Origin of the sequence: Novosphingobium sp. (assembly GCF_965228995.1) — a bacterium.
Lineage (GTDB): Bacteria > Pseudomonadota > Alphaproteobacteria > Sphingomonadales > Sphingomonadaceae > Novosphingobium.
Genome location: NZ_OZ245852.1, coordinates 3086387 through 3142650, shown reverse-complemented (window position 1 = coordinate 3142650; position 56264 = coordinate 3086387). Strand labels below are relative to the sequence as shown.

Genomic DNA, 56264 nt, shown 5'->3' with positions numbered 1-56264 from the left:
TTCCTCATCGACAAAGGTCTGCCACCGGCGCGAGCGCGAACGGGTTTCATCAATCCAGATGTTGCGCATGATCCTGAACATCCAGCTATCGAGCCGCGTCCCCTCCAGCCACTGATCGCGGCGGACGAGCGCGCGCTCGATTGTCATTTGGCACAGATCGTCGCCATCGGCCTGATCGCGTGCCAATCCGCCCGCAAACCGCCGCAAGCGCGGCAGGAGCGTCAGGACTTGCGATTCAAAACTTTCGGCCAGCTTTCTGCCCTTCCATGGATGAAACGCTCGCCCCCCTTCGTTTAATCCGCAGTTCAGCCAAAAGAATCAAGGTACCAACCTCATGCACCTGCGCCTGCTCGCTCCGCTCACGCTGGCCATGGTTGCCGCTCCGGCTGCAGCCCAGCTCGGCCTGCCTGTGATCGACCAGACGCTTGGCCGGGTGAAGGGCGGCCTCGACAGCCTGGTCGACCGGACTGTCGGCACCAGCCTCGATGCAGTGCAACGCCTCGCCTCGGTACGCACCGAGCGGCTGGAACGGCTGGTGCGCGATCACCGAGACGCGATCGAGTTCGATGCCGATGGTCAGCCCGCGCGGCACGGCGAACTTCTGCTCGAAGGCGCCGATGATGCATCCATCGCGCGGGCCGTGCAGGCCGGTTTCACGCTGATCGCGCGGGAGGACGTCCCCGACCTTGGCTTCTCGGTGGTGCGCCTCGGGGTGCCAGCGGGCCGATCGCTGGCGCGCGCGCAGCGGGAACTGCGCGATCTGCTGCCGGAGGTGACCATCGCGGCGGACCAGCTCTACCTCGAATCGGGCGCTGCGGCTGCGGGTGCTACTGGAAAGCCGGGTATGCCCGCTGTAGCCGTTTCAACGCGGATCGGGGTGATCGACGGCGCGCCCGGCTCGGCCGCGCCAGTTGCTGCCATGCGCGGCTTTGCTCGCGGCGCGCCGTTTCCGAGCGATCATGGCAGCGCGGTCGTTTCGCTGCTGCGGCAGGCGGGCGGCGCCAACATCGTGGCGGCCGATGTCTATGGCACCGATCCGGCGGGGGGCAATGCCATGGCCATCGCGCAGGCGCTGGGCTGGATGGTCGCGCAGCAGGCGCGGATCGTCTCGATCAGCCTCGTCGGCCCGCGCAATCCGGTGCTGGAGCGGGCAATCAAGGCGGCTCAGGCGCGCGGCGCCGTGGTGGTCGCGGCGGTGGGGAACGACGGCCCGGCCGCGCCGCCCTCGTTTCCGGCGTCCTATCCCGGTGTGCTCGCCGTCACGGCAGTCGATGGGCGCGACCGGGCGTTGATCGAGGCTGGCCGGGCGCTGCATCTCGATTATGCCGCGCCGGGCGCCGACATGCTGGCGGCAAACGCTGCCGGCGTGTGGAAGCCGGTGCGCGGTACGTCGTTCGCGGCGCCGCTGGTTGCGGTGCGGGCGGCCCATGCGGTGGGTAGCGCAGGAGCGCGCTGGCAGACAGAGCTAGACAGGGAAGCGCGCGATCTGGGCCGCCGGGGGCCGGATCCGGTCTTCGGCCGCGGGCTCCTTTGCGGCCTTTGCCGGCGCACGCGATAATATTTTTGCCAGCGATGGATTAAACCCCAAATCCCGCCCGTTTCCTTTTCACGCGGCACGAAGCGATCGTGTCCGCACCGGAACGAAAGGGAATTGCCATGAAGATCATTCTCGCATCGACCACCGCGCTGCTCCTCACCATCGTGCCCGCGCATGCCCAGCTTCTCGGCGGTGGCGGATTGGGCGGAGCGCTGAGCGGAACGCTGGCCGGCTCGCTCGGCGGCACCCTGAATGGGCCCGGCAGCATTGGCTCGACGTTTGATACTGTCCGCTCGCCCGCGGACACCGTCGGGACTGCGACACGTGCGACGACCAGGTCCAGCACTCGCACCGCGGGCAGCCAGAGCGTCAATCCGAAGAGCGGTGCGGTTCACGCCGATCGCAGCGCCAATGCCAGCCTGACCGGGGCGGCCGCGCAAGCCGCTAGCGCGCCGGGACAGATGATGTCCGGCACGGCATCGGGCTCTGCAATTGGTCGTGCTTCCGGTAGCGCCGACGCGCAGCTCCTCGGCACCGATGGACTTACCCAGACCGCTAGCGGGGCGCTCACCACCCCCCGCAGCACGGCGCTCGATACGGCGACGTCCGCACGCAGCGCGGCTCTCGATGCCGCCAAGACCACGCGCAGCGCGGCGCTTGATACGGCCACCACTGCGCGCAGCACGGCTTTCGATGTTGCCAAGACTGCGCGCAGCACGGCGTTTGGCGCCGCGACGACTGCACGCGGCAGCGCCAGCGGACTGCTTTCCGGCGCGTCGGGCAATCTGGCCGCTGCGGGCAGTCTGGCGGCGGCTGGCAACGGCGCCTTTGCAGTGAGCCGCGGGATGCCTGTTCTGAGCCCTGACGGCAGCCGCCTGGGCAAGGTCCGCAGCGTTGTCACCGATGCTCGCGGGCAAGTCGAGGCGGTGCTGGTCAAGGTCGGCGGTGCAACCACGACCCTGCCGGCCGCCAATTTCTCGGGCCAGGGAAATGCGCTGGTTTCGGCAATGGGCAAGAGCCAGATCGAGAGCCAGCAGCAGGCCGCCAAGCCGGCCTCCATGCAGGCCCCGAAGACGGCACCCAAGCAGGCCCCGAAGCCGTAACCCGGATATGGAGGCTTCGCTGCTGCAAGGCAATTGCGGCAGCGAGGCCTCTGTTTTTTATGGAATTTGATCTTTGATAGCGCGGATCAGACAGCCTTCGTACATCTGCGCTGGTGCATCAGAAGGGGCATGTCGGCTCAAGTCATCTCTCGTGCTGCCATCGCGCTCAACCGCTTCGGGCTTGGGGCGCGACCGGACGATTCGCCCCCGCTCGACCCGCCCGCGTTTCTGACGCAGCAATTCGAGCGTTATGCGCCCGCACCGGACGCATTTGCCAAGCTGCCCGAAGCGGGCATTCTGGTGCAGAACTATCAGGCTGATCAGCGCGCGCGCCGTGAAGCAGCGGCGATGCCGCAAAGTGGCAGCAGCGGCAGCGGTGAACAGCAGGCGCCGCAGCTGCAGCAGGCGCTCGCCGCCCGCAAGGACGATGCCCAGCAGATTCGCGCCTTGTTTCGGCAGGCTGTGCAGGCCCGCATGGCTAGCGCGCTGACGACCGATGCGCCGTTCGTGGAGCGGCTGGTGCATTTCTGGTCGAACCATTTCTGCGTCTCTGCCGACAACCCGCAAGTCACCGCATTCGCCGGCGCCTTTGAGCGCGACGCGATCAGACCGCATGTTCTTGGTCGGTTCGAGGACATGCTGATGGCGGTCGAGCAGCATCCCGCGATGCTGCTTTACCTCAACCAGAACCAGTCGATCGGACCCGATAGCCCTGCCGCCCAGCGCGCGAGCCTGCATGGCGGCAAGGTCCGCGGCCTGAATGAAAACCTCGCGCGCGAGATCATGGAACTGCACACGCTGGGCGTGCGCACCGGCTATACGCAGGGCGATGTGACCGAGTTTGCGCGGGCGCTGACCGGCTGGTCTGTCGATGGTCTCGGCGCGCGCGGCAGCCGGGACGGTGACGACACGGTCGGCTTCCAGTTCAAGCCTCAGGCCCACGAACCGGGTGTCCGCACCGTGCTCGGCAAGCGTTACGCGCCTGGCGGCGAGGAGCAGGCAGGTGCCATGCTTGGCGATTTTGCGCGGGCGCCGCAGACCGCCACGCATATCGCGACCAAGCTCGCCCGCCATTTCGCGGGGGACGTGCCGCCGCCCGCGCTCGTGGGGCGGCTGGCAGAGAGTTTCGCCCGCACGCGGGGGGACCTGAAGGCGCTTTATGGGGTGCTCATCAATAGCCCGGAATGCTGGGAGCCCGGCGCGGTCCGGTTCAAGTCGCCGTGGGAGTGGACCGTATCTGCGCTGCGCGGCCTTGGGCGCACCGATCCGGGGCAGCTGACGATCGAAGGAACGCAGCAGCAGCTCGGCCAGCCGGTATGGAAGCCGGGATCGCCTGCGGGCTGGGACGACACGTCCGCGACCTGGGCTGCGCCTGACGCGCTTTTGCGGCGCGTGGAATTGGCGCAGCGCCTGGCGGCGCAGACGGCGGGTACGCTTGATGCGCGAAGCCTGGCGCCAAAGCTGCTGCCCGGCTCGCTTTCGGCAGCCACCGCCCAGCAGATCGAGCGAGCGGAGAGCCCGGCGGTAGCACTCGCACTGCTGCTCGTTTCGCCCGATTTCCTGAGGAGATGACTATGTCGGATATCCTGCTGGCAAGGCGCCGGTTTCTGACGGTTTCAGCGGCGGGCGCGGGCGCGATGATGGTCGCGCCGCAGATGCTGATGGCGACGGTGCCGACCGAACACCGGTTCGTGTTCATCATCCAGCGCGGCGCGGCGGATGGGCTCAACATCGTCGCGCCTTATGGCGATCCTGACTATGCCCGCCTGCGCGGTGCGCTCGCGCTCGATGCGGCGCAAGGCACCCGGCTCGATGGGCATTTCGCGCTGCACGGCGCGCTTGCGCAAGTCGGGCAAATGTACGCGCAGGGGCAGGCGCTGTTCATCCATGCGGTCGCCTCGCCCTATCGCGACCGCTCGCATTTCGACGGTCAGAACGTGCTCGAAACCGGGGGCGCGCAGCCTTACGCGGTGAGGGATGGCTGGCTCAACCGGCTGGTCGGGCTGATGCCGCGCGCCCGGGAAAAGGCGATCGCGATTGCCGCGACGGTTCCCCCGGCGCTGCGCGGGCCGGTGGTGGTGGAGAGTTACGCGCCTTCCACGCTCGTCCCGCCCTCGGATGACCTGATGGAGCGCGTCGGCCTGCTCTATGGCGGCGATGCGCAACTGCATCCGCTGTGGACGGCGGCGCTTGCCGCACAGCAGGCGGCGGCCACAAGCGCGGCGCGGCAAGACCCGGCGGGGCTGGGCAAGCTCGCCGCGACGTTTCTGAGCAAGCCAGACGGCCCGCGCATCGCGATGCTGGAAACCGGCGGGTGGGATACGCACACGGCACAGCAAGGCCGGCTGGCGGCGCAGCTGAAAGCGCTCGACACGATGCTCGCATCGCTGCGGGAAGGGCTTGGCCAGGCCTGGGACAACACGACCGTGCTCATCGCCACGGAATTCGGCCGAACCGCCGCCGCAAACGGCACTGGCGGTACCGACCACGGCACGGGATCGGTTGCCATGCTGGTCGGCGGAGCGGTGAAGGGAGGCCGGGTCGTCGCCGATTGGCCGGGGCTGGCGCCCGCGCAACTTTACGAAGGCCGCGACCTCAAGCCGACACTTTCGCTGAACGCCTTGATTGCCGGCGCCGCCGCGGAAAGTCTCGGCCTTGCCCCCGACCAAACAGCGCGAGCGCTGTTCGGGGCCGGGACTGTGCCGATGACGGGCCTGTGCCGTTAGCGGGGCGCCCGCTCCGGACGCCCCGCTTCAAGCCAATTCCCCTCAGGCCCGCAGAATCAGCGGAATGAACCGGTGAGCATGACGCCGATGATGCGCGGATCATTGTAGATGCCCGCCCGGTAGTTCGACGTATCGATCACGCCGATCAGGTTCTTCCGGTTGGTGAGATTGCGGGCAAACGCGGCCAGCTCGTAGCGACCGAAGGCATAGCCGATCTTGCCGCCCAGTTCGTAGTTGCCGTCTGCCTGGTACTCCACCGTGCGGTACAGCACGAAGTTGGTCCGGCCCTGCAGATTGAAGTCGCTCGCAACGAAAAGCTTGCTCTCGCCGCCAAGCGGGAAATCGTAGCGGGCGCTGAGGTTGAGGTTGTAGTCAGGCGCGTTGGGGAAGGGGTTGCCATCGACCAGAGCGAAGACGCTGCTGCCCACGCGCACTGTCGGATTGAGCACCGTTTCCGATAGCACGCCGCGCGCCGCGCCGACCTGCGCGTAGACATTAGGCGCGTTGATTTCCGTGTGCAGGATGCTGAGGCCGGCGTTCAGCTGCAGGTTGCGCACCGGCTTTGCCGAAAGCTCTGCCTCGATGCCGTAGCCCTTGCCCCGGTCGCCGTTGAACAGCACGCCGTTGCCATTGCTGTCGTTGCCGTTCAGCTGGATGCTGTCGACGGTGTAGTAGAACCCGGCCACGCTGAAGTTGAAGCGATCGCCCAGCGGGGCGGCCTTGAAGCCGATCTCGTAGCTGGTATTCTTTTCGGACTTCGCGGTCGAGTAAGCCGAGGCAAACACGGCCGAGCGTCCCTGGATCGTCGGCCCGCGGAAGCCCCGCGCATAGCGGGCGTAGACGCTTGCTTCCGGCGAGATCTTGTAGAGCAGGCTCGCATCCCAGCTCGGCTGCGTGTCCGAAAGCCGGCAATCGACTGCAGCGCCGCAGGCGTAAGACGAAGTCGGTGCAGTGGCGGGCACGGTCAGCTTGGTGAAGTTCGGGTTCTGCAGCAGCTGCGTGCTGCGGATATCGTTGGTGACCCGCGCGCCGGCGGTCAGGACAAGCTTCTGCGTCAGGTCGTAGCTTGCCTGCCCGAACACTGCCCAGCTGGTGTTGGCATTGCGCAGGACCACGAAGTTGTTGGGGTTCGGATTGGTGCCCAGTACGTTGCTGGTGAGGAAGAACGAGCGCTGCGCAAATTCGGTGCGATCGCGCGCATCGAAGTAGATGCCGCCGAACTGCCACTTGAACCGGCCCTGGTCCGGGCTGGCGAGGCGCACTTCCTGGCTCCATTGGTCAAGCCCGCGCAGACGGCCCTGCGACTGGCCGCAGCCGAACGCGCAGATGTTCGGGGCGGTGCCGCCGAAATCCGCTGCAGCGCCGCCATCCGTATCGCCCCGGCTGAAGCCCGAGGCATGTTCCCACGCGGTGATCGAGGTCAGCGTACCGAAGCCGAGATCGACGTCCGCCTTCAGCGAGACACCGTGCGTCTTGTAGGCCTGCGGGTTGTTGTTGGCTTCGTCGTACGACACGATCCGGCGGTCGAACGAGTCCGGCACCGCGCGCGTGCCCTGCTGGATCGAGCCGCGATAGAAGATCGATGCCGTGCCATCATAATCGCGCACATGCCCGGACAGGCGCAGGGTGACGGTGTCGCTGGGCTTGGCGAGGATCTGCAGCCGCCCGTCGCGTTCCGTGAAGCCGCCCATCACATTGCGGCCCGGCACCGTGCCGTCGTCCGACGGGCCGGTGTAGACGTTGCTGATCCAGTTATCACGGTGCTGGTAGAGCCCCGAGAGGCGGAAACTGAGGGTGCCGCTGCTGTTGAGCGGGCCGCCAACGCCGGCATCGGCGTTGACGCTGTTGAAGCGGCCAAAGCTGAACGAGCCTTGCCCGCGCCACGTCGCGCTGGGCTGCACCGTATCGAACTTGACGATACCGGCAGTCGTGTTGCGCCCGAACAGCGAGCCTTGCGGGCCCTTGAGGACTTCGACTTGCGCGATGTCGAACGCGGGATTGGATTTGAGGACCACGTGCTCGCCGATCACGTCGTCCTGGATGATCGATACCGGCTGCGAGGCGCCGAGGTAGAAGTCGATGTTACCAAGGCCGCGGATGTAGAAGCGCGGGAAGATGCGGCCAGTCGTCGATTCGACATAGAGCCCCGGAACCCGGCCGGAGAGCGACAGCAGCGTATCCGCACCGGCGGACTGGTAGTCCTTGAGCGAATCGGAGCCGAGGACCGAGACGGTGACCGGGACGGCCAGCGTATTTTCGGAACGGCGCTGGGCGGTCACGACGATCGGGCTGTTTTCATCAGCGGCGCTATCAGCGGCCGGGGCAGCGGCCGGGGCAGCGGCCGGGGCAGCGGCCGGGGCAGCGGTTTGTGCCCGGGCGACCGGCGTCATCGTGGTCATCGCCGCTCCGGCGAGAAGCAGGCCGATCGTGAAATTGCGGTTCATGGCTGGTTTGTCCCTCATCGGCGGAAGTCTGTTTGCTTCCGGTGTGCGGGCGGCTCCTGACAGCGCAACAAGTCAAAACTGCGACAGTTATGTCTGGAATCATTTGATTTTACGAGGTTAAATCCAAAGTGGTTTAAACTTTCCGCGCGCCCCGTCTCGGCCCAAGTACCGGGAGGTTTGCAAAGATAATCCGCGTGTGATCGCCGCAGCGCTATTCTGCTGATGCCCTGATGAAGTCGATGAAGGCACGCAGCGGAGCAGGCACCAGCCGGCGCCCGGGATAGTAAAGGAATGGTCCGGAAAAAGCCTGCCACCACGGCTGGAGGACTGGCTCCAGCGCGCCGCTTTCGAGATGCGGGCGCAGCCAGTCCTCGAACAGAGTGATGATTCCGGTCCCGGCGAGCGCGGCGTCAACGGCAAGGTCGGTCGCTGCGCCGATGCTCACGAGCAGCGGGCCCTTGGGATCGATCTGGACGAATTCGCCGTCACGCTCAAACTCCCACACTTGCCTCGTACCGCTCGGGAAGCGGCCGCGCAGGCAGGCATGGCCGAGGAGATCACGGGGGTGCTGTGGATGGCCATGGCGGCGCAGATAGGCCGGGGACGCAGCGGTCGCGAAGCGCTGTATGCGCGGCCCGATCGGCACGGCAATCATGTCCGCCTCCAGCCGCTCGTCGTAGCGGATGCCGGCGTCGCAGCCAGCCGCGAGGACATCGACGAAGCTGTCCTCGGCCTCTATTTCGAGGTTGATATCGGGGTAGGCGGCGAGGAACGGCGGCACGATGCGGGGCAGCACGAGCCGCGCTGCGCTGACCGGGACATTGAGCCGAAGCGTACCGGCCGGGCGATCACGAAAGTCGTTCACCACATCAAGCGCTGCCTCGACTTCGCCCAGCGCCGGGCGGAGGCGATCGATCAGCCGCGCTCCCGCCTCGGTCGGGAGGACGCTTCGCGTGGTGCGATGGAGCAGCCTGACCCCCAGCTTTGTTTCGAGCCGGCGTACGGCCTCGCTCAGCCCTGAGGCGCTGCACCCGGCGAGGCGCGCACCTTCGCGGAAGCCGCCAGCGCGGGCAACGGAGAGAAAGGCCTGAAGATCGGCAAGATCAGCTTTCATTGTTCGCCATTTTGCACAGGGTGTGCAGATTGTACCCCATTGTCACACAATGGCGAAGCGCTCATCTCCCAAGGCACATCATCGCAGGAGCAATCGCCATGAATAGCATCGACAGTGCGGGAACCTATCAGCTTGGCAGCCGCGCGGTGAAGCGGCTCGGCTACGGGGCGATGCAGCTGGCCGGACCCGGCGTGTTCGGGCCGCCGAAGGACCATGACGCGGCCATCGCCGTCCTGCGCGAAGCGGTGGCGCTTGGTGTGGACCATATCGACACGAGCGACTTCTACGGCCCGCACGTCACCAACCGGATCATTCGCGAGGCGCTGGCGCCTTATCCTGCAAATCTCACGATCGTGACAAAAGTGGGTGCCCGGCGTGACGAGAAGGGCGCGTGGCTGCGGGCCTTCTCGCGCGGCGAACTTATTGCGGCGGTGCATGACAACTTGCGCAATCTCGGCCTCGAGGTGCTGGATGTGGTCAACTTGCGCCTGATGTTCGATGAGCTCAAACCGGCAGAGGGATCTCTCGAAGCTCCGCTTACGGTGCTGGCCGAACTGCAGCAACAGGGCCTTATCCGCCATATCGGCCTCAGCAACGTCACGCCGGCGCAAGTGCGGGAAGCGCGCAATTTTTGCGAGATCGTCTGCGTGCAGAACCAGTACAACCTGGTGTACCGTGATGACGATGCCCTGATCGACGAGCTTGCTTCTGCCGGTATCGCCTACGTGCCGTTCTTCCCCCTTGGCGGCTTCAGCCCCATTCAGTCCTCCGCACTGTCGGAAGTGGCGAGCCGCCTCGGCACGATGCCGATGCAGGTCGCCATTGCCTGGCTACTGCGCCGCGCGCCCAACATCCTGCTGATCCCCGGCACCTCGTCCATCGCCCATCTGCGGGAAAACCTCGCTGCGGCCGAACTCGAAATGTCCGCGGAGATCATGGCCGTGCTGGACGGGATCGCGGCTCAACGCAGCTAAGCGCGGCGGGCTCGGTGCCAGCGGCATAATTCAGACGATGTGTTGGGATATGGTGGACGCACTAGGGCTCGAACCTAGGACCCGCTGATTAAGAGTCAGCTGCTCTACCAACTGAGCTATGCGTCCATTCCGTACCGTCGCCGGCAACCGGGAGCCGCCCCATTAGCGATTTTTGCCGCCCTGCCAAGCCCCAATTTCGAAAAACTAGCGAAGGCCGCCTTCCATGGGGCGCGACCAGCGGTCGACGGCCATCAGGGTGCCGACGCAGAGCATGTTGGTCATCATCGATGAGCCGCCGTGGCTTACGAAGGGGAGGGGGATGCCCACGACCGGCGCGAGGCCCATGACCATCATCAGGTTGATGCAAACGTAGAAGAAAATCGTCGTCACCATGCCGGCCGAGAGCAGGCGCGAAAAGCGGTCCGGCGCACACAGCGCGACCTTGAGGCCCCAGCGTAGCACGAGTGCAAAGACGATGAGCACGAAGAAGCCGCCGATCATGCCCCACTCCTCGGCCATCGTCGCGAAAACGAAGTCGGTGTGCGCCTCAGGCAGATAATCGAGGTGGCTCTGCGAGCCCTGGCCGAAGCCCTTGCCGAAGAGACCGCCCGATCCGATCGCGATCTTCGACTGGGTGATGTGGTAGCCAGATCCCAGCGGGTCGCTTTCAGGATCGAGGAACACGAGCACGCGCTTGCGCTGGTAATCGTGCAGCACGGTGAAGAACGCGACCGGTGCGGCGATCGAGACCGCTGCGATCCCGCTGATGAACAGCCATAGGGGCAGCCCGGCGAGGAACATGATCACGACCGCGCCGAAACTGATCGCAAGGCCGGTGCCAAGGTCTGGCTGGAGCATGACCAGCCCTGCCGGCAGCCCCAGCAGCACCACCGCCGGGACAATCGCCCGCCAGGTGCGGATCTCGGACGGTGGCAGCACGCTGTAGAACCAAGCCAGCACGAGCACGATGCCGGGCTTCATCAGTTCGGACGGCTGGAGCTGCATGAAACCCAGGTTGAGCCAGCGCTGGCTTCCGCCACTCACCCGGCCGAGCAGCTCGACCAGTACCAGCAGCACGCACAGTGCGGCGTAAGAGGGCAGAGCCGCGTTCTTGAACCACGCGGGCGGCACGCGCGAGACGACCATCGCCATGCCGAGGAAGACGACGAAGCGCAGCACGTGGAGCAGCGCCCAGGGCATGAGGTGGCCGCCCGCTGCCGAATAGAGCACTGCACCGCCGAAAACGACGAGCGCGCAGAGCGGCAGGATCACCCCCCAGGGCTGGCGCGCGATGAACGCGGGGATATAGGCGCGCTGCATGCTCTAGGCTCCTGGTGCAGGCGCAGCCGGGGCTGGCGCGGCAGGAGGGGGCGGCACGGCAGCAGGCGCGCCGGTCGGTGCCGGAGTGGGTGAGGCTTCGGGCTCGGGCGCGGGCGGAGCGGCGTCAGTCTGCGCGGCAGTGGGTTCGGCGACGGGCGTATTGTCCGCCGCGACCGCCTCTGCGGCCTGCTCCTCGTCGGGCGCCTTGGGGGCGCTGGCGCCGAACTGCGCGGCATAGGCGTTGTACTTGGCCGCCATGCGCTGCTGCACGTTGCCGCCCCAGTCCTTCTCGAAGCCCTCGAGCACTTCCATCGCCTTGCCGCGATCGAACAGGAAGGTCATCACATCGCGCGCGATAGGATAAGCCGCGCCCGAGCCGCCGCCGTGCTCGATGGCGACGGCGCAGGCATAGCGCGGCTTGTCGAACGGTGCGAAGCAGATGAAGTGGCCGTGGTCGCGGTGCTTCCACAGGCCGCCCTTGCCGTTGCCGATATTGAGCCCGACGACTTGCGCGGTGCCGGTCTTGCCCGCCATCTGCACGTTCGGCACGGGCAGGCGCGCCTTGCCGGCGGTGCCGCGCCCGTTGACCACTTCGTTCATCGCGGCGTGGATCAGATCAAGGTGATCCTGCCGGATGCCGAGCGAAGGCGTGCGCGGGGCGTGGCGGTCCATGAGAAGGCGCGGGGTCAGCAGCAGCCCGGAAGCAAGCCGCGAGGCCATGACCGCCTGCTGCAGCGGATTGACCAGCATGTAGCCCTGGCCGATCGTGGCGTTCACCGTATCGTAGATCGCCCATTCCTTGCCGTACTTGCGCTGCTTCCAGGCAGGATCGGGCACGGTACCATACGACTGGCCCGGATAGGGCATCGGGAATTCCTGCCCGAGCCCCAGCCGCCGCGCCATGGCAGCGATCTTGTCCATCCCCACTTGCTGAGCGAAGTGGTAGAAATAGACGTCGCAAGACTGGTAGATGCCCTTCAACATGTTGGTCGCGCCGTGGCCGCGGTGGTTCCAGCAGTGGAACACGCGGTTGCCCACGCGCAGACCGCCGGCACAGTTCACGCTCGCCTCAGGATCGAGTCCGGCCTCGAGGAACGAGAGCGCGACCATCGGCTTCACTGTCGAGCCCGGGGGATAGAGCCCGCGCAGCACCTTGTTGCGAAGGGGCACGTGGTCGTCTTCAGCCAGCATCTTCCATTCGATGCGGCCGATCCCGTCGGCAAAGCTGTTGGGATCGAAGCTGGGCATCGAGACCATCGCGAGCACATCGCCTGTCGCGCAGTCCATCACCACGACCGAGCCGGATTCAAGGCCGATGCGGCGGGCGGCATAGTCTTGCAGGCCGGCATCGATGGTAAGCTGGATCGGCTTTCCGGGGACGTCCTCGCGCGTGCCGAGATCGCGCACCACGCGCCCGCTCGCCGTCGCCTCCACGCGCCGCGCGCCGGGCACGCCGCGCAGGCGCTCCTCGAAGTGCTTTTCGAGGCCGTCCTTGCCGATCTTGAAGCCGGGGGTGATCAGCAGCGGATTGTGCTCTTTCTCGTAGTCCTCCGCCGAGGCGGGGCCGACATAGCCGACGAGATGGCCCACCGCAGGGCCCGTGGGGTAATAGCGCGAGAAGCCGCGCTGCGGGATCACGCCGGGCAGTTCGGGCAGGCGCACGCTGACCGCGGCGAACTTGTCCCAATCGAGGTTCGAGGCAACCTCGACCGGCTGGAAACCGCGCGCCTTTTCCAGCTTGTCCTTGATGTCGCTCACCCGGTCGGCGGTGAGGCCGAGGAGTTTCGACAGCGTCTCCAGCGCGCTATCGGCATCGACGAGCCTATCAGGCACCAGATCGACGCGGAAATCGGCGCGGTTGGCCGCGAGCGGCGCGCCGGTGCGATCGATCACCCAGCCGCGGCGGGGCGGGATCAGCGTGAGATTGACGCGATTGCTTTCCGAAGCGGCGCGGTACTTGGCGTTTTCCGCCACGGCCAGCCAGGTCAGTCGCCCGGCGAGGAGGATCCCGACGCTGGCTTGCGCCATGCCGAGCACGAATGTCCGCCGCTCGAACGAATGCGTGAGCTGCGCGCCCGTGACCGGGAGCGGCTTTGTCGTCTTCGACCAGGGCCAGTTCCACGAACGGCGCATCGCATCAAACCGAGCGCAGGGGGAGGAGCCGGATGCGGTCCAGCAGCGCGACCACCCGCGTGATCAGCGGATAGAGCGCGACCGTGACAAGCAGCTGCGGGCCGATCACCAGCGGCAGCGGATAGGCCGCCGCAAGGCCCGCGAACCCCGCCGAGAGGACCAGATAGCCGCTCAGCAGCAGGCTGGCGACGGCCCAATCCTGCACGAAGCTGCGCCACAGCAGCCGGTTGTCGACCGTATCCATCACCAGCATGGCTGCGGACCATAGCACGATTCCCGATCCGAACGGCTGCCCGCTGAAGAGATCGTCGAACGCGCCGAGCGGCAGGCCCGCCCAGAGCGGCAGGAGGCTGGGGCGCAGCATGCGCCAGGCAAGGAACACCATGAACGCGAGCGGCGGCACCACGGGCGCCGAGGCAATTACCGGCGAGAACGCAGCCAGCGACGCGAGCATGACCGAGATCCACGGCAGACCCGAAGCCAGCAGCGGCGAGGGCGCGCGGTTGATCCGCTGGGGGACGAGGTCCTCCGGCCGGATCGGCAGGCCGGGCAGATCGGGCAGGCGGGGGAAGGGCATCAGTTGCCGCTCGCTTCCGGCGCCGGACCGGCAGCTTGCTGGCTAGCCCCGAGCGCGGTGACGGCGGCGGGCTGGAACACCGGCAGCACCAACACGAAATCGGCATCGGCGGGATCGCTGGCAAGGTGGCCTACGCCGCCATCGTGCAGCACCTCGGTGACGACCGCGACGGGAATGCCCGGCGGATAGAGCCCGCCCGAGCCCGATGTCACGAAGACATCGCCGAGCTTCAGCGGATTGACCCCCATGTTGAGGAGGCGAATCGCGATGCGCCCGTCCGACTTGCCCTCGACGAAGGCGGGCAGGCCATCGCGCGCGCGGCGCACGGGCACGACGTTTTCGGGATCTGTCACCAGCAGCACGCGCGCGGTGCCTGGCCCGGTTTCGACCACGCGGCCGATCAGACCGGCAGCAGAGCGCACCGGCTGGCCCGGGCGCACGCCTTGCGAGGCTCCTGCCGAGAGCACGGCATACCGGCGAGCGCTGGCTGCGGTCGAGCCGATCAGGCGGGCGGCGGCTACGGGCTTCCCTTGCGGATCGACGATGCCGAGCAGCGCTTTCAGCCGCCGGTTCTCGCCCTCCAGCGCCTGCATGGTAAGCGCATTGGCGCGGGCGGCGGCCACTTCGCGGGAAAGCGCGGCATTCTGGCGGCCGGCCTGGAAATAGGCGCCGATGGCGGCAATCACGCTCTGACCTGCCGAGCGGGTCTCTGCGCCGGCCTCTCCAGCGGGGCGCGCAATTTCGCTTGCCGCGCCGCGCACCGAGGAGAACGCGCCCGGGTTGACGATGCTCACGACCAGCAGCGCCGCGCCCGCAAGGAAACCGGCCACGGCGATGACGTAGCCGGTGAAGATCCCGTATTGCGCCCTGCGCGAAAAGCCCGGGCGCCGGTCCACAGGCCGCGCCATGCTACCCTTCCTTATGTGATCCGCCGCATGTGCCTCGGCGGCCTCACGCCGTCATCAGCACGCCGCGGTAGATCGGATCTTCCATCGCCCGGCCGGTGCCCAGCGCCACGCACGAAAGCGGGTCTTCCGCCACGCTGACAGGGAGGCCGGTTTCGTCGCGCAGGTGCTCGTCGAGCCCTCGGATCAGCGCACCGCCGCCGGTCAGCACGATGCCCTGATCGACGATATCCGCCGCCAGTTCGGGCGCGGTGTTTTCCAGCGCAATGCGCACGCCCTCGACAATCGCGCTGATCGGCTCGGACAGTGCTTCGGCCACATTGGCCTGCGTGATCGTGATTTCCTTGGGTACACCGTTGACCAGATCGCGGCCCTTGATGTGGATCGTCTCGCCCACGCCGTCAGCCGGCACGATGGCGATGCCGAAGTCCTTCTTGATCCGCTCGGCGGTCGATTCGCCGATCAGCAGGTTGTGGTGGCGGCGCACGTAGGAGACGATGGCCTCGTCCATCTTGTCCCCGCCGACACGCACCGAAGTGGTGTAGGCAAGGCCGCGCAGCGAAAGCACGGCGACTTCGGTGGTGCCGCCGCCGATATCGACGACCATCGAACCCACCGGCTCGGTAACGGGCATGTCGGCACCGATGGCGGCCGCCATGGGTTCAAGGATCAGGAACACCTGGCTCGCGCCCGCGTTGCTGGCCGCATCGCGGATCGCGCGGCGCTCGACCGAGGTGGAGCCCGAAGGCACGCAGATCACGATTTCGGGATAGCGCAGCAAGCTCTTCGAGCCGTTCACCTTGCGGATGAAATGCTTGATCATCTCTTCCGCCACTTCGATGTCGGCAATCACGCCATCACGTAGCGGGCGGATCGCCTGAATGTTGTCGGGCGTCTTGCCCATCATCATCTTGGCATCGTCACCCACGGCCTTGACCCGCTTGATGCCATTGATCGTCTCGATCGCGACGACCGAGGGTTCGTTGAGCACGATGCCGCGGTCCTGCACGTAAACCAGCGTGTTGGCGGTGCCGAGATCGATTGCGATGTTCTGGGAACCGAACTTGAAGAATCGGGAAAGCATCGAGGCCATCAGGAAATCCGTGTAAAACTGCGGTTGGGCCCGCCCGCGCGATGGGCGAGAGGGGCTTTGGCGAGGCTGGCGAAGTGCGCGCATTAGCAGGGCCGCCGAGCAAAACCCAATATTTTGTGCTCCAGATTGAGGGATAAGTAAGGGCGCTGGCCTCGAAAAAACGTGCCTTCGTCGCTAGGCTCGGTTTGTCCATGTCCCAGCCAGCGCGAACCATCCGGCGTCTGCCCGAAAACCTCGTCAATCGCATCGCCGCTGGCGAGGTGGTCGAGCGCCCGGCGAGCGCGCTGAAAGAGCTCGTCGAGAACGCCATAGATGCCGGCGCGAGCCAGATTTCGGTGCGGCTGGCGGAGGGCGGCCTCTCGCTCATCGAGGTGACGGATGACGGCTGCGGCATGCGCGCCGAGGAGATCGCGCTGGCGCTCGAACGGCATGCGACCTCAAAGCTGCCGGATGAGGCGATAGAGCAAGTTGCGACCTTGGGCTTCCGCGGCGAAGCGCTGCCATCCATCGCCTCGGTCGCGCGCGTGACCATCGAAAGCCGCGCCGGGACAGCGGGCGAGGCATGGGCCCGCGTGGTCGATCACGGCATGCTCGTCTCCGATGGCCCGGCCGCTCTGCCGCCGGGCACCCGCGTCCGGGTGGAAGATCTGTTCGGCAAAGTGCCTGCGCGGCGCAAGTTTCTGCGCAGCCCCCGCGCTGAATGGTCCGCAAGCCTCAATGTGGTGCGCCGCCTTGCTCTCGCACGGCCCGATATCGGTTTCACGCTGGAACACGATGGCCGCCGGGCGCTGCAGGTGCAGCCAGGCGATACGCTGGCCAGCCGCACGGCGCAGCTGGTCGCGCGCGAGCTTCATGACAACGCCGTCGCGGTCGATCTGGTGCGCGGGGCCTTCCACCTCGTCGGCGTGGCCGGGCTACCGACCTACAATCGCGGCGTGGCCGATCACCAGTACCTTTTCGTCAATGGCCGCCCGGTGAAGGACAAGCTGCTGATCGGCGCGGTGCGCGGTGCTTATGCCGATATGCTCGCGCGGGATCGGCACGCGGTGCTCGCGCTGTTCCTCGAGGTTCCGCCCGAGGAAGTGGACGTCAACGTCCACCCCGCGAAAACCGAAGTGCGTTTCCGCGATCCGGCGCTGGTGCGCGGCATGATCGTCTCGGGGCTCAGGCAGGCGCTGATGACGGGCGACCGCCGTTCTGCGCAGGCGCCCGATGCGGCGGCCATGCGCGCCTGGCAGGCCGAGCCCATCGCGCCTGCCGCGCAGGCGGGCCTGTTCTTCCAGGGGAACGCCGCCCCGCGCGTTTCGGAGGCGGGGCAGGCGTGGCGCGGCTATGAAGCGGCGATGATGGCGCCCCCCGCCGCGCGTGCCGAGCCCGCGCTGGAGGCCGTGCCCAGCCATCCGCTCGGCGTCGCACGCGGCCAGATCGCGGCGACTTATATCGTGGCCGAAGCGGAAGACGGGCTCGTCCTCGTTGACCAGCACGCCGCGCACGAACGCCTCGTGCTCGAACGTCTGCGGGCGGCGGGCGCGGGCGAGGGGACGGCCCCGGCGCAGGCGCTGCTGCTCCCCGAAGTGGTCGAGCTTGACGAACCTTCGTGCGACCGCCTCGAGGAAGCCGCCGCCGAACTTGCCGCCTACGGCCTCGCGCTCGAACGCTTCGGTCCCGCAGCCATGCTGGTGCGCAGCGTTCCCGCGGTGCTGAGGGGCGGCGACGTGCAGGCGCTGGTGCGCGATGTTGCCGATGACCTTGCCAAGAACGGCGCTGCGCTGCTGCTGGGCGAGAAGCGCGATCTCGTTTTGGCAACCATGGCCTGCCATGGTTCGGTAAGAGCCGGGCGGGTACTGTCGGTTGCGGAAATGAATGCACTGCTGCGCGAAATGGAAGTGACGCCGCGCTCGGGACAGTGCAACCATGGGCGCCCGACGTGGATCAAGCTGGCCCATGGCGATATCGAAAAGCTTTTCGGGAGGAAATGATGCGGCGTGGGGCTTTGGGTCTGGTGTTCCTGTTGGCGGCCTGCGGCTCCGCGCCGCCGCCGCCGCCGCCCGCCAGCACCATTCAGCCTGAGCCGATCACTTACCCCGATATCAAGGATAACGAGCTCTACGGTGCCGGCTGCAACTTTGCCGCTGACGGCGGCGGCATGTCCGCGCTCGTGCTGGCGCAAGAAAAGGAAGCGATCCTCAAGCTGGGGGGCAAGATCGTGCGTATCCCGGCTGACAAGAAGAGCCAGATCCTCCCGGAAACCGCGCGGACCCGGTATCTGGGACCCGACAGGATCCTGATCCTCGCCCCGCTGCCTGGCGCCGAACCCAACGAAAACGGCGTGGTCAAGAGCCTCGCGACCAGCCTCACGATCACGGACCCGCAGGGCCGGATCCAGTTCTTCGCCAAGGGCCAGATACAGTGCAAGCCGATGTGAGGAGCTTACGGCCTAGAGCAGACGGCCCATGCTGATGTGCTCTTCGACAGCGAAGCCAAGCCCTTTGTAAAACGCAATCACCGCTGCGTTTGTGCTGCGCACTTGCAGGTTGATCTTGCAGCACCCCAGCCCCCGCAAGGCCGCCTCGGCGGTCTGCACCAGTGCTGTGCCGATCCCGCGCCGCTTGGCATCCTGCCGCACGGCGACGGAATAGAGCCACCCGCGGTGACCATCGTATCCCGCCATGATCGAACCGATGACCTGGCCCCGATCCACCGCAACAAACAGCAGGTCGTCCTTCATGGCGAGCTTGGCCGGGACGGAGACATCAGCCCGATTGCGCGGCGGGTCGTTGGGGAACGCCTCGCGCCAGAGTTCATCCAGCCCGCCAAAATCCGCAGCTTCGTAGGGCCGGATGTCCACGCGGGCGCTCAGTCCGTCCCCGCCGGATCGCGGGTCGCGACCATGCCGAGCGCCTTGAAGCTCATCACCAGTTCGTCGTGCTGGTTATAGACGCGGGTTTCGTTGCGAAGGATGCCCATTTCGGGCCGCGATTTGCTGCGGCGCTTTTCGAGAAGCGTGCTCTCGCAGCGCAGTGTATCGCCGGGGTAGACGGGCTTGACCCAGCGCAGTTCGTCGACACCGGGCGAGCCAAGGCCGGCCTGCTTGCTGCCCAGCAGGTTCGCCACGGTCATCGACATTGTCATCGCCGCGGTGTGCCAGCCGCTCGCGGAAAGGCGGCCGAAGTGCGTGGCGGCGGCGGCATCGTCATCGAGGTGAAAGGCCTGCGGATCGTACTTCCTGGCGAACTCGATCACTTCTTCGCGGGTGACGTCATAGTGGCCGAACCTGGTCAGCTTGCCGACAACGAGATCCTCATAGTATTGCATTGGATCAATACCTTATACGTTGAACTTGAAGTGCATCACGTCACCGTCGCGCACCACGTATTCCTTGCCTTCCTGGCGCAGCTTGCCGGCATCGCGCGCCGCCGTCTCGCCGCCCAGCGTGACGAAATCGTCATAGGCGATGGTCTCGGCGCGGATGAAGCCGCGCTGCATGTCGGAGTGGATTTCGCCCGCCGCTTCCGGCGCCTTTGCCCCTGCGTGGACCGTCCACGCGCGCGCTTCCTTGGGGCCAACGGTGAAGAACGTCAGGAGGTGGAGCAGTTCGTATCCGGCGCGGATGATCTTGGCGAGGCCGGCTTCCTCGAGCCCGAGCGCACTGAGGAACTCGCCGCGGTCCTCGATCGGCATCGTCACGATATCGGCCTCGATCGCGGCCGAGACGACAACCGCATTGGCGCCCTCGGCCTTGGCCTTCTCGAACACGCGCGCGGAGAAATCGTTGCCGGTGGCGGCGGCCTCCTCCTCTACGTTGCACACGTAAAGCACGGGCTTGGCCGTGATCAGCTGCGCCTGCGCAAAGACGCGCGCTTCTTCCTCGTCGCGGGGGACGGTGAGCCGCGCGGGCTTGCCTTCGCGCAGCAGATCGAGCGCCTGGCCCAGCACCGAGGCTGTGATCTTCGCTTCCTTATCGCCCTGCGCGGCCTTCTTTTGCGCGGCGGGCACCCGCTTTTCGAGGCTTTCGAGGTCCGAGAGCATCAGCTCGGTCTCGACCGTCTCGGCATCCGAGATCGGATCGATCTTGTTGTCGACATGCTGGATGTCGACATTCTCGAAGCAGCGCAGCACGTGGACAATGGCGTCCACCTCGCGGATGTTGCCGAGGAACTGGTTGCCGAGCCCTTCGCCCTTCGAAGCGCCGCGCACCAGCCCGGCGATGTCGACGAAGCCGAGCTGGGTCGGGATAATCTTCTGGCTCCCCGCGATCGCCGCCAGGCGGTCGAGCCGCGGATCGGGCACGCCGACATTACCGATGTTCGGCTCGATCGTGCAGAACGGATAGTTGGCCGCCTGCGCTGCCTGCGTCTCGGTCAGCGCGTTGAACAGCGTCGACTTGCCCACGTTCGGCAGCCCGACAATCCCGCAGCGAAAACCCATTTGTTTGTCCTTGTTCACCGGTTCGGACGCAAAAGGCATTGTCCGATATGCTGACGGGCGCGATGATAGCCCAATGCGTCGAGGTCAAGGGGTGTGAATGCGATGAAGGCTTGGATCGTCTGGTTGATCGTGGCGCTAGCGGCTTTTTGGGGCAGTGCTGCACTCGCGGAGGATCCCGGCGCGCATCGGGCAAAAGCCGTCAAGGTGACGACGCTTTCCACCATGCTTTCGGACTTGGATGGCTTTGGCGAATGGGGCTACGCCGCGCTCGTAGAGGTCGACGGTCGGCGCATCCTGTTCGATACCGGTGCCAATCCCGATATCGTCCTGAAGAATGCCGAAGCCCTGAACATTGATCTCTCGAATGTTGAGGACGTGGTCATTTCGCACTTCCACGGCGATCACACAGGCGGGCTGATCACGCTGCGCAAGGCGATGATGGCGAAGAACCCCGCCGCGCTTTCGCATGTCTTTGCCGGGGCGGGTATCTTCGAGCCGCGCTACCGGAGCGGCGGCGTGCCCGAGACAGATTATGATTTCAATGTGGTCGCCGCTGCCTATCGCGCGACCGGCGGCCGGATCACCGAGCTTGCGGGGGCCACCGAACTGGCTCCCGGCGTCTGGCTCACCGGGCCGGTGCCGCGCGTCCACGACGAGACCAACTACGGCCAAAGCATTTTCGTGAAAGTAGACGGCAAGCTGGTGGTCGATACCGTGCGCGAGGATACTTCACTCGTGATCGCGACGGCGGGCGGGGCCGTGATCGTTACCGGCTGTGGCCACGCGGGGATCATGAACATCGCCGAAGACGCCAAGGCGATCACCGGTGACGCCCGGCTGGTCGCGGTCATCGGGGGGATCCATCTCTTCTCCGCGCCGGACAAGGTCCTTGTCGAGACCGCAGCCCGGCTCAAGGGGTTGTCCTATCTGTTTGCTGCCCATTGCACCGGGATCGAGGCGACGTTCCGCCTGCGCGAACTGCTCGGGCTTGACCGGCGAACCGCGGTGGTCGCAGCAGTCGGCTCCAGCTTCACGCTTGGCAAGGGCATCGATGCGGGCCGAATCGCCGGCTGGAAAGGCTGACTTCCGCCGCCTTCAACCAAACCGCAAGGATTTCAGCTTAGGTCCACTTTGAATGCATCTTGCCGCCCGGACGCTTCCGGCGGAAGGGAATGGACCCTATGAAACGGCTCGCAAGTTCGCCGCTGGCGCTTTCCGCACTGGCGCTGGCGATGCTTGCGGGCGGCTGCGGGGCCGATCCCAAGGCGCTCGCGGCCAAGGCGCACTCCGAATATGCGGCACACCAGTATCTGGCGGCGCAGACCGATCTGGCTGCCGCGCTTTCAGCAAGCCCGAATGATCCGGCGCTGCTCGAGCTTCATGCGCGCAATGCGCTGGCGATGGGCGATGGCATGTCGGCCGGCGCCAGCCTCGACAAGCTGGCCGGATTGGCACGGCCTGCCGATTTCAAGCGCCTGCTCGCCGAAGCGGCGCTGTTGCGCGGGCAGACGCAGGATGCGCTTGCGGCCCTGGGCGATGACAAGTCCGCCGCCGGGCTGCGGCTGCGCGGCCTCGCGCTCTTGTCGCAGGGCAATGCGGCGGGGGCCGAGCAGGCCTTCCAGGCGGGCCTTGCCGCCGATCCGCACAATGCGCCGCTGCTGGCGAGTCTCTCGCGGCTCAAGCTTATGGGCGGCGATACGCATGCGGCACGCGGGCTTGCCGATCAGGCGCTTGCCGCCAATGGCGATCTGCTTGATGCCATGCTCGTGGACGCGCAAGTCGCCACTGCTGAAGGGCGGCTGGGCAATGCGCTTGCCGCCTATGACAAGGCCGGAAAGCGCTATCCCGGCAACCTGGCGGCGTTGACGGGAGAGGCCGCGATCCTCGGCGATCTGGGCCGGACCGACGAGCTTTCCGCACTGCTCGCGGGCTTTCAGGGCACGACCACCGATGGCACCATGGCCTACCTCAAGGCGCGCCTTGCTGCAGCCAAGGGTGATTGGGGCACCGCGCGCGATATTCTTCAGGCCAATGAAGACAAGCTCAAGGACCGCGACGACGCCAATGTGCTCTATGCGCAGGCGCTGACGCAGATCGGCCAGCCCGAACAGGCCCGCGCGCGGCTGGCGCCGATGCTCACGCGCCATCCTGAAAGCGTGGTGCTGCGGCGCGAACTGGGCAAGGCACAGCTCGCCGGCAACGATGCGGCGGGCGCAGTGCAGACCCTCACGCCTTTCGCGCAGAGCAAGACCGCCTCGCCCGACGATCTGCGGCTGCTGGCCAAGGCGGCCGAGGCGGCAGGCGATCCCAACGCCGCGTTCTTCGCGGCGCGCGCGCGCTATCCCTCGCCGCAATCGCTTGGCCAGGCGCTCGGCGCGGCGAACGCGGCGATGAAGGCGAGCAACTGGGGCAACGCCATTCTGGCTTACGAGCAGATCCTTGCGCTCACCGATGGCCGCAGCGCGCTGGTGCTCAACAACATGGCCTGGGCACAGGCGCAAGTGGGCAACCGCGATAAGGCGCTGGCCTTTGCCCAGCGGGCGATCCAGGTCGCGCCGGATGATCCCTTGGTCATGGATACGCTCGGCTGGCTGCTCCACCAGGCCGGCGGCAACAAGAGCCGCGCGCTCGATCTGCTGCGCCGCGCGGTGCAAAAAGCGCCCGACAACGCGACCATCCGCGCCCATCTCGCCGAGGTGCAGCGCGGCTAGGGCATAGGAAAAGCGCTCCGACCAGATGGTCAGAGCCCTTTTTTGCTTGGCAGGGCCCGGGGGTATCAGGCCGCTGATCGACGTGCCGACGGCGTTAATCCACCATTTCGGATGAGTAACGTGACGGCGTTTGTAGACCATTCCGACATTTTCGGGGCCTGCGCCCAGCCTGCGCCCTTTCACGGAAACTTCAGGGCTTTGGCCGTATGCATGGGCCCGATGAAGCGCGCCGCCCTCCTTGTCGCCCTCCTGCTCGCCTCGGCCTGTTCGCGCGCCGATCCGGCTGCGCAGTTCGCTGCGGCACAGCAGGCATTCGCGGCGGAAGACTATGCCGCCGCGCGGACGCAAGTGCTGAGCGCGCTCGACAGCGATGGCAGCAACCGGGACATGCTGCTGCTGTTTGCTCGGACCCAGCTGAAACTGGGTGACGGAGACGGCGCACAGGCGACGCTCACGCATCTTGAGGAAGCCGGCTTCACCAGCGACGAACTCGTCCGGATGAAGGCCGAAGCCGCGATCCTGCGAGGGCAGCCGCAGGCCGCGCTGAACCTGCTCGGCCGCGATGACGGTGCGGAGGCCTGGCGCCTGCGTGCAGCGGCGCACAGCGCGCTCGAGGATTCCCCAGCCGCGCTCGACGCATTGCGCCATGGCCTTGCGGTCGATGCGCGCAACTATGCGCTGGTGCACGATTATGCGCGCTTCCTCATTGCTGCGCAGGACTATCCGGCCGCAGCGCGCGCAGTCGAGACATTGCGCCAGCTCGCGCCGCGCCGGCTCGATACGCTGATGATGTCGGGCATGCTGGCCGCGCGGCAAGGCAAGCTCGATGCGGCGACACGCAGTTACACGTCCGCGGCAGAGGCTTTCCCTTCACGCGTCGAGCCGCTCACCGCCCTTGCCAGCCTGGCAGACATGCGGGGCGAGCTCGATGGAGCGCAAGCGCTCGTCGCGCGCGCTGCGAAGATCGCGCCCAGCCATCCCGAAGTGATTGACCTCACGGTGCTGCTGGCTTCGGAAAGGGGCGATTGGGAAACCGTGCGCAAGACGCTGGTTTCACAGGAGTCGACGCTCGATCCGCGTTCGGCGAACGGCATGAGCTATGCCGAGGCGCTGCTCAGGCTCGGCCATCCCGAACAGGCGAGGGCCATGTTTGCGCAGGCGCTGCTGTTATCGCCGCAGAACCCTTATGCGCGGATCATGCTGGCCGAGGCACAGCTGGCTGGGGGCGATGCGACAACTGCGCTGCGCACGGTGCAGCCGCTCGCGGATAGCGTGATGGCCGGCCCGCGCGAACTCGATCTTGCGGTGAGAGCGGCAAGAGCGGCCAATGATCCGTCTGCTGCCGCGCTTGCGGCAAGGCTTCAGTCGCCTGCGCTCAAGGCTAACCAGCAATTGGTCGGTGCAGGGCAGGCTGCGCTGGCGCGGCAGGACTGGCAGGCCGCGCTGGCTGCGTTCAGCCAGATCCCGGGCCATGAGAATGATGCCGAAGTGCTGCGCCGCATGGCGCTGGCGGCATCGCGGCTCGGGCAGGTCGATACCGCACTGGGCTATGCCGACCGGGCGCTGGAACTCGCGCCGCGCAATGCCGACATGATGCATACGGCCGCATTGGTGCGGCTCGAAGCGGGCCGCGACCGCGATCAGATGCTTCGCCTGTTGAAGGAAGCCAGTCAGCTCGATCCGGCCAACCGCCTGTTTCGCGCAGATCTGGCGCGGGCGGTAGCGGCAGGCGTCTGACAGCTACGGGCGAACGGTTCGCCCGAATAGTTCGCGCTTACCCTGCAATCTGCCCAGCCGGTCCTTCACGGGTCGCATCGCGGACCCGTGAAGGACGTCGGTGGGGCAAGGGATGGCGCAATAAGTTCAGCGGCGGCGGCGGCGCGCCATGGCGAGGCCGACGAAGCCAAGGCCCATCATGCCGAGCATGCCCGGTTCAGGGACGGGGGTGCCGCCCGAAGTGGTGGTGCCGCCCGATGTGGTGGTTCCGCCGGTCGTCGTGGTGGTGCCGCCAGTCGTGGTCGTCCCGCCGGTCGTGGTGGTGCCACCCGTGGTGGTCGTGCCGCCAGTGGTTGTGCCGCCAGTGGTTGAAGTGGTGGTGGTGCCGCCCGTGGTGGTGGTGCCGCCAGTCGTCGTCGAGCTCGTGCTCGAGCTGCCGCACATGGCGGCACCGGCCGGGTGGCCGCAATTGCAGTAGTGCGTGTGCTTGGTCCAGGCCGAAGCCGGCTGGGTCAGCATCGCGGTGCCGAGCAGCGCTGCCGAGGTAAGCAGAATGCGTTTCATGGTTCAGTTCCCTTGCCAATAAACCGTGGTTAAACTTTGACAAAGCAAACATGATGCCAACTGCGCTTTTCTGCCGTTTTCGCTGGTTAACGCCTGTTTGGATGTTACGTAACTGTAAGCGTGACCGACTCCGGATCCGCTTAATTCTGGCGCAGCGCAACATCGTTCGTGAAGCGCGCATCCGCCCCGGAAGCGAGCCATTCTGCCTCTGCAGCCACCGCGCCGAGCATCGAGATGAGGTCGTCCTGCTCCGCCTTGGCGAAGTTGCCGAGGACGTACCCGGTCACCCGGTCCTTGTGGCCGGGATGCCCGATGCCGAGCCTTACGCGGCGGAAGTCGGGGCCGATATGCTGGTCGATCGAACGCAGGCCATTGTGTCCGGCATGGCCGCCGCCCTGCTTCACCTTGACCTTGAAGGGCGCAAGGTCGAGCTCGTCATGGAACACCGTCAGCGCGTCGGGCCCGAGCTTGTAGAAGCGCAGCGCTTCGCTCACCGCGCGGCCGCTTTCGTTCATGAAGGTGGCGGGCTTGAGCAGGATGATGCGCTGCGCACCGATCCGGCCATCCTGCGCCCAGCCCTGGAACTTCTTCTGGACGGGGCCGAAGGAATGCACCTCGGCGATGGTGTCGAGCGCCATGAAGCCGACGTTGTGCCGGTGGAGGGCGTATTGCGGTCCGGGATTGCCGAGGCCGACCCAGAGCTGCATGGCGAGGGCCTCCCTTGATCAGGCGGGGGGAAGGGGCGTTGGTGCCGGTCCCTTCCGCCAAGGGAAGGGACCGGGCATCCAGACGCGGGCAGCGATCAGGCCGCCGTGGTCTCGTTGTCGCCCTCGGTGCTCTTGAGCGCGGACGGGGCAACGATCGTGGCAATCGTGAAGTCGCGGTCGGTGATCGCGGAGCGCGAGCCAGCCGGCAGCGTGACGCTGCTGATGTGGATCGAATCGCCGATATCCACGCCCGAGACGTCGACAGCGATGTCGTCGGGGATCTTGTCGGCTTCGCAGATCAGCTCAAGCTCGTGACGCACGATGTTGAGCACGCCGCCCTTCTTGAGGCCGGGCGACTTCGCTTCATTGACGAAAACCACCGGAACCGAAACTTCGACCGGAGCATTGGCCGAAACGCGGAGGAAATCGGCGTGGAGCGGACGCTCCGAAACCGGGTGGAAGGCAACGTCCTTGGGCAGCGTGCGAACGGTTTCGCCGCCGACGGTGAGCTCGACGATCGAGTTGAAGAAGTGGCCGGTGCCAAGCTGGCGGCGCAGTTCCTTTTCCTCGACGTGGATCGCAACGGGATCCTGATTGCCGCCATAGATGACGGCGGGTGTGCGGCCTTCGCGACGAAGTGCACGGGAGGCTCCCTTGCCAGCCCGTTCACGCGTCTCGGCCGGCAGATGCAGCGTATCGCTCATGTGTCCGTACCTTCACGTTTATGTGTTCAACCGATTTCCTTGCGCCACGCCTCCAGGGATGACCATGCACGCAGGAAGCGGGGCCCTTAGCGTCTGCGGCGGAAAATGCAAGCAGAAGCGGCGGAAGGATGGGGTTCGCGCGGAGGCGCGGAGGCGCGGAGGAGAAAAGGGTAAAGGGTTCGCGCAGAGTTCGCAGAGATCGCAAAGAGGCTGCGCGCCGCAGGCATGAATGGCTCTTCAGCGCATGCGTGATGCCAATAGCGCTAGACATCTCCGCGCCTCTGCGCCTCCGCGCGAAACCTCAATACACCCGCTTCACCTGCCACCCACGCGCTTCGAGCAGGCGCGGGAGGCCGTCGATCCCGGCCACATGCGCCGCGCCCACCGCGATGAATGGCCGCGTGCCCGCTTTCAGCATGGCGTTGATCTGGTCCGCCCAGGCAAGATTGCGCCGGGTGAGGAGAGCGGCGCGCAGTTCCGGATCGGCGAGGAAGCCGGTCTGCGCCTCGCGCGCGATGCCCAGTTCATCGCCGCGCAGCCACAGCGCGAGCATGTCCTTGTCGTCATCGCGATTGTCCGCCGCTTCGTGCGCGACCTGCTCCAGCAGCACGGTCTGCGCGCGCGGCGGGAGCGCATCGAAGATGCCGAACTGGCTGTCGATCGTCTCGAGCCCCGTGACCGGCTTGGCGCCGATCACCTTGCGCAGTTCGGGTTCGACGCCGTTGTCAGGCTCCATGCCCTGCTTAAGCCCGCCGATCGCCGCGATCTGCAGCGCGACCGCCCAGCTTTCCTGATCCTTGAACTGCCCGTCGTTCAGCGACAGGTCCTTGTAGACCCGCGTCAGATCGCTGCGGAACTTGGGGCCGACGCGCTCGCTCGGCGGCGGCAGGCCGGGGGTGAAGGCAAGGCGGCCCAGCGCTTCGCCCGCAATTTGCGGATTGAGCGGCTCGCCGATCTCGAGCACCAGCCGGTCCGCCCCGGTAATCGCGCTATCGATGGCAGGGCGGCGCCACTGTGTGCCGGGGGGCAGCGAATGGACGGTGCCGAGCAGCCAGCCGTGAACGCCGGTGCTGTCCGAAATCGCCCAGAGTGCGACCTTGGCCGGCTCTGCCGGTGGCGGCTTGGCCGCCCCGCAGGCCGCCAGCGCGATCAGCAGGCAGCCGGTCAACAGCTGCATGAGCCGGGCGAGAGGGGAGGTGCGGCGCATCATGGCCGCATCGGGATGGACCATGCGCGCAGCAGAGGCAAGGACCGCGCTGATGCCGGATGATTTGCCGCAGTTGATTTGAACGGGCCAATCCGCCAAAGCGCCGGGGCCATGGCTGATACTGCTAACCCCGCTTCCGCCCCTCTCAGCGTTCAGGACATGATCCTCACGCTCCACGCCTATTGGGGTGCGCGAGGCTGCCTGATCCTCCAGCCTTACGACATGCGCATGGGTGCGGGCACGTTCCATCCGGCGACGACGCTGCGCGCTTTGGGGCCGGAGCGCTGGAATGCGGCCTATGTCCAGCCAAGCCGCCGGCCGACCGATGGCCGCTACGGCGAGAATCCGAACCGGCTGCAGCACTATTACCAGTATCAGGTGATCATGAAGCCGAGCCCGCCGGACTTTCAGGCGCTCTATCTTGGCAGCCTGTTCGCCATTGGCATAGATCCGCTGCTCCACGATATCCGCTTCGTCGAGGACGACTGGGAATCGCCCACGCTCGGCGCCTGGGGGCTGGGCTGGGAAGTGTGGTGCGACGGCATGGAAGTCTCGCAGTTCACCTATTTCCAGCAGATGGGCGGCTTCGATTGCAAGCCGGTCGCGGGCGAACTGACTTACGGGCTCGAACGCCTCGCGATGTATATTCAGGGCGTCGACAATGTCTACGACCTCAAGTTCAACGCGGCTGGCGTGAGCTACGGCGAGGTGTTCCTCGAAAACGAGCGCCAGATGTCGAAGTGGAACTTCGAGGTGGCGGACACCGAGACGCTGTTCGAAGGCTTCCGCCGCGCCGAGGCCGAATGCCGCAAGGCGCTTGAGGCCGGGGTTCCGATTGCCGCCTACGAGCAGGCGATCGAGGCGAGCCATCTGTTCAACCTTCTGCAGGCGCGGGGCGTGATCTCGGTGCAGGAACGCGCCAGCTACATGGGCCGGGTGCGCGATCTCGCGCGCGGTTCGTGCGAGGGCTACATGGAGAAGTACCGCCCCGAATGGGAAGCGAAGTTCCCGGGGTGGACGGCATGAGCCCAATGACCAACACCGCTGATTTCTTGCTCGAACTGCGCTCGGAAGAAATCCCCGCGCGCATGCAGGCCGGCGCGCGCGCCGATCTTGAAAAGCTGTTCCGGCGTGAGATGCAGGCAGCTGGCCTTGCCGTCGGCGAAGTCACCGTGTGGTCCACTCCGCGCCGCCTTGCGCTGATCGCGCGCGGCCTCCCGCTCGCGACGGAAGCGGTGCACGAGGAAACCAAGGGCCCGCGCACGTCCGCGCCCGAACAGGCGCTCGAAGGCTTCCTGCGCAAGACCGGCCTCACCAAGGACCAACTCTCCGAGCGCGACGGTGTATGGTTTGCCGTGGTCGAAAAGCCGGGCCGCGCCGCAGCGGATGTACTGGCCGAAGCGATCCCTGCGATCATCCGCGCCTTCCCCTGGCCCAAGTCGCAGCGCTGGGGCGAGGCGAGCCTTGCGCCGGATTCGCTGCGCTGGGTGCGCCCGCTTTCGGGCATCATCGCGCTGCTTGGCGGCGAAGTGGTGCCATGCGAGATCGGTGGCATCCGCTCGGGCCGCACCACAATGGGCCACCGCTTCCACCACAGCGGCGACATTTTGATCGAAGGCGCGGACGACTACGCTGCGAAGCTGCGCGATGCTCACGTCATCGTCGATCATGCCGAGCGGGAAGGGATCGTCCGCGAAGGCGCGCGTCAGGCTGCCGCAGAAGCGGGTCTCATGCTGGTCGAGGACGAGGGCCTCGTCATCGAAAACGCCGGCCTCACCGAATGGCCCGTGCCGCTGCTCGGCCGTTTTGACGAGGCTTTTCTCGAAGTGCCGCCCGAAGTGATCCAGCTCACCGCGCGGGTGAACCAGAAATACTTCATCTGCCGCGATAGCGCCGGAAAGCTCGCCAACGCCTTCGTCTGCACCGCCAATATCGCGGCGCACGATGGCGGCGCGGTGATCGTCGCGGGCAACCGCAAGGTCCTCGCCGCGCGCCTTTCGGACGCTCGCTTCTTCTGGGAGCAGGATCGCAAGACGCCGCTTTCCGTGCAGGCCGAAAAGCTGGCGCGGATTACGTTCCACGAAAAGCTGGGTACGGTCGCCGACAAGGTTGCGCGAGTGGCCAAGCTGGCGGAATGGCTGGCGCAGGACGGCATTGTCCCTGACTGCGACCCAGTGCAGGCCCGTCTCGCAGCAGAGCTTTGCAAGGCCGATCTCGTCACCGAAATGGTTGGTGAGTTCCCCGAACTGCAGGGCCTGATGGGCGGATACTACGCCCGCGCCGAAGGCCTGCCCGATGCCGTCGCCGATGCGATCCGCGATCACTACAAGCCGGTCGGGCAGGGCGATGATGTGCCCACCGCACCGGTCACCGTGGCCGTGGCGCTGGCGGACAAGCTCGATACGCTGGCAGGGTTCTTCGCCATCGACGAAAAGCCGACCGGCTCGAAGGACCCCTTCGCGCTGCGCCGCGCGGCATTGGGCGTGATCCAGATCCTGCTGACCGCGCAGGTTCGCTGCAATTTGGCTGCGGTGTTCCGCGGCGCCATCGCCAGCGTGTTCCGCTCTGTGCTCGACCGTGCCGTCGCAGGCGATCCGAACTTCGCGATGTATATCGAGAAGGTCTGGAAGGTGCAGCCGCACCCCTCGCTGCCTGCGGCAGAGTTTGCGGCGCGGATGGACGACTTTGCGGCAGAGCTTGGCGATTTCGAAATCAAGCTCGAACCCTATTCCGAACTCGCGCTTGAATTCCTGCGCGCAGCGCCGACGGTGATGAGCAAGACGCCCTCCGCGCTCGTCGCCTTCTTCGCCGACCGCCTCAAGGTCCAGCAGCGCGAAGCCGGTGTCCGTCATGACCTGATCGATGCCGTGTTTGCACTCGGCGGGGAGGACGATCTCGTCCGCGTGCTCGCCCGCGTCGATGCGCTGCAGGCCTTCGTCGGGACCGAGGACGGCGTGAACCTCCTCGCCGGCTACAAGCGCGCTGCCAATATTCTCAAGAAGGAAAGCTACACCGCCGAAGCGGTCGATATTCCGCAAACGGGCGAGGAAGATCCGCTCGTTCTCGTGGACGATCCCGATCTGCGCAGCGTGGCGGCCCAGTTCGTCCATCCGGAAGGAAGCTATGCGCACGAACCCGCAGAGCAGGCCCTGATCGATGCGCTCGATGCCGCCGAACCCCGGGCCGAAGCGGCCGTCGCGGCGGAGGATTTCACCACCGCCATGGCCGCGCTCGCCTCGCTGCGCGCGCCGATCGACGCGTTCTTTGAAGGCGTTACCGTCAACGATCCCGATCCGGCCAAACGGGCAGGGCGGCTCGGACTGCTTGACCGCTTCCGTGCTGCAGTGCACAAAGTTGCGGACTTTTCCCGCATAGAAGGCTAAGGGCCGGACCGAATCCGGCCCTTACCGGACAAGTACGACACACGCAGGGAGCCGCTTGGTCCTATGAGCGCATACGTATTCCATTTCGGTGCCAATGACCTTGGAGCTGCCACGAACAGCGATCCCCGCTCGCGTGACAAGACCATCACCGGCGGCAAAGGTGCAAACCTCGCGGAGATGGCCGGCATCGGCCTGCCAGTGCCCCCGGGCTTCACGATCAGCACCGAAGTTTGCACCGCCTATAATGCCGCCGGAAAGTCCTTCGACGACGATCTGCGCGCCGGTGTTGCGGGCGGCGTTGCCCATATCGAGAAGGCCACGGGCCGCGTGTTCGGCGATCCCGCCAACCCGCTGCTCGTCTCCGTCCGCTCGGGCGCGCGGGTTTCAATGCCGGGCATGATGGATACCGTGCTCAATCTTGGCCTTAATGACGCGACTGTCGAAGGCCTCGCCGCCGGATCGGGTGACGCGCGTTTCGCGTGGGACAGCTACCGCCGCTTCATCCAGATGTATTCGGACGTGGTGCTCGGCCTCGATCACCACCGCTTCGAAGATGCGCTGGAAATCGCCAAGGAAGACAATGGCTTCTTCGCCGATGTCGAAATGAGCGCCGAGCATTGGCAGGCGCTTGTCGGTGAATACAAGGCCATCGTTGCCGAAGAGCTCGGCCGCCCGTTCCCGCAGGATGTGCATGAGCAGCTCTGGGGCGCAATCGGTGCGGTGTTCGATTCGTGGGAATCGGACCGCGCCAAGGTCTATCGCCGCCTCAATGCCATTCCGCATGATTGGGGCACCGCGGTCAACGTGCAGGCCATGGTCTTCGGCAACATGGGCGAAACTTCGGCCACCGGTGTCGCGTTCACGCGCGATCCCGCCACCGGCGAGCGTGCCTATTACGGCGAATGGCTGGTCAATGCACAAGGCGAAGACGTCGTCGCCGGCATCCGCACCCCGCAGTACCTGACCAGGGCCGCGCGCGAGCGGGCGGGGGCCAAGCCGCTCTCGATGGAAGAGGCGATGCCCGAGGCTTATGCCGAGCTCGCCCGCGTGTTCGATCTGCTCGAGCTCCACTACAAGGACATGCAGGACATCGAGTTCACCGTCGAGCAGGGCAAGCTGTGGATGCTGCAGACCCGCTCGGGCAAGCGCACCGCCAAGGCCGCGCTCAAGATGGCGGTGGACATGGCACGCGAAGGCCTGATCGACGAGGCCACTGCGGTGAAGCGCGTCGATCCCATGGCGCTCGACCAGCTCCTCCACCCCACGCTCGATCCTTCCGCCCCGCGCGAAGTGCTCACCCGCGGGCTGCCCGCCTCGCCGGGCGCGGCCACCGGCGTGATCGTGTTCGATGCCGATAGCGCCGAACACCGCGCGCAGATGGGCGAGGACGTGATCCTCGTGCGCATCGAGACCAGCCCCGAGGATATCCACGGCATGCACGCCGCCAAGGGCGTGCTCACCGCGCGCGGCGGCATGACCAGCCACGCCGCCGTGGTCGCGCGCGGCATGGGCCGCCCTTGCGTTTCGGGCGCCTCGGGCCTCTCGATCGACATGGCCACCCGCACCGCGCGAATGGGCAACCGCGAGGTCAAGGAAGGCGAAGTCATCACGCTCGATGGTTCGAACGGCGATGTCATGCTCGGCGCCGTACCGATGGTCGAACCCGAACTGGTCGGCGATTTCGCCGTCCTCATGGAGTGGGCCGACAAGCACCGCCGCATGAAAGTGCGCGCCAACGCCGAAACCCCGCTCGATTGCCAGGTTGCGCGCCAGTTCGGCGCCGAAGGCGTCGGGCTCTGCCGCACCGAACACATGTTCTTCGATGCGGGCCGTATCTCTTTGGTGCGTCAGATGATTTTGGCCGAGGACGAAGCCACCCGCCGCCGCGCGCTCGATTCGCTTCTCCCTGAACAGCGCGCTGATTTCACCGCGATCTTCGAAGTCATGGCCGGGCTTCCCGTCACCATCCGCCTGCTCGATCCGCCGCTTCACGAGTTCCTGCCGCATGGCGAGGCCGAATTTGCCGAGCTATCGGAAGCGACTGGCCTTGGCGTCGATCACCTGAAGCGCCGCGCCGCCGAATTGCACGAGTTCAACCCGATGCTCGGCCATCGCGGCTGCCGTCTCGGTATCACGTTCCCCGAAATCTACGAAATGCAGGCCCGCGCGATCTTCGAAGCGGCCTGCGACGTCGCGGAAAAATCGGGCGAGGCGGTTGTCCCGGAAGTCATGATCCCGCTCGTCGCCACGCGGCGCGAGCTGCAGATCCTGCGCGCGCTGGTCGACCGCGCGGCGCAAGGCGTCTTTGCTGAAAAGGGCCGCACGCTCGAATACCTCGTCGGCACGATGATCGAGCTGCCGCGCGCCGCGCTGATGGCGGGCGAGATCGCCGAGGAAGCGAAGTTCTTCTCCTTCGGCACAAACGATCTCACCCAGACCACGCTGGGCGTCTCGCGCGATGACGCTGCCCGCTTCCTCGGGCCCTATGTCGAGCAGGGCATTTACCCGCGCGATCCCTTCGTCAGCCTCGATATCGAAGGCGTTGGCCAGCTTGTCGAAATGGCGGCGTCTCGCGGCCGTGATACGCGGCCTGATATCAAGCTCGGCATCTGCGGCGAACATGGCGGCGATCCGGCTTCGATCGCATTCTGCGAGCAGGTCGGGCTCGATTACGTCTCGGCGAGCCCCTACCGCGTGCCGATTGCCCGGCTGGCAGCGGCGCAGGCGGCTTTGGGGTAAATCTTTCCATCTCGTCATTCCCGCCTTCGCGGGGATGACGAAATGGGAGTTACGGGATGCAAGGCCAGGTCCTTGCTTGCCGGAAGCGCTCGTTCAGAACTTCGGCGGCCGTAGTGCCTTGTTCCAGCCGCTGAGCGTCAGGATCGCAAACCGCTCGGTCACACGGCCATCCGCATCCGCCATCGCCGCAAAGGCCGCCGCCGCGCGGGCCAGCCCCGCCTTTCCCAGCGGTGGCCCCGGCCGGGCCAGGCAATTGCCGAGGCCAGCCGCGCGCAAGTCGCCAACGAGGCGGCGGAGGCTGCGGTAGCGCACGTCGAGCATGCGGCTGTCGCTCATCGGCTCGGCAAAGCCGCAGCGCTGAAGAAGGTCGCCCCCGGCGCGGACGTCGACTTGCGGATGGAGCCGCGCAGCAGGTCGTTCGCCATCGGTTTCGGCCATGATGGCCCGCAGCGCAGGGACGCTGCCCGCGCCGCACCAGCTCATGATCGCAAGGCCGCCGGGAGCCAGCGCGCGGCGGATATGGAGCAGGGCGCCGGGCAGGTCGTTCACGGTGCCGAGCGTGCCGAGATGCGCGATCAGGTCGTACCCGGTCTCGGGCAGGGGCAGTTCCTCGTCGATGGCCTGCTCACCGGGCCTGGGCGCAGGATCGCCGCGGGCCACGGCTGTGCCGCGCGCGGCGAGCGCTTGCGCCAATTGTCCCGTCGTATCGCCCACGACAAGCGCACGCGCCGGTTCGTGCCGCAGGAAAGCGAGGCGATCGAGCACATCGTCGGCCATGTCCTCGGCAAGGAAGCGCGGCGCATCGGCGCGCTGTTCGAGGCTGCGCATGCGTGCGCGAGCAGCGCGGCGGCGGGTGGGCGCGAAAATGGTCGGGGGAGGCGGGGTGCTGGCCATCGCATCCGCCCCTGCCGCGCGGCGGCGCGCTTGCCAAGCCCCCTTGCCAATCGCGCGGCGGTGACAGAAGCTTGGTCTGATGGCAAAGCCCGCGTTCCTCATCCCGCTTATCGATCTGGTGTTCCCGCCGCGCTGCCCGCTGTGCGGCGACGCTTTGGCGCAGCAGGGGGGGCTCTGTGCGGCGTGCTGGATGAAGCTGGCCGTGCCAGGCGAGCCTGCCTGCAGCACCTGCCAGCGCCCGCTGGGGGAGAGCATGGTGCGCAGCGGCGAACTCCAGTGCGCGCCCTGCATGGCCGATCCGCCGCGCCATGCCGGGATCGCCGCCGCAACACTCTACAACGACGCCGCGCGCGAGCTTGTCCTTGCGTTCAAGCGAGGCAAGCGCATTGCGCTGGCGGACTTGCTCGCACGGCTGATGGTCGCGCGTCTGCCGGCTCTGGAAGGCGAATGGTTGGTGGTTCCCGTTCCGCTCCATCGCTGGCGGCTGTGGGAGCGCGGGTTCAACCAGTCCGCCCTGCTGGCCGAACGGATCGCCCGGACGATCCAGCAGCCCCTCGTTGTCGACGGGCTGGAGCGCCGGAAGCGCACACCTTCGCTCGGCGGGCTGGGCAAGCGCGCGCGGGCCGAGGCGCTGCGCGGGGCGATCAGCGCGTCCACGAGCCGCGCTGGCCGGCTGAAGGGCGCGAACGTGTTGCTTGTCGATGACGTGATGACGAGCGGCTCCACGACCGATGCGTGCCTTGCCGCACTGCGCAAGGCGGGCGCTGGCGATGTGCGGATTGCCTGTTTTGCGCGGGTGCTCGACGAAGCTCTCGATCACGTAAGCCGGGAACCGGCGCCCCTGGCTGCCTGAGCCAGCCTGAAACACGAAACGCCCGGAGCGTTCACTCCGGGCGTTCCCGTGACGATCTCTGATCGGATCAGCCCCATCCTTGTCACGGCCCGCCCCTCGCGGCCCCCAGCTTGTGCTGGCATGTGACGGATGGCGGCTGCTGCCGAAATCCCTGAAAGCTGTTCCGCTGACCGCGCCGCCTATCCCATTGCCGGGAGCGGCACCACCAACGGGCCCCATGTTTATATCAACCCTGAACTCTGGCCACTTTGCCAACGCCCGAACGTTTATCCGATGCGCTTCGCGGCTCCCTCAAGCCGCAAACCGTTCATCCGCCATTGCAGGGCGTGGTAAAAGCGCCTTGTACGGAACCCGTGGATTTTGGCGGGGGCATGTGGTTATCCTGCAACAAAATGATACCCCCGTGGGCTCCAATCGCGAAAGGCCTGTCCCATTTCCACGCAATCTCCCGAAACCGAGCTCCGTGAGCAGGGTGCGGTGTTCATGCCGCGCTTCGATTCGACCGGGCTCGTCACGGCCATTGCGGTCGATCACGCCAACGGCTGCCTGCTGATGGTGGCACACATGGATGCCGAAGCGATTGCCCGCACGCGCGAGACCGGCTTTGCGCACTTTCATTCGCGTTCGCGGGGGCGGCTGTGGATGAAGGGCGAGACATCGGGCCATGTGCTCAAGGTTATCGAGATCCGTGTTGATTGCGATCAGGATGCACTGGAACTCAGGGTCGAGGCAGCGGGCCCAGCCTGTCACACGCTGGCGCCCTCGTGCTTCTATCGCCGCCTGGGCGGAGATGGGACGCTGGAGCGGATCGAAGGTTGACGCTTACGTAAAGGGTAGTTAGGTCCCGAGGTATGTCCTCGCGTCCCATCACCACGAGTCCAGAGCGGGTGCCCACCGTCCCGACCCGGCGCGCAGATCCGGCCCGCAGCGGCGACCACACCGGCCACTTGCACCAGCCCGATGCCCTGTCGCGCGAGCAGTTCACGATTTCCGATCTTTCGAGCGAATTCGGCGTCACCGCGCGGGCGCTGCGCTTCTATGAGGACGAGGGGCTGATCGCGCCGACTCGGGCCGGCCTCGCGCGCATTTATTCCAAGCGCGACCGGGCACGGCTCGCGTGGATCATGCGCGCCAAGAACGTGGGCTTCAGCCTTTCCGAAATCCGCGACATGATCGATCTCTACGATCTGGGCGACGGCCGCGCTAAGCAGCGCCGGGTGACGATCGACAAGTGCCGCGAACGGATCGACAACCTCAAGCGCCAGCAGGCCGATATCAATGCGACGATTGCCGAACTGACCAGTTTCGTGGCGTTGCTGATCGAGCGCGAGAAGCTGGAAGGCCGCCCGCTCGATCTGGGCACCGATCCCGAATAACACCTGAGAGGACCAGACTCATGCCCGTTTTCCAGGCGCCGACCCGCGACACCCGTTTCGTCGTCAACGAAGTGCTTGGCCTGGAAAGCTACGGGCATCTGCCCGGCTTCGAGGCAGCGACGCGCGATCTGACCGACAGCGTGATCGAGGAAGCGGGCCGCTTCGTGAACGAGGTGGTGGCTCCGCTCAATCTCTCGGGCGATCAGGAGGGCTGCACCCGCCATCCCGATGGCAGCGTGACGACGCCCAAAGGCTTCAAGGAAGCCTACGCCCGCTACATCGAGGCGGGCTGGGGCACGCTCGCCGCGCCGGAAGTCTATGGCGGGCAGGGTCTGCCGCACGTGATCGGCTTCGTGATGGAAGAGTACCTCGCGAGCGCCAACCAGGCCTTCGCGATGTATCCCGGCCTTGCCAATGGCGCGATCTCGGCGATCTCGTCGAAGGGCTCGCCCGAGCAGCAGGCGATGTACCTGCCCAAGATGGTCAGCGGCGAATGGCTTGGCACGATGAACCTGACCGAGCCGCACTGCGGCACCGATCTCGGCCTCATCCGCACGCGCGCCGAGCCGCAGGCCGATGGCTCCTACGCCATCACCGGCACCAAGATCTTCATTTCGGCGGGCGACCATGACCTGTGCGAGAACATCATCCACCTCGTGCTGGCAAAGACTCCGGGCGCGCCCGAATCGAGCAAGGGCATCTCGCTGTTCATCGTGCCGAAGTTCCTTTTGAACGCAGATGGTTCGCCGGGGGATCGCAATGGCGTTTCGGTTGGCTCCATCGAGCACAAGATGGGCATTCACGGCAACGCCACATGCGTGATGAACTATGATGGCGCCAAGGGCTGGCTGATCGGCGAGGAGAACAAGGGCCTCGCCGCGATGTTCATCATGATGAACGCTGCCCGGCTCGGCGTCGGCATCCAGGGCCTCGCGCAGGCGGAAGCTTCGTACCAGAACGCGGTGCTCTACGCGCAGGAGCGGCGGCAAGGCCGCGCGCTGACAGGGCCGGCCGAGCCGCAGCAGAAGGCCGATCCGCTGCTTGTCCATCCCGATGTGCGGCGCATGCTGATGGACGCCAAGACCTTCATCGGCGGTATGCGCACGCTGTGCCTGTGGGGCGCGCTGCAGGTCGATCTCTCGCACAAGGCCGCGACCGAGGAAGAGCGGCAGGCGGCGGATGATCTCATCAGCCTGCTCACGCCCGTGATCAAGGGCTACGGCACCGACATGGGCTACAAGACCGCGACGGACATGCAGCAGATCTGGGGCGGGCACGGCTACATCGCTGAAAACGGCATGGACCAGTTCGTCCGCGATGCGCGTATCGCGATGATCTACGAAGGCGCCAACGGCGTGCAGGCGATGGACCTCGTCGGGCGCAAGCTGGCGCTGAACGGCGGCCGGGCCATCCAGCGCCTGTTTGCGGTGATCGATGCCGAATGCGCCGAGGAAAGCGCGGACGAGACGGTCAAGCTGGTCGCCGAGCGGCTCGCCAAGACGGCAGGGCACCTCAAGGCCGCGACCATGTGGTTCATGCAGCACGCCATGGCTGATCGCAACGCGGTGGGTGCCGGCGCCTATGCCTATATGACGCTGACCGGGGTCGTCTCGCTCGGCCTCATGTGGCTGCGTATGGCCAAGGTGGCGGCCGCTGCGCTGGGTCAGGACGGGGCGGACAAGCCGTTCTACGAAGCCAAGCTGCTATGCGCCAAGCACTGGGCGCTGCGCTTTGCTCCGCAGGCTGGCTCACTGCGCTATGAGGTGGAAGCGGGGGCCGAAACCGTCATGGGGCTGACGGCGGAGCAGTTCGCGGCCTAATTCCCTCGAAATACCTCTCCTCAACCCCGTCCATGCTGAGCTTGTCGAAGCACTGTTCTTGTCCTTCTGGCGCAGTGCTTGCTGCAAGCAGAACGGTCCTTCGACAGGCTCAGGACGGACGGTTTTTTGGGGGTACGTTGGGCCGGGCCGCACCGCATTGGCGGCGAGACGGCGGGTTCAGAAGACCTCGCCAAACAGGCCCATCAGCGAAGCCCAGCTCTGCCGGTCGGCGCTGGCATCATAGCCAATGGCGGGAACCCCGCGCCCGTCGCTTCCGGGATCGGTGAATCCGTGCTTGACGCCGCTGTAGGCGTGGAAGTGCCAATTGGCTCCGGCGACGTCCATTTCCTCCCAGAAGGCCGTGACTTGTGAACGCGGCACGAGTGGATCGGCATCGCCGTGGCAGACGAGGATGCGCGCCTTGACCGCGCCGGGCGCGGCGGGGCGATCCGTATCGAGAATGCCGTGGAAGCTTGCCGCCAGCACCAGATCAGCGCCTTCTCGCGCAAGCTCGAGTGCGGCCTGCCCGCCCATGCAATAGCCGATGGCGGCGGTCTTGAGTCCTTGCGCTTCCGGCCGTCCGGTCAATGCCGAGAGCCCGGCGAAGAGGCGCGCGCGGTAACCATCGACCGAGGCACGCAGCGCACCCGCCAGCTCGAACGAATGCTCGAAATCGCGCACTGGCTGACCGTAAAAATCGGCCACCATGGCGATGAACCCCGCGTCCGCCAGCATCGCCGCGCGCCGTTCCATCGGCGGGTTCGGGTTCATGATCGTCGGCAGCACGAGGACTGTGCCGCGCGGGGTGCCGACGGGGCGGGCTAGCCACCCCGTCAGCTGCGTATCGCCATCACGGTAGGCAATGCTCTCAAGCCCCATCGTGCTTACTCCGGCAAGAAGTCCGGCACCGAGAGATAGCGCTCGCCGGTATCGTAGTTGAAGCCAAGCACGCGGCTGCCGGCGGGAAGCTCGGGCAGCTTCTGGGCAATCGCTGCGAGCGTCGCGCCCGAACTGATGCCGACGAGCATGCCTTCCTCGCGCGCGGCGCGGCGGGCCCATTCCTTGGCATCGGCCGGATCGACCTGGATTGCGCCGTCGATCGACCGGGTGTGGAGGTTGCCGGGGATGAACCCGGCGCCGATGCCCTGGATCGGGTGCGGTGCGGGCTGGCCGCCCGAAATGACCGGCGAAAGCGTGGGTTCGACCGCCCAGGCCTTCATCGCAGGCCAATGGCCCTTGAGCATCTCGGCGCAGCCCGTGAGGTGTCCGCCGGTGCCGACGCCCGTGATCAGCGCATCGATCGGCGTATCGGCGAAGTCCGCAAGGATTTCCTCGGCGGTGGTCCGCACGTGGACGGCGACGTTGGCCGGATTGTCGAACTGCGCGGGCATCCATGCGCCCGGGGTCTGCTCGACGATCTCGATGGCGCGGGCAATCGCGCCTTTGACGCCCTTGTCGCGCGGGGTGAGGTCGAAAGTTGCGCCATAGGCCAGCATCAGCCGGCGGCGCTCGATCGACATCGAATCGGGCATGACGAGGATCACCTTGTAGCCCTTGACCGCCGCGACCATGGCAAGGCCGATACCGGTATTGCCCGAGGTTGGCTCGACAATCGTGCCGCCGGGCGTGAGGCTGCCGTCAGCCTCTGCCGCTTCGATCATGGCCAGCGCGATACGGTCCTTGATCGAGCCGCCGGGATTGGTGCGTTCGCTCTTCACCCATACCTCGTGGTCGGGAAACAGGCGGGAGAGGCGAATGTGCGGGGTATTGCCGATGGTGGCGAGAATATTGGCCGCTTTCATGTCGCTTCCTTCTGGTGAAGTGTCTTGTCTGCAAACGTGCGCACGAGTCGGAGTTCGGGGAACCAGACCGCCCACGCCACGGTAATGATTATCGCACCCACGCCCCCGAACACAACCGCACCCGTCGCGCCGAGGAGGGCCGCGGCCACGCCGGACTGCATTTCGCCCAGTTCGTTGGATGCGGAGATGGCTAGGCCCGAGATCGCCGAGACGCGGCCGCGCACCGCATCGGGCGTGTGGAGCTGGACCAGCGTGTTGCGGATGAACACCGAAACCATGTCAGCCGCGCCTAGCGAAGCAAGCATCAGGAGCGACAGCAGGTAATCGCGGCTGAGGCCGAAGCCGATGGTCGCTCCGCCATAGATGGCAACCGCGATCAGCATCTTCGCGCCGACCCCGCTTTCGATGGGCTTGCGCGCCAGCAGCACCGCCACAATTACCGCGCCCGCTCCCGGTGCCGCGCGCATGATGCCAAGCCCGTTGGCGCCGACATGATGGCCGCCGATCATCAGGATATCGCGCGCATAGACCGGCAGCAGCGCCGTCGCCCCGCCCAGTAGCACGGCGAAGAGATCGAGCGTGACGCAGCCGAACAGGAAGCGGTCGTGCCACACGAAGCTCAGCCCGCCGACGATCTGCGACAGCGGGTGCGCGCGCTTGTTCTCAGCCGGCGGCGGCAGCGGGCGGATGCGCAAGACGAGCAGCGTGGCGATGCCCAGAAGCAGGCCGGAAATGGCATAGGGCAGGGCGGGAACCTGCGCAAAGAGCAGGCCGGCAATCGCGGGGCCGCCCACCGAACCGGCCTGCCACGCCATCGAATTGATCGCGATCGCGCGGGGCATCAACCGGACCGGTACGATATTGGGCGCGATCGAGGCCATGGCCGGGCCGATGAACACGCGCGCCGTCCCGTGCAGAGCGCCAAGCGCGAAGAGCAGCGGAAGGTTGAGATGCCCGGCCATCGTCGCGGCGGCAAGGACTAGCGCAACCAGCATGTCGACCCCGTTGGCAAGGCCGGCCACCAGTCTGCGGTCAAACCGATCCGCGACGAGGCCCGCAACTGGCGTGAGCAGCAGCACGGGAAGGAACTGCGCAAGGCCCAGCACGCCCAACTGGAATGCGGCCATGCCGATGCTCATGCCATACTGGCTGCGCGCGACGTCGTAGAGCTGGTAGCCCAGCACCACGACCATCCCGGTCGTCGCGAAGACCGACAGGAACCGGGCGAGCCAGAAACGGCGGTAGTCCGGGATATCCAGCGGGGAGCGGGGTTCGTCTGCAGGCAGGTTCACATCGCCCGAATGGCAGCGCGGCGCGCCCTTGCCAAGCAAGCAAATCTAACCAGCGGTTTAAATCTTTGCCGCCGTTCAGATTCTCAGCGTCGCCGTCAGCCGGATGTCGCGCCCGGCAATCGGCACGAAATCGCGCGTTTCCGAGGTGGCGAGGCGTCCGACTTTGTCGAGCAGGTTATCGCCCGAAAGAATGAGCGTGAGCGGGCCGCTCTTGCCCATCGGCCGCCAGGTGAGGTTGGCGTTGAGCAAGGTATAGCCATCCACCTTGGTCTCGTAAGTGGTCACGCGGTCCTGCCGGGCATGGACGATGGCCTCCACGTTTGCGCCGATCCGGTCAGATTCGTAGGTGACGCCGCCGCGCACGCGCAAAGGCGGAATGCGCGGGGCCGGGCCCTGACCGGTAAGCTCCGCATGGACATAGTCCACCGCAGTTTCGACCGAGAGCGCGCGCCCATCATCCCACGCCAGCGCCTTCCACGAACCTTCGGCTTCAAAGCCGCGGAAACGGGCCGGAAGCTGCACGTATTGGTAGACCGGCGCCCCCTGGATCTGCTGACCGGTGGGCACTGGCGCGATGAAATTGCTGAAATCGGTCGCATAGGCAGTGAACGCCCCGGCGATGCGGTCGCTGTGATAGCGCAGGCCCGCTTCGACCGTGTTGCTGCGCTCGATCTTGAACGTCGGGTTGCCGCGCTCGTAGGACTGCGTGGCATCATGCAGGCCGTCGATATAGAGTTCTTCCGCCGTCGGCGCGCGCTCGCCGTGTGTGGCGGAGAGGCTCACCGTCAAGCTTTCCAGCGGATGCCAGGCAAGGCCGGCACCGGCGGCAAAGAGATTGAAGCTCCGGCCGGTATCGCCCGCGCCAAGGCCCTTTGGCTTCACCGAGACATGTTCGCCGCGCACGCTGCCTTCGAGGTCTACCTTGCCCAGCGAAAGCTGCTGGCGGGTGAAGCCGGCCACGCGTTCGGTGACCGAGTTCGGCAGCAGCGGATCGCCAACGATGCGGAAATTGCGCGTGCCGTATTGCAGGCCGCTTTCGCCGCGCCAGCCGCCGTGGCGGGCCTGGGTGAGGACGAACCGCGATTCGATTGCGGAATTGTAGAAGCGCGTCCCCGCGATCCCGCTCGCGATCTCGGCGTGGGTGTAGTCACCGTAAGCGACGCGCGCCTCGAGCCGGTCGAAAAACCCGCCGAGATTGGCGCTGGCGCGCAAGTCATAGCGGGTCTGGCGCAGCGAAAGCGAGACGAGTTCGGGCGCTTCGGACGAAGGGCGCGGCGGAATGCCGTAGTCGCTGGTGAGCCGCTGGACGGACAGGCCGATCGAGCCGCCGCTGTCGATGAAGGCAAGACCGGCGCCGAAAGTGGAGCCGCGCGCCCATGAGTTGGCGAGCCGTCCGCGCGCATCGATTCCGCGCGTGAGGTTTGCCGCGCCCTCGCTATCGCCCGCGGCAGAAAGGTCGGCGGCCTCGGCCTGCAACTGGGTGCGCAAGGGTTCGGACACGACCGCGCCGCCGATCCGCACATCGCCTGCATGGTTGTACGAAGCGTCGAAATGCGCGGCGAGCCGGGGGGCAAGCGCCACATCGACCGCGCCGCCCAGATTGACCGAGTCCGCCGCTGAGCCATAGGCGGCCAGGGCATTGACGGCGATAGGCCTCGCCGGAACGCGGCGCGGGATGCGGCGGTCAAGCGCATTGACCGCGCCGCCTGCCGGATCGGCGGCGTAGAGCAGCACTTCCGGCCCGTGCAGCACGTCGATCTGCTCGACATTCAGGGTATCGATCGCAACGCCGTGGTCAGCTGAAACCGAGCTCGCATCGAGCGCGCCGAGGCCGTCGGTCAGTACTTGCACGCGCGGGCCGTCGAAGCCGCGCAGCACCGGGCGCGAGGCACCGGGAGCAAAGCCGCTCGTCGAAACGCCGGGAAGGTGCGCAAGGACATCGCCGATCTGCGCGGCGGCGCGGCGGGCAAGGTCCTCGCCGCCGATTACCACCGGCGCGACAATCGCATCGCGATCGCCCGAGATCAGGCGGCCCGTCACCACGATAGGCGCATGGCCGGCATCGTCGGTCTGCGTGGTGTTGATCTGGCCCGCCTGCGCCGCGCCGGGCGCTGCAGGGGTGGGGGCGGGGGCTGAGGGTGCGGCTGCGGCCGGGTCCGCCGGGTCAGCAAGCACAGGGTGCGAGGAGAAGAGAAGCATGGCGCCGATCGCGCAACCGGCGGCAAGCGAAGATTTGTGCATTGTGGACACCCGAAGCGTTGTTTCGAGCGCCGCTTTATCGTGATGATATAATATATCAAGTATCAATCGGCGAGGCGTGCAAGGAAGAGCCTGCACGCTGCCTCATGCGCTTAGAGCACTTCCCGACCAATCTGGTTCACCGTGACGGAGCCGATTTTGGCCCAGCGCGAGGATCGAGGAGGGAGCTATGCTTGCCCATAGTGACCGACGAGAGACGCTGCGATGGGCCAAAAGCGGCCCGCCCCTTCGGGGTTGCGTCAGGAAGCCCCTCGGCCAGCGTCGCGCCGCTGGCACGGGCTACCAGCCCGCACTGCGCGGCGCTCCTTGCCGAGAAGCTTCCTGACGCAATCATGGTGAACCAGATTGGTCGGAAAGTGCTCTAGCGCGAGCGCTGGAGCCTCGGGTTGGGTTGCAGCGATTTGATCATCATCAGGAAATCGTCGTTCCTGAGAATGCGCTCGAACTGGAATCCGGCGCGGGAAGCGTCGCTCCAGACGAGGAAGGCTTCGATTCGGCCGATGTGGTGGAGGCGAATGGTGATCCGCTCACCGCGCTGGAGAGCGAGTTCGCCCCGCACCATGAAGCCGGTGGTGGAGATGTTGATGACATGCAGCATCACATCTCCCAGCCGGCGATGTTCGCCGATCAGGGGCAGGTCTACCGGATGGCGGGTCGAAAGCCGCTGGTCGGTGACAGAAAGCTGTGCGCCGCTGGCCATGATAACTCCTCGTGATGGTCAAGCACGAGCGGTTCTGGCCCGAATAGGCTGATATTTCGTAAAGGTCCGGCACCGATTTGCCGTCTGGCAGTAAGCACTTGCCGGTTAACGGCAAGAGCTTGCCGCTACGCCGGACGGAGCACGCCGTGCTTCTTTTTGCCCGAAGAAACACGGACTTCGGCGCCTTCCAGCGCGATGACATGCGCCTCGTCGCTGATCGACTGGCCCTCCACCCGAGCGCCGCCGCCTGCGATCAGGCGCTTGGCCTCGCCGCGGCTCGCCGCAAAGCCGAGCCCGATGAGCGCATCGACCAGCGCGATGCTGCCATCCGGGCAAGCGAGCGAGGGCAGGTCCTGCCCGACACCGCCGCCAGCGAAGGTCGCCGCCGCCGTTGCTTCGGCTGCGGCCGCAGGCTCCGCCCCGCGCACCAGCCTGGTGACTTCGTTTGCGAGCACGACCTTGGCCGCATTGATCTCGCTGCCGCCGAGCGATTCGAGGCGGGCGATTTCGTCCAGCGGGAGATCGGTGAACAGGCGCAGGAAGCGGCCGACGTCGCGGTCATCGACATTGCGCCAGTATTGCCAGAAGTCCCAGGCGGGCAGTGCATCTTCGTTGAGCCAGACCGCGCCGGCGGCGGTCTTGCCCATCTTGGCGCCGTCCGCCGTCGTCAGCAGCGGGGTGGTGAGGCCGAAGACTTCGGTGCTCTCCATGCGGCGGGTAAGCTCGATCCCGTTGACGATATTGCCCCATTGGTCCGAACCGCCCATCTGCAACCGGCACCCGGCGGTGAGCGCGAGTTCGCGGAAATCGTAGGCCTGCAGGATCATGTAGTTGAATTCGAGGAAGGTCAGCGGCTGCTCGCGCTCGAGCCGCAGCTTGACCGAATCGAACGTCATCATCCGGTTGATCGTGAAATGCGGGCCGACGTCACGCAGCAGATCGACATAACCCAGCGCGCTGAGCCAGGTATCGTTGTCGACCATTACCGCGTCGGTCGGGCCATCCCCGAAGGTGAGCAGCTTTTCGAACACCGTGCGGATCGAGGCGATGTTGGCGGCGATGTCGGCGCTCGTCAGCATCCTGCGGCTCTCGTCCTTGCCGGACGGATCGCCCACCTTGGTCGTCCCGCCGCCCATCAGCACGATCGGTTTGTGCCCGGCCTGCTGAAGGCGGCGCAGCATCATGATCTGAACCAGGCTTCCGACGTGGAGCGATGGCGCGGTCGCGTCGAAGCCGATATAGCCCGGCACGATCTGCTTGGCGGCAAGCGCATCGAGCCCGGCGGCATCGGTGATCTGGTGAATATAGCCGCGCTCGCTGAGCAGGCGGAGGAGGGATGAGGTGTACTGCGTCATGACGCGGCGCGCCTAGCACGGCGCTAGGCAAACCGCAAAAAATGCGGAACGTCTCCTGGCTCCTGATTGCCCCAAACCCCGTCTGTCCTGAGCTTGTCGAAGGATGGTCCTTCTTTTAGCAAGGGAGCATGAGCTTCTGGGCCTACATGCTGCACTGCCATGGCGGCTACTTCTATGTCGGCCAGACCGATGATCTCGAACGACGGATCGCGCAGCATCAGATCGGTGCGATTGCCGGGTTTACGGCTGACCACTTGCCGGTGGAACTGGTCTGGACGCAGGAATTCCCGACGCGCGATGAAGCCAAGGCGGCTGAGCATCAGATCAAGGGATGGTCGCGCGCAAAGAAGCTCGCGCTGATCCGGAGGGACTGGGCGCGGATTGCGGACCTCGCAAAGAACAAGAGCAGTGCTTCGACAAGCTCAGCATGGGCGGGGGAGGGGGAGAGGACATCCCTAAAACCCGTCCGTCCTGAGCTTGTCGAAGGATCGTCCTTTCTCTTGCAGGCCCATCCGATTGCGCCACCGCTTGCGGTTAGCGCGATAACGGCCCGAATTCTCAGGCTCGATAGCAACTGGCTCACAATGAGGTGGAAGGTTGAAAGCGCAGCGCAGGTTGTCCTGCCTCCGTTTGCGGGCCGGGCGCGGATGGATGGGCTGTGGCAGACTACGTGCTTCGAGCTCTTCATCCGGGCGCCGGGGGACGAGGGTTATGCCGAGTTCAACCTTTCGCCTTCGGAGCAATGGGCCGCCTATGATTTCACCGGCTACCGCGCCGGGATGACCGAGCGGGCGGTGGAGCGCGCGCCGGTGTGTACGCCGCGGCGGGGGCAGTCGGTGCTGATCTTCGATGCCGCCATTCCGGCGAGCGCGCTGCCGCCGCTGCCGTGGGAGTATGGGCTGACCGCGGTGATCGAGGAGGCGGGCGGCGTGAAGTCCTACTGGGCGATGGCGCATCCGCCTCAGAAGCCGGACTTCCACGATCCGGCTTGCTTCGCCGGGCGGCTTGCGGCAGCGGAGAAGGCATGAAATTCGGTATCGATCGCCTGCTCGCCGATCCGGCGCTGCGTGCGCCGCTTGAGGGCCGCCGTGTCGCGCTGGTCGCCCATCCCGCCTCGGTGACGGAGGGGCTGGTGCATTCGCTTGATGCCTTGGCCGCTTGCCCGGGGATCATGCTGGCGGCGGCGTTCGGGCCGCAGCACGGCCTGCGCGGCGACAAGCAGGACAACATGGTCGAAACCGAGGACTTCATCGACCCGTTGCTCGGGATCCCGGTGTTCAGCCTCTACGGCGAAGTGCGGCGGCCGACCGCGCGAATGATGGACAGCTCCGATGTGTTCCTGTTCGATCTGCAGGACCTGGGCTGCCGGATCTACACGTTCGTGACGACGCTGCTCTACCTGCTCGAGGCGGCAAGCGGGACGGGCAAGGCCGTCTGGGTGCTCGACCGCCCCAATCCGGCGGGCCGTCCGGTGGAAGGGACGACGCTGCTGGCGGGCTGGGAAAGCTTCGTCGGCGCGGGTCCGATGCCGATGCGGCACGGGCTGACGCTCGGCGAAATGGGCCGCTGGTTTGTCGATCATTTCAAGCTCGATGTCGATTACCGCGTGGTGGCGATGGAGGGCTGGGCGCCGGAAGGGCCCGGTTTCGGCTGGCCGCAGGACCGCATCTGGATCAATCCTTCTCCGAATGCCGCGAGCCTCAACATGGCGCGGGCCTATGCGGGCACGGTGATGATCGAGGGCGCGACACTTTCGGAAGGACGCGGGACGACTCGTCCGCTGGAAGTGCTGTTTGGCGCGCCGGATGTGGATGCCAAGGCGGTGCTGGCGGAGATGCAGACCTTCGCACCGGAGTGGCTGGCCGGCTGCGCGCTGCGCGAGTGCTGGTTTGAGCCGACGTTCCACAAGCATGCGGGCAAGCTCTGCAACGCGCTGATGATCCATGCCGAGGGCGCGTTCTACGATCACCACGCGTTCCGGCCGTGGCGGCTGCAGGCGCTGGCGTTCAAGGCGGTGCGGCGGCTCTATCCGGACTATCCGCTGTGGCGCGATTTTCCCTACGAGTATGTCACCGACAAGCTGGCGATCGATGTGATCAATGGCGGGCCGGGCTTGCGCGAATGGGTTGACGATCCTGCCAGCACGCCGGGCGACCTGGATGCGCTGGCCGGGCCGGACGAGGCGGCTTGGATGGATACGCGGGCGCCGTTCCTGCTCTACTGAGACCTGCTAGGTAGTGACCCTAGGTTGCACGTGCTGAAATCGCGTTGCACGCAAACATGATCCCGGTATCCATGAACAATCTTGAACCTTGGTGGAGCAGCAGTGCATGTTGAGCAGACGCAGCCTATTGGCCTCCGTTGCGGCGACCGCGCTGCTGCCGCGCGGGCTGGCCGCGCAAGTCCTGCCGCCGGAAGGCTTCGGCACGCCTGCGGGCACGTTCCCCTTCGCCCCCGAGGTGTTCCGCGAGCGGCGGCGCAAGCTGATGGACGCGATCGGGGGCGGGATTGCGGTGGTCTATGGCGCGGAGCGGCCCGCGTTCGATGGGCCGCTATCCCCGCCGTTCACGCAGGACGGCGATTTTGCCTGGCTTACCGGGATCGTCGATGAACCGGGGGCGATCCTCATTCTCGCCCCGGCCGAGCGCACGGTCCGCGAATATCTGCTGCTGCCCCCGCGCGAGCCCGAATCAGAGCGCTGGGAAGTCGAACGCCTGCCGCTGGGGGCGTATATCCAGCGGCGCACCGGGTTCGCCAAAGTGTACCGCACCAGCGCGCTTGGCTCCATTGTCACGAGTTTGGCCGAACGCAGCAAGACGCTGCATTTTCTCGGGCCCATCGCCAGCACCACGGCCCCGGTGCCCAAGGCGCTTGAGCTTTATGGCCAGATCGCGGCGCGCGTTCCCGGGACATCGATCGACGACAGCAGCCAGATCCTCCCGGCGATGCGCTGCGTGAAGGAGCCGCGCGAGATCGAGCAGATGCGCAAGGCCGCCGTCGCCACCGCGCGCGGGCATATAGCGGCGATGAAGCAGGTGCGGCCCGGCTGGACCGAAGGGCAATTGCAGGACGTGGTGGAAGCTGCCTTCCGCGAGGGCGGCGGCACCGGGCTGGCCTATGGCAGCATCGTTGGCACGGGGCGCAATGCCGCTTCGCTGCACTATTCCGGGCGCACCGGGGTGATCGCGCCGGGCGATCTGATCCTGATCGACGCGGCCGCTTCAGTCGGCGGCTATGCCTGCGACGTGACGCGCACCTTCCCGGCCAGCGGCAAGTTTACGCCCAAGCAGCGCGACGACTACGCGCTGGTGCTGGCGGCGCACGAAGCGGCACTCGCCAAACTCAAGGCCGGGGCCTATTACGAGGATCTTTCCGAAGCGGCGAAAGACGTGTTCCGCAAGGCCGGGCGGATCGACGATTTTACCCACGGGCTGAGCCATTTCGTCGGGCTGGACGTGCACGATGCCGGCGATCTTTCGAAGCCGCTCCCGACCGGCGCGGTGATCACGATCGAGCCGGGGCTCTATGTGCAGGCAGCCAATTATGGCATCCGCATCGAGGATATCTATCTGGTGACGTCAGCGGGCGCCGAGCGGCTGAGCGCGGGGGTTCCGCGCACGATAGCCGAGATCGAGGCGGCGATGGCGCGCTAGCTTGCATCGTGGAAAATGATCCCCAGCGTCTGGCGCTCGCCGGACAATACGGTGCTCACACCGTGGCGCATCGCCGATTTTGACCAACCGGCGGACGCAAGCCGGGGTTTGTCGCGGACCGGAACAAGCGCGATCTGGCCCTGCGTGATCGGCACGACTTCGACGCGGCTCTGCATGCGCGAGCGGTTTTCCACCACGGTCAGCGCGCCGCCGGTGAAGCTCGCGTCCGTGCTCAGCATGACGACGGCCTGCAGGGGGAAGTGGATCGGCCCGTAGAGATCCTGATGCAGGCAATTGTAGTCTCCGCTGCGGTAGCGCAGCAGGAGCGGGGTGGGGCGCGGCTGGCCGAAGGCGTGACAGCGCGCGAGGAGGGCCTCGTGGGTGGTCGGCCAGATATCCGGCTGGCCGAGGCGCTCGGACCACTGGTTCGCGATCCGGGCGAGCGGGGGATAAAGCGCGGTGCGCAAGCGCGCGACCACATCGGGCAGAGGATAGGCGAAGTAGCGGTATTCCCCCTTGCCGAAGCCGTGGCGGGCCATGGTGACCGTGGAGCGGAAGAGGCTTTCGTCATGGTAGCTGGCGGCGAGCGCGGCGCAAGTTTCGCCGTCCAGCACCTCAGGGGTGAGCGCGTAGCCGAGATCGTCGAGGCTTTGGGCGAGGGCGCTCCAATCGAGCGCGGCGATGGTTTCTGTAAGGTGGTCCATGGGGCGGGTGGTAGCGGCGCGCGCGCTGGGGCACACTCCGCTTGTTGCGATGCAATTGGAGTCGAACGATGGTTGAGGCACGGTGGAACGGCGCGGTGATTGCGCGCAGCGATGATACGGTGGTGGTTGAGGGCAACCACTATTTCCCGCTGGAGGCGGTCGATGCGGCAGTGCTGAAGCCGAGTGCGACGACCAGCATGTGCCCGTGGAAAGGCACAGCGCAGTATTATTCGCTGGTGGTGGACGGCGCGGAGAACCGCGATGCGGCGTGGTATTATGCCGAGCCGAAGGAAAAGGCCGCTGCGATCAAGGGGCGGGTGGCGTTTTGGAAGGGTGTGACGGTGGGGTGAGGTCTGTTCGCTTCGACTTCGGGCCAAAGCATGTCCAGAGGATCCAAGCCGACGCGACGAGGTCGAGCGTATTCAATATCAGGGATGCGCACGAATTTGCGGACGCGCTGACGGGGGCATAGACGGGATAGGGCCATAAAAATAAGATCAAGCTGATCACCAGCAGTCCAACATAAAAGACCCTTTCGCGAAGGTCCAAAATGGCACTGTTGATTTCAGGTCTCAAGCCGACGATCATCATCAGCTGCAGGGTGGCGAGAGCATGAAGTGCTTCGCTTACGTCCTGCATGCGCGTGACCTCCGAAAAATCGGCCTTCAAAGAAGCAAAGCATACCCGCTTTCCGAGCGGGCTGAAACAGCTTCACCGCCAGACGGGCGCGCGCTTTTCCAGAAACGCCTCGATCCCTTCCGCTGTGTTTTCGTCCATCATGTTTTGCGCCATGACCTCGGCGGCGAGCGTGTAGGCCTCGGCGCGGTGGACTTCGCGCTGGGCGTAGAACAGCGCCTTGCCGCGGCGGATCGCGTCGGGGCTCTTGGCGGCGATGGTGGCGGCGAGGGTGTCGATCTCAGCATCGAGCTGATCGGCGGGCACGGCGTGGTTGATGAGGCCCCAGCTTTCCGCGGTCTGCGCGCTGATGAAGTCGCCGGTGACGAGCATTTCGAAGGCGGGCTTGGCCGGCACGTTGCGGGTGAGCGCAACCGCGGGGGTCGAGCAGAACAAGCCGACGTTGATGCCCGAGACGGCAAAGCGCGCGTCCTGGCTGGCGATGGCGAGATCGCAGGCGCCGACGAGCTGGCACCCCGCGGCGGTGGCGATGCCGTGGACGCGGGCGATGACTGGGACGGGAAGCGCGACGATCGCTTCCATCACATCGGCGCAGGCGGCGAACAGCGTGCGGTAGTAATCCAGCCGCCGCTGGCCGTGCATCTGGCGCAGATCGTGCCCGGCGCAGAAGGCCTTGCCCGCGCCGGAGAGGACGACGCACGCGACCGTGGGATCGGCGGCAAGGCTTTCCAGTTCGGCCTTGAGGGCGGCGAGGAGATCCTCGCTCAGCGCGTTGTACTGGTTCGGCCGATTGAGGGTGAGATCGACCCGGCCGCCAGTGCGGTGGGTGGTGAGGATTTCGTTGTCTGACATGGCGGCGACCTCTCGTCTTGGGGTCTTCAGCCCCTGTCTGCTGTTTCGCACGGTCGTCCTTTCCCGACAAGTCCGGGAAGGAACGCTCAGTGTTTCCCGCCTGTCATTCAGCCTTGGCGGCAGGCTTGAACACGCTGGTATCGAGCCAGACCGGGCGCGGCGCGGCATTGGTGATGCGGCGCGCGATAGCTGCGATATAGCGGTCCAGCTTGACGGCTTCGTCCTTGAGCACGCCCGGCTGGTCGAGATCGTCAGACGGCGCATGATAGCGATTTGCGCGCCAGTCATGCTCGATCTGGAATTCGGGCGTGCCCTTGGCAAAGCCGAACTTGAACGCGAGCGCGGGCACCCCGGCGCGCACGAAGCTGAACTGGTCGGTGCGGATGAAGCTGTTGCGTTCGGGTAGCGGATCGGGCGCGACCACGAGGCCCTGCGCTTTGGCCGTACTGCGTGCTTCGGTGCCGAGCGAGCTTTCGGCTTCGCCTTGCACCACCACGGTTTTCAGGGGCCAGAGCGGAAGCGGCATATCGAGATTGAGGTCAGCGACAATCGCATCCTTGGCCACGGTTGGCCGGTTTGCGAAATACTGTGAGCCGAGCAGGCCCTTTTCCTCGGCCGTCACGATCACGAACAGCACCGAGCGGCGCGGCCGATTGCCGGTGCGCAGTCGGTGCGCGATATCGAGCACGCTGGCGACACCCGAAGCATCGTCCATCGCGCCGCTGTAGATCGCCTTGCCATTGATCGGAGCGCCAATGCCGAGGTGGTCGAGGTGTGCGGAAACGACCAGGTATTCCTTGCGCAATCTGGGATCATTGCCGGGAAGAAGGCCAACGAGATTGGGCGATTCGACCTGGCGGAACGTGGCCGAAATCGTGGCGCTCAGCCGCACTGGCAGTTCGAAGCAGGGGAGCGGGGCAGAGGCATCGGCGAGCGCGGTCAGCTCGGCAAAGCTGTGGCTCGATCCGGCAAACAGTGCATCGCTGCGTGCGGGATCAACGCTGGCGGCAAAGAACCCGTCGGGCATGTCACGCAAGGTCGAATCAGCGAGGTACATGCCCGCTTGTCCGGCGAGCAGCTTGCGGCGGTCCCACGGGATTTCGACTTGCGCCGGGGTGACAAGCGTGATGAGGCCCACGGCCCCGGCGTCCTTGAGGAACTTCGCGCGCTCGGCCCGGTTGCTGGCCTTGATCGGGGCGGCGATCTCGGCCGGACCGCCCGAGAGGACGACCGCGATCTTGCCCTTGAGATCAAGACCGGCGAGATCATCGTGGCCCTGTGCGGGCAGATGCAGCCCATACCCGATGAACACGAGCGGCGCGTCCACCGCTACGGGGCGGGGGCCGCCGCCTGCGGAAATCAGCAGGTCGGTCCCGGCGGAAAGCGGCGAAGCCTTGCCCTGCGCATCGATCAGCTGGGCCGTGGAGGCCGCGTGGTCGATGATCTGTTCGGTGAAGGCCACGTTTTGCAGGTAGCCGCCTTGTTCACCCGCAGGCTTCAGGCCCAGCGCCTTGAACCGCGTAACCACATAGTCGGCGGCGCGCAGATACCCTGGCGAGCCGGTCTGGCGGCCTTCGTTGCGGTCATCGGCAATCGCCGCGATATCCGCCCACCACTGTGCCGCGGCGGGATCGGGTTTCGGCGGAGCTGCGAGGCTGGCGGTGGCTGCGAGAGCCGTGAGGGCTGCAAAGGATGCGATGCGAAGAAGTTTGGCCATAGTGTCTGCTCCGCTGTTACCCCTCCGGCCTGCCTCCGGCGGGCCAGCCTGCAGGGCTGACGGTGGGGTACTTTCTAGTGCTTCTTGCGCGTCAATTCGCGCATGGCACCATCGAGGCCTTCGAGGCTGAGCGGAAACATCGAGCCGCCGACGAGATCCTTGATCATCTTGGTCGACTGCGAATAGTTCCACTGCTTCTCGGGCACCGGATTGAGCCACACGGTGGCGGGGTAGGTCTGCGCGACGCGGTGGAGCCAGATGGCGCCCGCCTCTTCGTTGAAATGCTCGACCGAGCCGCCGGGGTGGCTGATCTCGTAAGGGCTCATCGCCGCATCGCCGACGAACACGATCTTGTAGTCATGGCCGTACTTGTGGAGGATGTCCCAGGTATTGGTGCGCTCGGACCAGCGGCGCTTGTTGTCCTTCCACACGCCTTCGTAGAGGCAATTGTGGAAATAGAAGAACTCCATGTTCTTGAATTCGGCGGTGGCGGCGCTGAACAGCTCTTCGACCAGCTTGATGAAGGGGTCCATCGAGCCGCCGACATCGAGGAACAGCAGCAGCTTGACCGCGTTGCGCCGTTCGGGGCGCATGCGGATATCGAGCCAGCCCTGCTTGGCGGTGCCATCGATCGTGCCGGGCAGATCAAGCTCGTCGGCATGGCCTTCGCGCGCGAAACGGCGCAGGCGGCGCAGCGCGATCTTGATGTTGCGGGTGCCGAGTTCCTTGGTGTTATCAAGGTTGGCGAATTCGCGCTTTTCCCAGACCTTTATCGCGCGGCCGTGCTTGCCCTCGCCGCCGATGCGCACGCCTTCGGGGTTGTAGCCGCCGTGGCCGAACGGGCTGGTGCCGCCAGTACCGATCCACTTGTTGCCGCCTTCGTGGCGCTCTTTCTGCTCTTCGAGCCGCTGCTTGAGCGTCTCCATGATCTCGTCCCACGAGCCGAGCGCCTTGATCTTCTCCATTTCCTCTTCGGTGAGGAACTTTTCCGCCACGGCGCGGAGCCAGTCTTCCGGAATATCGACCGGGCGCTGGCCGTAGTCCGTGAGGATGCCCTTGAAGACCTTGTTGAAGACCTGATCGAACCGGTCGAGCAGGCCCTCGTCCTTCACGAACGTGGCGCGGCTGAGGTAGTAGAAGGCCTCCGGCGTCTGGTCGATCACGTCCTTGTCGAGCGCTTCGAGGAGCGTGAGGTGCTCCTTGAAGCTGGCCTTGATGCCGGCGGCGCGCAGCTCGTCGATGAAGTTAAAGAACATGGGTCGTGGGGCCTCGCTCGCGTCTTAACCGGATGATTAAGGCGAATGGGGGGTGCTGGCAAGTCTCAGGACTGGGGCGGCGGGGGCGGCTGCTTGGCGTGGCGTTCGAGGCCATCGGGGATCACGGCCCAGGCCGGAGCGTCGTCGGTCCAGATGACCATTTGCGGGGTGAGGTCGTGCGGCGGCTGGATGAAGCCGACCCGCATCGTGCGAAACTGCGGGCGGGCGGAGACCTGGCCCATGACAGGCGTGCCGCAGGCGGCGCAGAACGACTGGGTGAGCGTGTTGCCGCTGGCGGCGGTATAGGCGTGGCTGCCGAGCGTGCCGGTGATGGTCACGTCATCGGTCAGGAACATGGCGTTGGTGCTGTGCGAGCCGCCCGCGAGCTGCTGGCACTGGCGGCACCAGCACTGGCGCACCGCGATGGGCGCATCGGCGGCGATCTCGGCGGTGACGGCCCCGCAGGCGCAGCGTCCGGTATAGGCCATGGGCGTTCCTTCACATTTGGTATTGTTAGGTACACATACAATTTGTAGGCTGAGGGCAATCCGGAGAGGACACCCAAAACCATGCTCAAGCTCTACAGTTTCGGCCCCGCTGCCAACTCGATGAAGCCGCTGCTCACCTTGTATGAGAAGGGGCTGGACTTCGAGAAGAACCGGCTCGATCCCGCCAAGTTTGAACACCATACCGACTGGTTCAAGGCGATCAACCCGCGCGGGCAGGTGCCAGCGCTGGTCGACGGCGCGCATGTGATCACCGAGAGCACGGTGATCTGCGAGTATCTGGAAGACGAATACCCCACCGCGGTTTCACTGCGGCCCGCGACCTCTGCGGGCAAGGCGATGATGCGGGTGTGGACCAAGTGGGTGGACGAGTATTTCTGCTGGTGCGTCTCGACCATCGGCTGGCACCGCTATGTCGGCAACATGGTGAAGGGCCTTTCAGATGCCGAGTTCGAGGAGAAGGTGAAGGCGATCCCGGTGGCCGAGCAGCAGGTGAAATGGCGC

The 56264-nt window shown here is 66.0% G+C and carries 49 protein-coding genes and 1 tRNA gene (2 of these 50 running past the window's edge); 22 read left to right on the top strand and 28 right to left on the bottom strand.

All coding sequences use genetic code 11. The annotated features are described in order from the left end of the window. Nucleotides 1-252, bottom strand: the 5' portion of a protein-coding gene (locus tag ACO056_RS14285; RefSeq protein ID WP_421855522.1) for an RNA polymerase sigma factor. It extends 237 nt beyond the left edge of the window; only the first 252 of its 489 coding nucleotides appear in the window; it begins with the start codon at nt 250-252; its stop codon lies beyond the left edge, outside the window. Nucleotides 253-334: 82 nt separating this feature from the next. Here ACO056_RS14285 and ACO056_RS14280 point away from each other — a divergent pair, with 82 nt between their 5' ends. The 4 genes from ACO056_RS14280 to ACO056_RS14265 all read left to right on the top strand — a co-directional run bounded on the left by ACO056_RS14280 (nt 335) and on the right by ACO056_RS14265 (nt 5366). Next, on the top strand, nt 335-1558 hold the full coding sequence (locus ACO056_RS14280) for a S8 family serine peptidase (protein ID WP_421847856.1): 1224 nt from the start codon (nt 335-337) through the stop codon (nt 1556-1558). Nucleotides 1559-1656: 98 nt separating this feature from the next. After that, nucleotides 1657-2640, top strand: coding sequence for a PRC-barrel domain-containing protein (locus tag ACO056_RS14275; RefSeq protein WP_421847854.1), 984 nt, complete (start codon nt 1657-1659; stop codon nt 2638-2640). A gap of 129 nt (nt 2641-2769) precedes the next feature. Beyond that, nucleotides 2770-4212 (top strand): DUF1800 domain-containing protein, encoded by a 1443-nt coding sequence (locus ACO056_RS14270; protein ID WP_421847852.1) that lies wholly within the window; start codon nt 2770-2772, stop codon nt 4210-4212. A 2-nt stretch (nt 4213-4214) separates the two neighbouring features. Beyond that, the gene (locus tag ACO056_RS14265; protein WP_421847850.1) at nt 4215-5366 is read left to right on the top strand and encodes a DUF1501 domain-containing protein; all 1152 of its coding nucleotides are present in this window, start codon (nt 4215-4217) and stop codon (nt 5364-5366) included. Nucleotides 5367-5422: 56 nt separating this feature from the next. On the opposite strand, the gene ACO056_RS14260 is transcribed toward ACO056_RS14265, so the two are convergent. Together ACO056_RS14260 and ACO056_RS14255 are read right to left on the bottom strand one after the other, a co-directional pair. Next, nucleotides 5423-7810, bottom strand: a complete 2388-nt coding sequence (locus tag ACO056_RS14260; RefSeq protein WP_421847848.1) for a TonB-dependent receptor — start codon at nt 7808-7810, stop codon at nt 5423-5425. A gap of 211 nt (nt 7811-8021) precedes the next feature. Continuing rightward, nucleotides 8022-8924, bottom strand: a complete 903-nt coding sequence (locus ACO056_RS14255; protein WP_421847846.1) for a LysR family transcriptional regulator — start codon at nt 8922-8924, stop codon at nt 8022-8024. A gap of 98 nt (nt 8925-9022) precedes the next feature. Between ACO056_RS14255 and ACO056_RS14250 the strand changes: the two genes are divergently transcribed. Continuing rightward, nucleotides 9023-9898, top strand: coding sequence for an aldo/keto reductase family oxidoreductase (locus ACO056_RS14250; protein ID WP_421847844.1), 876 nt, complete (start codon nt 9023-9025; stop codon nt 9896-9898). Between the two features lie 50 nt (nt 9899-9948). Here the strand turns inward: ACO056_RS14250 and ACO056_RS14245 are convergent. The 6 genes from ACO056_RS14245 to ACO056_RS14220 form a co-directional block, all read right to left on the bottom strand. After that, a tRNA-Lys gene (locus ACO056_RS14245) sits at nt 9949-10024 on the bottom strand. A 78-nt stretch (nt 10025-10102) separates the two neighbouring features. Further along, the gene (gene rodA / locus ACO056_RS14240; protein ID WP_421847842.1) at nt 10103-11218 is read right to left on the bottom strand and encodes a rod shape-determining protein RodA; all 1116 of its coding nucleotides are present in this window, start codon (nt 11216-11218) and stop codon (nt 10103-10105) included. Between the two features lie 3 nt (nt 11219-11221). After that, entirely contained in the window at nt 11222-13351 is a 2130-nt protein-coding gene (gene mrdA / locus ACO056_RS14235; RefSeq protein ID WP_421847840.1) for a penicillin-binding protein 2, read from the bottom strand. Nucleotides 13352-13355: 4 nt separating this feature from the next. Continuing rightward, nucleotides 13356-13928, bottom strand: coding sequence for a rod shape-determining protein MreD (locus tag ACO056_RS14230; RefSeq protein ID WP_421847838.1), 573 nt, complete (start codon nt 13926-13928; stop codon nt 13356-13358). Then, nucleotides 13928-14836 (bottom strand): rod shape-determining protein MreC, encoded by a 909-nt coding sequence (gene mreC, locus ACO056_RS14225; protein ID WP_421847836.1) that lies wholly within the window; start codon nt 14834-14836, stop codon nt 13928-13930. The genes ACO056_RS14230 and mreC overlap by 1 nt, the downstream gene beginning before the upstream one ends. Before the next feature lie 43 nt (nt 14837-14879). After that, complete coding sequence (locus ACO056_RS14220; protein WP_421847834.1) at nt 14880-15926, bottom strand: rod shape-determining protein; 1047 nt, start codon at nt 15924-15926, stop codon at nt 14880-14882. A 191-nt stretch (nt 15927-16117) separates the two neighbouring features. Here ACO056_RS14220 and mutL point away from each other — a divergent pair, with 191 nt between their 5' ends. Both mutL and ACO056_RS14210 read left to right on the top strand, forming a co-directional pair. Then, the gene (gene mutL / locus ACO056_RS14215; protein ID WP_421847832.1) at nt 16118-17905 is read left to right on the top strand and encodes a DNA mismatch repair endonuclease MutL; all 1788 of its coding nucleotides are present in this window, start codon (nt 16118-16120) and stop codon (nt 17903-17905) included. Continuing rightward, nucleotides 17905-18351, top strand: coding sequence for a hypothetical protein (locus ACO056_RS14210; RefSeq protein WP_421847830.1), 447 nt, complete (start codon nt 17905-17907; stop codon nt 18349-18351). Before mutL ends, ACO056_RS14210 begins: the two co-directional genes overlap by 1 nt. A gap of 12 nt (nt 18352-18363) precedes the next feature. On the opposite strand, the gene ACO056_RS14205 is transcribed toward ACO056_RS14210, so the two are convergent. From ACO056_RS14205 to ychF, 3 genes are read right to left on the bottom strand one after another with little or no spacing between them, the layout of a single operon-like run. After that, nucleotides 18364-18774, bottom strand: coding sequence for a GNAT family acetyltransferase (locus ACO056_RS14205; protein ID WP_421847828.1), 411 nt, complete (start codon nt 18772-18774; stop codon nt 18364-18366). An 8-nt stretch (nt 18775-18782) separates the two neighbouring features. Beyond that, the gene (locus ACO056_RS14200; protein WP_421847826.1) at nt 18783-19241 is read right to left on the bottom strand and encodes a MaoC family dehydratase; all 459 of its coding nucleotides are present in this window, start codon (nt 19239-19241) and stop codon (nt 18783-18785) included. A 12-nt stretch (nt 19242-19253) separates the two neighbouring features. Beyond that, entirely contained in the window at nt 19254-20354 is a 1101-nt protein-coding gene (gene ychF, locus ACO056_RS14195) for a redox-regulated ATPase YchF (protein WP_421847824.1), read from the bottom strand. Between the two features lie 102 nt (nt 20355-20456). On the opposite strand from ychF, the gene ACO056_RS14190 reads away from it, so the two are divergent. The 3 genes from ACO056_RS14190 (at nt 20457) to ACO056_RS14180 (ending at nt 24802) form a co-directional block, all read left to right on the top strand. Next, complete coding sequence (locus ACO056_RS14190) at nt 20457-21437, top strand: MBL fold metallo-hydrolase (RefSeq protein ID WP_421847822.1); 981 nt, start codon at nt 20457-20459, stop codon at nt 21435-21437. A gap of 98 nt (nt 21438-21535) precedes the next feature. Beyond that, nucleotides 21536-23065: a tetratricopeptide repeat protein gene (locus tag ACO056_RS14185; protein WP_421847820.1), complete on the top strand. Its 1530-nt coding sequence runs from the start codon at nt 21536-21538 to the stop codon at nt 23063-23065. Between the two features lie 219 nt (nt 23066-23284). Next, entirely contained in the window at nt 23285-24802 is a 1518-nt protein-coding gene (locus tag ACO056_RS14180) for a tetratricopeptide repeat protein (RefSeq protein ID WP_421847818.1), read from the top strand. A 126-nt stretch (nt 24803-24928) separates the two neighbouring features. Here ACO056_RS14180 and ACO056_RS14175 read toward each other — a convergent pair whose 3' ends face one another. The 4 genes from ACO056_RS14175 to ACO056_RS14160 form a co-directional block, all read right to left on the bottom strand. Next, nucleotides 24929-25345 carry a PEP-CTERM sorting domain-containing protein gene (locus ACO056_RS14175; RefSeq protein ID WP_421847816.1) on the bottom strand — a complete coding sequence of 139 codons (417 nt, stop codon included), beginning with the start codon at nt 25343-25345 and terminating at the stop codon, nt 24929-24931. 140 nt (nt 25346-25485) lie between these two features. Continuing rightward, nucleotides 25486-26052: an aminoacyl-tRNA hydrolase gene (gene pth / locus ACO056_RS14170; protein ID WP_421847814.1), complete on the bottom strand. Its 567-nt coding sequence runs from the start codon at nt 26050-26052 to the stop codon at nt 25486-25488. 95 nt (nt 26053-26147) lie between these two features. Next, nucleotides 26148-26756: a 50S ribosomal protein L25/general stress protein Ctc gene (locus tag ACO056_RS14165; protein ID WP_421847812.1), complete on the bottom strand. Its 609-nt coding sequence runs from the start codon at nt 26754-26756 to the stop codon at nt 26148-26150. Between the two features lie 301 nt (nt 26757-27057). After that, entirely contained in the window at nt 27058-27987 is a 930-nt protein-coding gene (locus ACO056_RS14160) for a TraB/GumN family protein (RefSeq protein ID WP_421847810.1), read from the bottom strand. Nucleotides 27988-28074: 87 nt separating this feature from the next. Between ACO056_RS14160 and ACO056_RS14155 the strand changes: the two genes are divergently transcribed. The 3 genes from ACO056_RS14155 (at nt 28075) to ppdK (ending at nt 34085) form a co-directional block, all read left to right on the top strand. Continuing rightward, nucleotides 28075-28989 (top strand): glycine--tRNA ligase subunit alpha, encoded by a 915-nt coding sequence (locus tag ACO056_RS14155; RefSeq protein ID WP_421847808.1) that lies wholly within the window; start codon nt 28075-28077, stop codon nt 28987-28989. Beyond that, nucleotides 28986-31346 (top strand): glycine--tRNA ligase subunit beta, encoded by a 2361-nt coding sequence (glyS, locus tag ACO056_RS14150; protein ID WP_421847806.1) that lies wholly within the window; start codon nt 28986-28988, stop codon nt 31344-31346. Before ACO056_RS14155 ends, glyS begins: the two co-directional genes overlap by 4 nt. A 63-nt stretch (nt 31347-31409) precedes the next feature. Beyond that, entirely contained in the window at nt 31410-34085 is a 2676-nt protein-coding gene (ppdK, locus tag ACO056_RS14145) for a pyruvate, phosphate dikinase (RefSeq protein ID WP_421847804.1), read from the top strand. A 93-nt stretch (nt 34086-34178) separates the two neighbouring features. Here ppdK and ACO056_RS14140 read toward each other — a convergent pair whose 3' ends face one another. Beyond that, complete coding sequence (locus tag ACO056_RS14140) at nt 34179-34979, bottom strand: class I SAM-dependent methyltransferase (RefSeq protein ID WP_421847802.1); 801 nt, start codon at nt 34977-34979, stop codon at nt 34179-34181. A gap of 79 nt (nt 34980-35058) precedes the next feature. Between ACO056_RS14140 and ACO056_RS14135 the strand changes: the two genes are divergently transcribed. The 4 genes from ACO056_RS14135 (at nt 35059) to ACO056_RS14120 (ending at nt 39028) form a co-directional block, all read left to right on the top strand. Continuing rightward, nucleotides 35059-35832, top strand: a complete 774-nt coding sequence (locus ACO056_RS14135; RefSeq protein ID WP_421847800.1) for a double zinc ribbon domain-containing protein — start codon at nt 35059-35061, stop codon at nt 35830-35832. Nucleotides 35833-36315: 483 nt separating this feature from the next. Then, nucleotides 36316-36651: a phosphoribosyl-AMP cyclohydrolase gene (hisI, locus tag ACO056_RS14130; RefSeq protein WP_421847798.1), complete on the top strand. Its 336-nt coding sequence runs from the start codon at nt 36316-36318 to the stop codon at nt 36649-36651. A 128-nt stretch (nt 36652-36779) separates the two neighbouring features. Then, nucleotides 36780-37208, top strand: a complete 429-nt coding sequence (locus ACO056_RS14125; RefSeq protein ID WP_421855519.1) for a MerR family transcriptional regulator — start codon at nt 36780-36782, stop codon at nt 37206-37208. Nucleotides 37209-37228: 20 nt separating this feature from the next. Further along, nucleotides 37229-39028, top strand: coding sequence for an acyl-CoA dehydrogenase C-terminal domain-containing protein (locus ACO056_RS14120; RefSeq protein WP_421847796.1), 1800 nt, complete (start codon nt 37229-37231; stop codon nt 39026-39028). Between the two features lie 177 nt (nt 39029-39205). On the opposite strand, the gene ACO056_RS14115 is transcribed toward ACO056_RS14120, so the two are convergent. The 6 genes from ACO056_RS14115 to tyrS all read right to left on the bottom strand — a co-directional run bounded on the left by ACO056_RS14115 (nt 39206) and on the right by tyrS (nt 46436). After that, nucleotides 39206-39907, bottom strand: coding sequence for a dienelactone hydrolase family protein (locus tag ACO056_RS14115; protein ID WP_421847794.1), 702 nt, complete (start codon nt 39905-39907; stop codon nt 39206-39208). A 5-nt stretch (nt 39908-39912) separates the two neighbouring features. Then, entirely contained in the window at nt 39913-40830 is a 918-nt protein-coding gene (gene cysK, locus ACO056_RS14110) for a cysteine synthase A (protein ID WP_421847792.1), read from the bottom strand. Then, a complete protein-coding gene (locus ACO056_RS14105; protein WP_421847790.1) occupies nt 40827-42161 on the bottom strand; it encodes an MFS transporter in 1335 nt (444 codons plus the stop codon). Before ACO056_RS14105 ends, cysK begins: the two co-directional genes overlap by 4 nt. 36 nt (nt 42162-42197) lie before the next feature. Further along, complete coding sequence (locus tag ACO056_RS14100; RefSeq protein ID WP_421847788.1) at nt 42198-44363, bottom strand: TonB-dependent receptor; 2166 nt, start codon at nt 44361-44363, stop codon at nt 42198-42200. Between the two features lie 379 nt (nt 44364-44742). Next, entirely contained in the window at nt 44743-45081 is a 339-nt protein-coding gene (locus ACO056_RS14095; RefSeq protein WP_421847786.1) for a PilZ domain-containing protein, read from the bottom strand. A gap of 125 nt (nt 45082-45206) precedes the next feature. Then, on the bottom strand, nt 45207-46436 hold the full coding sequence (gene tyrS, locus ACO056_RS14090) for a tyrosine--tRNA ligase (protein ID WP_421847784.1): 1230 nt from the start codon (nt 46434-46436) through the stop codon (nt 45207-45209). Nucleotides 46437-46564: 128 nt separating this feature from the next. Between tyrS and ACO056_RS14085 the strand changes: the two genes are divergently transcribed. The 3 genes from ACO056_RS14085 (at nt 46565) to ACO056_RS14075 (ending at nt 50089) form a co-directional block, all read left to right on the top strand. Beyond that, nucleotides 46565-47464: a GIY-YIG nuclease family protein gene (locus tag ACO056_RS14085; protein ID WP_421847782.1), complete on the top strand. Its 900-nt coding sequence runs from the start codon at nt 46565-46567 to the stop codon at nt 47462-47464. After that, the gene (locus ACO056_RS14080; RefSeq protein WP_421847780.1) at nt 47461-48660 is read left to right on the top strand and encodes an exo-beta-N-acetylmuramidase NamZ family protein; all 1200 of its coding nucleotides are present in this window, start codon (nt 47461-47463) and stop codon (nt 48658-48660) included. Before ACO056_RS14085 ends, ACO056_RS14080 begins: the two co-directional genes overlap by 4 nt. 106 nt (nt 48661-48766) lie before the next feature. Beyond that, nucleotides 48767-50089, top strand: a complete 1323-nt coding sequence (locus ACO056_RS14075) for an aminopeptidase P N-terminal domain-containing protein (protein WP_421847778.1) — start codon at nt 48767-48769, stop codon at nt 50087-50089. Here ACO056_RS14075 and ACO056_RS14070 read toward each other — a convergent pair. After that, complete coding sequence (locus tag ACO056_RS14070; RefSeq protein ID WP_421847776.1) at nt 50086-50793, bottom strand: 2OG-Fe(II) oxygenase; 708 nt, start codon at nt 50791-50793, stop codon at nt 50086-50088. The genes ACO056_RS14075 and ACO056_RS14070 overlap by 4 nt on opposite strands. Nucleotides 50794-50861: 68 nt before the next feature. Here ACO056_RS14070 and ACO056_RS14065 point away from each other — a divergent pair, with 68 nt between their 5' ends. Continuing rightward, complete coding sequence (locus tag ACO056_RS14065; protein ID WP_421847774.1) at nt 50862-51143, top strand: DUF427 domain-containing protein; 282 nt, start codon at nt 50862-50864, stop codon at nt 51141-51143. Between the two features lie 361 nt (nt 51144-51504). Here the strand turns inward: ACO056_RS14065 and ACO056_RS14060 are convergent, their stop codons facing one another. From ACO056_RS14060 to ACO056_RS14045, 4 genes are all read right to left on the bottom strand, one after another. After that, entirely contained in the window at nt 51505-52281 is a 777-nt protein-coding gene (locus ACO056_RS14060) for an enoyl-CoA hydratase (protein WP_421847772.1), read from the bottom strand. A 103-nt stretch (nt 52282-52384) separates the two neighbouring features. Then, the gene (locus ACO056_RS14055; protein ID WP_421847770.1) at nt 52385-53998 is read right to left on the bottom strand and encodes a M28 family metallopeptidase; all 1614 of its coding nucleotides are present in this window, start codon (nt 53996-53998) and stop codon (nt 52385-52387) included. 74 nt (nt 53999-54072) lie between these two features. Continuing rightward, nucleotides 54073-55254, bottom strand: a complete 1182-nt coding sequence (locus ACO056_RS14050) for a vWA domain-containing protein (RefSeq protein WP_421847768.1) — start codon at nt 55252-55254, stop codon at nt 54073-54075. 65 nt (nt 55255-55319) lie between these two features. Continuing rightward, entirely contained in the window at nt 55320-55742 is a 423-nt protein-coding gene (locus tag ACO056_RS14045) for a GFA family protein (protein ID WP_421847766.1), read from the bottom strand. An 81-nt stretch (nt 55743-55823) separates the two neighbouring features. Here ACO056_RS14045 and ACO056_RS14040 point away from each other — a divergent pair, with 81 nt between their 5' ends. After that, nucleotides 55824-56264 carry the 5' portion of a glutathione S-transferase family protein gene (locus ACO056_RS14040; protein ID WP_421847764.1) on the top strand. The gene runs 300 nt beyond the window's last position, so 441 of the gene's 741 nt are visible here — the first part of the coding sequence; it begins with the start codon at nt 55824-55826; its stop codon lies off the right edge, out of view.

Bases quoted from the DNA above. Each gene is read 5' to 3' on its own strand.
- ACO056_RS14175 (WP_421847816.1), bottom strand. From the start codon at position 25,345: ATGAAACGCATTCTGCTTACCTCGGCAGCGCTGCTCGGCACCGCGATG.
- ACO056_RS14055 (WP_421847770.1), bottom strand. From the start codon at position 53,998: ATGGCCAAACTTCTTCGCATCGCATCCTTTGCAGCCCTCACGGCTCTC.
- hisI (WP_421847798.1), top strand. From the start codon at position 36,316: ATGCCGCGCTTCGATTCGACCGGGCTCGTCACGGCCATTGCGGTCGAT.
- ACO056_RS14265 (WP_421847850.1), top strand. From the start codon at position 4,215: ATGTCGGATATCCTGCTGGCAAGGCGCCGGTTTCTGACGGTTTCAGCG.
- ACO056_RS14180 (WP_421847818.1), top strand. From the start codon at position 23,285: ATGAAGCGCGCCGCCCTCCTTGTCGCCCTCCTGCTCGCCTCGGCCTGT.
- ACO056_RS14075 (WP_421847778.1), top strand. From the start codon at position 48,767: ATGTTGAGCAGACGCAGCCTATTGGCCTCCGTTGCGGCGACCGCGCTG.
- mreC (WP_421847836.1), bottom strand. From the start codon at position 14,836: ATGGCGCGGCCTGTGGACCGGCGCCCGGGCTTTTCGCGCAGGGCGCAA.
- ACO056_RS14085 (WP_421847782.1), top strand. From the start codon at position 46,565: ATGAGCTTCTGGGCCTACATGCTGCACTGCCATGGCGGCTACTTCTAT.
- ACO056_RS14140 (WP_421847802.1), bottom strand. From the start codon at position 34,979: ATGGCCAGCACCCCGCCTCCCCCGACCATTTTCGCGCCCACCCGCCGC.
- ychF (WP_421847824.1), bottom strand. From the start codon at position 20,354: ATGGGTTTTCGCTGCGGGATTGTCGGGCTGCCGAACGTGGGCAAGTCG.
- ACO056_RS14115 (WP_421847794.1), bottom strand. From the start codon at position 39,907: ATGGGGCTTGAGAGCATTGCCTACCGTGATGGCGATACGCAGCTGACG.
- ACO056_RS14100 (WP_421847788.1), bottom strand. From the start codon at position 44,363: ATGCACAAATCTTCGCTTGCCGCCGGTTGCGCGATCGGCGCCATGCTT.
- ACO056_RS14060 (WP_421847772.1), bottom strand. From the start codon at position 52,281: ATGTCAGACAACGAAATCCTCACCACCCACCGCACTGGCGGCCGGGTC.
- ACO056_RS14275 (WP_421847854.1), top strand. From the start codon at position 1,657: ATGAAGATCATTCTCGCATCGACCACCGCGCTGCTCCTCACCATCGTG.
- ACO056_RS14255 (WP_421847846.1), bottom strand. From the start codon at position 8,924: ATGAAAGCTGATCTTGCCGATCTTCAGGCCTTTCTCTCCGTTGCCCGC.
- ACO056_RS14070 (WP_421847776.1), bottom strand. From the start codon at position 50,793: ATGGACCACCTTACAGAAACCATCGCCGCGCTCGATTGGAGCGCCCTC.
- ACO056_RS14260 (WP_421847848.1), bottom strand. From the start codon at position 7,810: ATGAACCGCAATTTCACGATCGGCCTGCTTCTCGCCGGAGCGGCGATG.
- ACO056_RS14050 (WP_421847768.1), bottom strand. From the start codon at position 55,254: ATGTTCTTTAACTTCATCGACGAGCTGCGCGCCGCCGGCATCAAGGCC.
- ACO056_RS14080 (WP_421847780.1), top strand. From the start codon at position 47,461: ATGAAATTCGGTATCGATCGCCTGCTCGCCGATCCGGCGCTGCGTGCG.
- ACO056_RS14045 (WP_421847766.1), bottom strand. From the start codon at position 55,742: ATGGCCTATACCGGACGCTGCGCCTGCGGGGCCGTCACCGCCGAGATC.
- ACO056_RS14200 (WP_421847826.1), bottom strand. From the start codon at position 19,241: ATGCAATACTATGAGGATCTCGTTGTCGGCAAGCTGACCAGGTTCGGC.
- mutL (WP_421847832.1), top strand. From the start codon at position 16,118: ATGTCCCAGCCAGCGCGAACCATCCGGCGTCTGCCCGAAAACCTCGTC.
- cysK (WP_421847792.1), bottom strand. From the start codon at position 40,830: ATGAAAGCGGCCAATATTCTCGCCACCATCGGCAATACCCCGCACATT.
- rodA (WP_421847842.1), bottom strand. From the start codon at position 11,218: ATGCAGCGCGCCTATATCCCCGCGTTCATCGCGCGCCAGCCCTGGGGG.
- ACO056_RS14160 (WP_421847810.1), bottom strand. From the start codon at position 27,987: ATGGTCCATCCCGATGCGGCCATGATGCGCCGCACCTCCCCTCTCGCC.
- ACO056_RS14165 (WP_421847812.1), bottom strand. From the start codon at position 26,756: ATGAGCGATACGCTGCATCTGCCGGCCGAGACGCGTGAACGGGCTGGC.
- ppdK (WP_421847804.1), top strand. From the start codon at position 31,410: ATGAGCGCATACGTATTCCATTTCGGTGCCAATGACCTTGGAGCTGCC.
- ACO056_RS14065 (WP_421847774.1), top strand. From the start codon at position 50,862: ATGGTTGAGGCACGGTGGAACGGCGCGGTGATTGCGCGCAGCGATGAT.
- ACO056_RS14220 (WP_421847834.1), bottom strand. From the start codon at position 15,926: ATGGCCTCGATGCTTTCCCGATTCTTCAAGTTCGGTTCCCAGAACATC.
- ACO056_RS14120 (WP_421847796.1), top strand. From the start codon at position 37,229: ATGCCCGTTTTCCAGGCGCCGACCCGCGACACCCGTTTCGTCGTCAAC.
- ACO056_RS14185 (WP_421847820.1), top strand. From the start codon at position 21,536: ATGAAACGGCTCGCAAGTTCGCCGCTGGCGCTTTCCGCACTGGCGCTG.
- tyrS (WP_421847784.1), bottom strand. From the start codon at position 46,436: ATGACGCAGTACACCTCATCCCTCCTCCGCCTGCTCAGCGAGCGCGGC.
- ACO056_RS14155 (WP_421847808.1), top strand. From the start codon at position 28,075: ATGGCTGATACTGCTAACCCCGCTTCCGCCCCTCTCAGCGTTCAGGAC.
- ACO056_RS14210 (WP_421847830.1), top strand. From the start codon at position 17,905: ATGCGGCGTGGGGCTTTGGGTCTGGTGTTCCTGTTGGCGGCCTGCGGC.
- ACO056_RS14250 (WP_421847844.1), top strand. From the start codon at position 9,023: ATGAATAGCATCGACAGTGCGGGAACCTATCAGCTTGGCAGCCGCGCG.
- pth (WP_421847814.1), bottom strand. From the start codon at position 26,052: ATGCAGCTCTGGGTCGGCCTCGGCAATCCCGGACCGCAATACGCCCTC.
- mrdA (WP_421847840.1), bottom strand. From the start codon at position 13,351: ATGCGCCGTTCGTGGAACTGGCCCTGGTCGAAGACGACAAAGCCGCTC.
- ACO056_RS14230 (WP_421847838.1), bottom strand. From the start codon at position 13,928: ATGCCCTTCCCCCGCCTGCCCGATCTGCCCGGCCTGCCGATCCGGCCG.
- ACO056_RS14280 (WP_421847856.1), top strand. From the start codon at position 335: ATGCACCTGCGCCTGCTCGCTCCGCTCACGCTGGCCATGGTTGCCGCT.
- ACO056_RS14190 (WP_421847822.1), top strand. From the start codon at position 20,457: ATGAAGGCTTGGATCGTCTGGTTGATCGTGGCGCTAGCGGCTTTTTGG.
- glyS (WP_421847806.1), top strand. From the start codon at position 28,986: ATGAGCCCAATGACCAACACCGCTGATTTCTTGCTCGAACTGCGCTCG.
- ACO056_RS14135 (WP_421847800.1), top strand. From the start codon at position 35,059: ATGGCAAAGCCCGCGTTCCTCATCCCGCTTATCGATCTGGTGTTCCCG.
- ACO056_RS14270 (WP_421847852.1), top strand. From the start codon at position 2,770: ATGTCGGCTCAAGTCATCTCTCGTGCTGCCATCGCGCTCAACCGCTTC.
- ACO056_RS14095 (WP_421847786.1), bottom strand. From the start codon at position 45,081: ATGGCCAGCGGCGCACAGCTTTCTGTCACCGACCAGCGGCTTTCGACC.